This window comes from Micromonospora sp. MH99, assembly GCF_021442385.1.
Classification (GTDB): Bacteria; Actinomycetota; Actinomycetes; order Mycobacteriales; family Micromonosporaceae; genus Micromonospora.
Map to the genome: position 1 here is coordinate 1 of NZ_MUZA01000038.1, position 56,155 is coordinate 56,155.

At 72.7% G+C, this 56,155-nt stretch carries 51 protein-coding genes; 32 read left to right on the forward strand and 19 right to left on the reverse strand.

Features of this window, described 5'->3' with window-relative positions:
- Positions 1-218: 218 nt before the first annotated feature.
- Complete coding sequence (locus B0E54_RS19660; RefSeq protein ID WP_234586804.1) at positions 219-905, reverse strand: hypothetical protein; 687 nt, start codon at positions 903-905, stop codon at positions 219-221.
- A gap of 69 nt (positions 906-974) precedes the next feature.
- Between B0E54_RS19660 and B0E54_RS19665 the strand changes: the two genes are divergently transcribed.
- Genes B0E54_RS19665 through B0E54_RS19675 form a run of 3 tightly spaced genes read left to right on the forward strand, consistent with a single transcriptional unit; the run spans position 975 to position 5,391 of the window.
- The gene (locus tag B0E54_RS19665) at positions 975-3,593 is read left to right on the forward strand and encodes a valine--tRNA ligase (RefSeq protein ID WP_234586806.1); all 2,619 of its coding nucleotides are present in this window, start codon (positions 975-977) and stop codon (positions 3,591-3,593) included.
- Positions 3,590-4,924, forward strand: a complete 1,335-nt coding sequence (locus B0E54_RS19670) for a folylpolyglutamate synthase/dihydrofolate synthase family protein (protein WP_234586809.1) — start codon at positions 3,590-3,592, stop codon at positions 4,922-4,924. Before B0E54_RS19665 ends, B0E54_RS19670 begins: the two co-directional genes overlap by 4 nt.
- On the forward strand, positions 4,921-5,391 hold the full coding sequence (locus B0E54_RS19675; RefSeq protein ID WP_234586811.1) for a DUF4233 domain-containing protein: 471 nt from the start codon (positions 4,921-4,923) through the stop codon (positions 5,389-5,391). Before B0E54_RS19670 ends, B0E54_RS19675 begins: the two co-directional genes overlap by 4 nt.
- 22 nt (positions 5,392-5,413) lie before the next feature.
- Here the strand turns inward: B0E54_RS19675 and B0E54_RS19680 are convergent, their stop codons facing one another.
- The gene (locus B0E54_RS19680) at positions 5,414-6,958 is read right to left on the reverse strand and encodes a VOC family protein (RefSeq protein ID WP_234586813.1); all 1,545 of its coding nucleotides are present in this window, start codon (positions 6,956-6,958) and stop codon (positions 5,414-5,416) included.
- A gap of 142 nt (positions 6,959-7,100) precedes the next feature.
- On the opposite strand from B0E54_RS19680, the gene ndk reads away from it, so the two are divergent.
- Positions 7,101-7,526 (forward strand): nucleoside-diphosphate kinase, encoded by a 426-nt coding sequence (ndk, locus tag B0E54_RS19685; protein ID WP_234586815.1) that lies wholly within the window; start codon positions 7,101-7,103, stop codon positions 7,524-7,526.
- A gap of 12 nt (positions 7,527-7,538) precedes the next feature.
- On the opposite strand, the gene sigJ is transcribed toward ndk, so the two are convergent.
- Both sigJ and B0E54_RS19695 read right to left on the reverse strand, forming a co-directional pair.
- Complete coding sequence (gene sigJ, locus B0E54_RS19690; protein WP_234586818.1) at positions 7,539-8,417, reverse strand: RNA polymerase sigma factor SigJ; 879 nt, start codon at positions 8,415-8,417, stop codon at positions 7,539-7,541.
- Positions 8,414-8,857, reverse strand: coding sequence for a carboxymuconolactone decarboxylase family protein (locus B0E54_RS19695; protein ID WP_234586820.1), 444 nt, complete (start codon positions 8,855-8,857; stop codon positions 8,414-8,416). The genes sigJ and B0E54_RS19695 overlap by 4 nt, the downstream gene beginning before the upstream one ends.
- 210 nt (positions 8,858-9,067) lie before the next feature.
- Here B0E54_RS19695 and B0E54_RS19700 point away from each other — a divergent pair, with 210 nt between their 5' ends.
- Positions 9,068-10,618 (forward strand): alkaline phosphatase, encoded by a 1,551-nt coding sequence (locus tag B0E54_RS19700; RefSeq protein ID WP_234586822.1) that lies wholly within the window; start codon positions 9,068-9,070, stop codon positions 10,616-10,618.
- Positions 10,619-10,724: 106 nt separating this feature from the next.
- Here B0E54_RS19700 and B0E54_RS19705 read toward each other — a convergent pair whose 3' ends face one another.
- The 4 genes from B0E54_RS19705 to B0E54_RS32800 are packed head-to-tail and all read right to left on the reverse strand — an operon-like array spanning position 10,725 to position 14,383.
- Positions 10,725-11,513: an ABC transporter permease gene (locus tag B0E54_RS19705; RefSeq protein ID WP_234586825.1), complete on the reverse strand. Its 789-nt coding sequence runs from the start codon at positions 11,511-11,513 to the stop codon at positions 10,725-10,727.
- A 10-nt stretch (positions 11,514-11,523) separates the two neighbouring features.
- Positions 11,524-12,282, reverse strand: a complete 759-nt coding sequence (locus tag B0E54_RS19710; RefSeq protein WP_234586827.1) for an ABC transporter permease — start codon at positions 12,280-12,282, stop codon at positions 11,524-11,526.
- An 11-nt stretch (positions 12,283-12,293) separates the two neighbouring features.
- Positions 12,294-13,304, reverse strand: a complete 1,011-nt coding sequence (locus B0E54_RS19715) for an ABC transporter ATP-binding protein (RefSeq protein ID WP_234586829.1) — start codon at positions 13,302-13,304, stop codon at positions 12,294-12,296.
- Positions 13,305-13,363: 59 nt separating this feature from the next.
- Positions 13,364-14,383, reverse strand: coding sequence for an ArsR family transcriptional regulator (locus tag B0E54_RS32800; protein WP_234586832.1), 1,020 nt, complete (start codon positions 14,381-14,383; stop codon positions 13,364-13,366).
- A gap of 308 nt (positions 14,384-14,691) precedes the next feature.
- Here B0E54_RS32800 and ileS point away from each other — a divergent pair, with 308 nt between their 5' ends.
- Together ileS and B0E54_RS19730 are read left to right on the forward strand one after the other, a co-directional pair.
- Entirely contained in the window at positions 14,692-17,838 is a 3,147-nt protein-coding gene (ileS, locus tag B0E54_RS19725) for an isoleucine--tRNA ligase (RefSeq protein ID WP_234586834.1), read from the forward strand.
- 97 nt (positions 17,839-17,935) lie between these two features.
- Positions 17,936-18,625, forward strand: coding sequence for a 1-acyl-sn-glycerol-3-phosphate acyltransferase (locus B0E54_RS19730; RefSeq protein ID WP_234586837.1), 690 nt, complete (start codon positions 17,936-17,938; stop codon positions 18,623-18,625).
- A 375-nt stretch (positions 18,626-19,000) separates the two neighbouring features.
- Here B0E54_RS19730 and B0E54_RS19735 read toward each other — a convergent pair whose 3' ends face one another.
- Complete coding sequence (locus B0E54_RS19735) at positions 19,001-20,416, reverse strand: hypothetical protein (RefSeq protein ID WP_234586839.1); 1,416 nt, start codon at positions 20,414-20,416, stop codon at positions 19,001-19,003.
- A 153-nt stretch (positions 20,417-20,569) separates the two neighbouring features.
- Between B0E54_RS19735 and B0E54_RS19740 the strand changes: the two genes are divergently transcribed.
- The 8 genes from B0E54_RS19740 (at position 20,570) to B0E54_RS19775 (ending at position 30,110) form a co-directional block, all read left to right on the forward strand.
- Positions 20,570-22,546: a TIGR03960 family B12-binding radical SAM protein gene (locus B0E54_RS19740; protein WP_234586841.1), complete on the forward strand. Its 1,977-nt coding sequence runs from the start codon at positions 20,570-20,572 to the stop codon at positions 22,544-22,546.
- A 177-nt stretch (positions 22,547-22,723) separates the two neighbouring features.
- Positions 22,724-23,443: a TIGR03936 family radical SAM-associated protein gene (locus B0E54_RS19745; RefSeq protein ID WP_308195382.1), complete on the forward strand. Its 720-nt coding sequence runs from the start codon at positions 22,724-22,726 to the stop codon at positions 23,441-23,443.
- Positions 23,444-23,574: 131 nt separating this feature from the next.
- Entirely contained in the window at positions 23,575-26,643 is a 3,069-nt protein-coding gene (locus B0E54_RS19750) for an Rne/Rng family ribonuclease (protein WP_234586843.1), read from the forward strand.
- Positions 26,644-26,762: 119 nt separating this feature from the next.
- Positions 26,763-27,275: a hypothetical protein gene (locus B0E54_RS19755; protein ID WP_234586845.1), complete on the forward strand. Its 513-nt coding sequence runs from the start codon at positions 26,763-26,765 to the stop codon at positions 27,273-27,275.
- Positions 27,276-27,441: 166 nt separating this feature from the next.
- Positions 27,442-27,756 carry a 50S ribosomal protein L21 gene (gene rplU, locus B0E54_RS19760; protein WP_007464063.1) on the forward strand — a complete coding sequence of 105 codons (315 nt, stop codon included), beginning with the start codon at positions 27,442-27,444 and terminating at the stop codon, positions 27,754-27,756.
- Positions 27,757-27,767: 11 nt separating this feature from the next.
- The gene (gene rpmA / locus B0E54_RS19765; protein ID WP_074313740.1) at positions 27,768-28,022 is read left to right on the forward strand and encodes a 50S ribosomal protein L27; all 255 of its coding nucleotides are present in this window, start codon (positions 27,768-27,770) and stop codon (positions 28,020-28,022) included.
- Positions 28,023-28,114: 92 nt separating this feature from the next.
- Positions 28,115-29,590, forward strand: coding sequence for a GTPase ObgE (gene obgE / locus B0E54_RS19770; protein ID WP_234586847.1), 1,476 nt, complete (start codon positions 28,115-28,117; stop codon positions 29,588-29,590).
- A gap of 70 nt (positions 29,591-29,660) precedes the next feature.
- Positions 29,661-30,110 carry a GNAT family N-acetyltransferase gene (locus B0E54_RS19775; RefSeq protein WP_234586849.1) on the forward strand — a complete coding sequence of 150 codons (450 nt, stop codon included), beginning with the start codon at positions 29,661-29,663 and terminating at the stop codon, positions 30,108-30,110.
- Positions 30,111-30,161: 51 nt separating this feature from the next.
- Here B0E54_RS19775 and B0E54_RS19780 read toward each other — a convergent pair whose 3' ends face one another.
- Positions 30,162-30,821, reverse strand: a complete 660-nt coding sequence (locus B0E54_RS19780) for a DUF6766 family protein (protein ID WP_234586851.1) — start codon at positions 30,819-30,821, stop codon at positions 30,162-30,164.
- A gap of 76 nt (positions 30,822-30,897) precedes the next feature.
- On the reverse strand, positions 30,898-31,389 hold the full coding sequence (locus B0E54_RS19785; protein ID WP_234586854.1) for a DUF4383 domain-containing protein: 492 nt from the start codon (positions 31,387-31,389) through the stop codon (positions 30,898-30,900).
- Positions 31,390-31,620: 231 nt separating this feature from the next.
- On the opposite strand from B0E54_RS19785, the gene B0E54_RS19790 reads away from it, so the two are divergent.
- From B0E54_RS19790 to B0E54_RS19800, 3 genes are read left to right on the forward strand one after another with little or no spacing between them, the layout of a single operon-like run.
- Positions 31,621-32,445, forward strand: a complete 825-nt coding sequence (locus B0E54_RS19790) for a hypothetical protein (RefSeq protein ID WP_234586856.1) — start codon at positions 31,621-31,623, stop codon at positions 32,443-32,445.
- A 31-nt stretch (positions 32,446-32,476) separates the two neighbouring features.
- A complete protein-coding gene (locus B0E54_RS19795; RefSeq protein WP_234586858.1) occupies positions 32,477-32,944 on the forward strand; it encodes a phage holin family protein in 468 nt (155 codons plus the stop codon).
- The gene (locus B0E54_RS19800) at positions 32,941-33,591 is read left to right on the forward strand and encodes a DUF3618 domain-containing protein (protein WP_234586861.1); all 651 of its coding nucleotides are present in this window, start codon (positions 32,941-32,943) and stop codon (positions 33,589-33,591) included. Before B0E54_RS19795 ends, B0E54_RS19800 begins: the two co-directional genes overlap by 4 nt.
- Positions 33,592-33,688: 97 nt before the next feature.
- Here the strand turns inward: B0E54_RS19800 and B0E54_RS19805 are convergent, their stop codons facing one another.
- Complete coding sequence (locus tag B0E54_RS19805; protein WP_234586863.1) at positions 33,689-34,747, reverse strand: glycosyltransferase family 2 protein; 1,059 nt, start codon at positions 34,745-34,747, stop codon at positions 33,689-33,691.
- A 165-nt stretch (positions 34,748-34,912) separates the two neighbouring features.
- Here B0E54_RS19805 and B0E54_RS19810 point away from each other — a divergent pair, with 165 nt between their 5' ends.
- Together B0E54_RS19810 and B0E54_RS19815 are read left to right on the forward strand one after the other, a co-directional pair.
- Positions 34,913-35,551: an SRPBCC family protein gene (locus B0E54_RS19810; protein WP_234586866.1), complete on the forward strand. Its 639-nt coding sequence runs from the start codon at positions 34,913-34,915 to the stop codon at positions 35,549-35,551.
- Complete coding sequence (locus tag B0E54_RS19815) at positions 35,548-36,717, forward strand: zinc-dependent alcohol dehydrogenase (RefSeq protein WP_234586868.1); 1,170 nt, start codon at positions 35,548-35,550, stop codon at positions 36,715-36,717. Before B0E54_RS19810 ends, B0E54_RS19815 begins: the two co-directional genes overlap by 4 nt.
- A 51-nt stretch (positions 36,718-36,768) precedes the next feature.
- Here the strand turns inward: B0E54_RS19815 and B0E54_RS19820 are convergent, their stop codons facing one another.
- A complete protein-coding gene (locus B0E54_RS19820; protein ID WP_234586871.1) occupies positions 36,769-38,013 on the reverse strand; it encodes a cytochrome P450 in 1,245 nt (414 codons plus the stop codon).
- A gap of 218 nt (positions 38,014-38,231) precedes the next feature.
- On the opposite strand from B0E54_RS19820, the gene B0E54_RS19825 reads away from it, so the two are divergent.
- Positions 38,232-38,621, forward strand: coding sequence for a hypothetical protein (locus B0E54_RS19825; protein WP_234586873.1), 390 nt, complete (start codon positions 38,232-38,234; stop codon positions 38,619-38,621).
- 51 nt (positions 38,622-38,672) lie between these two features.
- On the opposite strand, the gene B0E54_RS19830 is transcribed toward B0E54_RS19825, so the two are convergent.
- Positions 38,673-38,891 (reverse strand): DUF397 domain-containing protein, encoded by a 219-nt coding sequence (locus B0E54_RS19830; RefSeq protein ID WP_007464035.1) that lies wholly within the window; start codon positions 38,889-38,891, stop codon positions 38,673-38,675.
- A gap of 68 nt (positions 38,892-38,959) precedes the next feature.
- On the opposite strand from B0E54_RS19830, the gene pepN reads away from it, so the two are divergent.
- Positions 38,960-41,476 (forward strand): aminopeptidase N, encoded by a 2,517-nt coding sequence (gene pepN / locus B0E54_RS19835; RefSeq protein ID WP_234586875.1) that lies wholly within the window; start codon positions 38,960-38,962, stop codon positions 41,474-41,476.
- A gap of 91 nt (positions 41,477-41,567) precedes the next feature.
- On the opposite strand, the gene B0E54_RS19840 is transcribed toward pepN, so the two are convergent.
- Entirely contained in the window at positions 41,568-42,782 is a 1,215-nt protein-coding gene (locus B0E54_RS19840) for an FAD-dependent monooxygenase (RefSeq protein ID WP_234586877.1), read from the reverse strand.
- Between the two features lie 159 nt (positions 42,783-42,941).
- Positions 42,942-43,601 (reverse strand): PadR family transcriptional regulator, encoded by a 660-nt coding sequence (locus tag B0E54_RS19845; protein ID WP_234586879.1) that lies wholly within the window; start codon positions 43,599-43,601, stop codon positions 42,942-42,944.
- Positions 43,602-43,729: 128 nt separating this feature from the next.
- Here B0E54_RS19845 and nadD point away from each other — a divergent pair, with 128 nt between their 5' ends.
- The 5 genes from nadD to B0E54_RS19870 all read left to right on the forward strand — a co-directional run bounded on the left by nadD (position 43,730) and on the right by B0E54_RS19870 (position 47,175).
- Entirely contained in the window at positions 43,730-44,326 is a 597-nt protein-coding gene (nadD, locus tag B0E54_RS19850) for a nicotinate-nucleotide adenylyltransferase (protein ID WP_203178711.1), read from the forward strand.
- 110 nt (positions 44,327-44,436) lie between these two features.
- The gene (gene rsfS, locus B0E54_RS19855; RefSeq protein WP_234586881.1) at positions 44,437-44,844 is read left to right on the forward strand and encodes a ribosome silencing factor; all 408 of its coding nucleotides are present in this window, start codon (positions 44,437-44,439) and stop codon (positions 44,842-44,844) included.
- Positions 44,841-45,470 (forward strand): histidine phosphatase family protein, encoded by a 630-nt coding sequence (locus tag B0E54_RS19860; RefSeq protein ID WP_234586884.1) that lies wholly within the window; start codon positions 44,841-44,843, stop codon positions 45,468-45,470. The genes rsfS and B0E54_RS19860 overlap by 4 nt, the downstream gene beginning before the upstream one ends.
- 72 nt (positions 45,471-45,542) lie before the next feature.
- Positions 45,543-46,397 carry a DegV family protein gene (locus tag B0E54_RS19865; RefSeq protein WP_234586886.1) on the forward strand — a complete coding sequence of 285 codons (855 nt, stop codon included), beginning with the start codon at positions 45,543-45,545 and terminating at the stop codon, positions 46,395-46,397.
- Positions 46,398-46,401: 4 nt separating this feature from the next.
- On the forward strand, positions 46,402-47,175 hold the full coding sequence (locus tag B0E54_RS19870; protein ID WP_234586888.1) for an SDR family NAD(P)-dependent oxidoreductase: 774 nt from the start codon (positions 46,402-46,404) through the stop codon (positions 47,173-47,175).
- A gap of 82 nt (positions 47,176-47,257) precedes the next feature.
- Here the strand turns inward: B0E54_RS19870 and B0E54_RS19875 are convergent, their stop codons facing one another.
- Positions 47,258-48,736: an arabinofuranosidase catalytic domain-containing protein gene (locus B0E54_RS19875; protein ID WP_234586890.1), complete on the reverse strand. Its 1,479-nt coding sequence runs from the start codon at positions 48,734-48,736 to the stop codon at positions 47,258-47,260.
- A 348-nt stretch (positions 48,737-49,084) separates the two neighbouring features.
- Between B0E54_RS19875 and B0E54_RS19880 the strand changes: the two genes are divergently transcribed.
- From B0E54_RS19880 to B0E54_RS19895, 4 genes are all read left to right on the forward strand, one after another.
- Positions 49,085-49,765 carry a helix-hairpin-helix domain-containing protein gene (locus tag B0E54_RS19880; protein WP_374109292.1) on the forward strand — a complete coding sequence of 227 codons (681 nt, stop codon included), beginning with the start codon at positions 49,085-49,087 and terminating at the stop codon, positions 49,763-49,765.
- Positions 49,762-52,170 (forward strand): ComEC/Rec2 family competence protein, encoded by a 2,409-nt coding sequence (locus tag B0E54_RS19885; protein WP_234586894.1) that lies wholly within the window; start codon positions 49,762-49,764, stop codon positions 52,168-52,170. The genes B0E54_RS19880 and B0E54_RS19885 overlap by 4 nt, the downstream gene beginning before the upstream one ends.
- A gap of 226 nt (positions 52,171-52,396) precedes the next feature.
- The gene (holA, locus tag B0E54_RS19890; protein WP_234586908.1) at positions 52,397-53,377 is read left to right on the forward strand and encodes a DNA polymerase III subunit delta; all 981 of its coding nucleotides are present in this window, start codon (positions 52,397-52,399) and stop codon (positions 53,375-53,377) included.
- Positions 53,378-53,406: 29 nt separating this feature from the next.
- Complete coding sequence (locus B0E54_RS19895; RefSeq protein WP_234586910.1) at positions 53,407-53,787, forward strand: hypothetical protein; 381 nt, start codon at positions 53,407-53,409, stop codon at positions 53,785-53,787.
- Between the two features lie 137 nt (positions 53,788-53,924).
- On the opposite strand, the gene rpsT is transcribed toward B0E54_RS19895, so the two are convergent.
- Both rpsT and B0E54_RS19905 read right to left on the reverse strand, forming a co-directional pair.
- Positions 53,925-54,191, reverse strand: coding sequence for a 30S ribosomal protein S20 (rpsT, locus tag B0E54_RS19900; protein WP_007464006.1), 267 nt, complete (start codon positions 54,189-54,191; stop codon positions 53,925-53,927).
- A 268-nt stretch (positions 54,192-54,459) separates the two neighbouring features.
- Entirely contained in the window at positions 54,460-55,446 is a 987-nt protein-coding gene (locus B0E54_RS19905) for a phosphotransferase (RefSeq protein WP_234586896.1), read from the reverse strand.
- 61 nt (positions 55,447-55,507) lie between these two features.
- Here B0E54_RS19905 and B0E54_RS19910 point away from each other — a divergent pair, with 61 nt between their 5' ends.
- Positions 55,508-56,044, forward strand: a complete 537-nt coding sequence (locus B0E54_RS19910) for a DUF4240 domain-containing protein (protein WP_234586899.1) — start codon at positions 55,508-55,510, stop codon at positions 56,042-56,044.
- Positions 56,045-56,155: the final 111 nt, after the last annotated feature.

Below are 56,155 nucleotides of genomic sequence, written 5' to 3' on the forward strand. Positions count from 1 at the left end.
AGCTAAGCCCTCCAGCGCCGATGGTACTGCACTCGTGAGGGTGTGGGAGAGTAGGACACCGCCGGACAATCTTCCAGAAAAGGCCACCCCCATTGGGGTGGCCTTTTCTGCGTTCCCCGATCCGGTGCCGCTGACATCGGGGCTTTTGCTGTCATCGGACAGCCCCGACACGGGACGGCCAGGGGGCACCGAGGATCCGCCGCCCTGACGAGCGCGGATCAGTCCCGGGTCTGCATGTCCCCGCGAAGGTCACGGAACAGGGCGCCGGCGTCCGTCACCGACCTACCGGGGAACATCGCCATCACGACGCTGCCGTGGTCCGCCCAGCCACACACCGCGAAGTCGCCGCCGTCGCCACTGGTGCTGCCGCATTTCATGACGCCGCCCAGGTCGCCCGCGGGCACCTCGCGCAGGCCGGTCACCGCGCCGGTCTCGTCGGACATCAGGCCGAAGAGGCTGTCCAGATCGCGCTCGGGCTGCCAGAGCAGCGTGGTGCCGCCGAAGATCAGCACCGAGCGCTTGTCGTCGGCCGGGTCGCGGTAGACGGTGCCGAAACTGCGGTCCAGCTCGATGTCGGCGGCCAGGCCGCTGCGCAGGTAGTCCGCCGTGCTCCTGGCCCGCTCGCTGTCGTCCCGGGTCAACCCCGCCACCTGGTCCGGTGAACTCAGCCGGGTGTCCTTCTGCTGCGCCACACGCCACCCCCCGACTCCCAGCACGCTCGCGCCCGCGAGACCCACGACCAGCGCGACCGTCCAACCGATCTTGCGGCGCCGGGACCAGCCACCGGACCGTTCGTCGGGGTCGCCCCCGGTGTCCCGGGTGCTCAGCTGGATCGGCTCTTCGGTCAGCAAGATCGGCTCGTGACTGTCGTCGAGCGGACGTTCGGTGAGATGTGCGTCGGACATAGCCGACACCGTACGCGAACGAGAGGTGGCGCACGTCAGGTCCGCGGAAGCCCTCCGTAGACTTGTCAGGTGACCGAGAGACTGGATGCCCGACGCCCCGACGCCCCGACCCTCGCCGGCCAGTACCAGCCCGGCGAGGTAGAGCAGCGACGGTACGAGCAGTGGGTAGCCGCTGGGCACTTCCGGGCCTCCGCCGACAGCGACAAGCCCCCCTTCACCATCGTCATCCCGCCGCCGAACGTCACCGGCTCGCTGCACATGGGCCACGCGTTCGAGCACACGCTCATGGACGCGTTGACCCGGCGTAAGCGGATGCAGGGCTTCGAGGCGCTGTGGCTGCCCGGCATGGACCACGCCGGCATCGCCACCCAGAACCTGGTCGAGCGTCAGCTCGCCGCCGAGGGCCTGTCCCGACACGATCTCGGCCGGGAGAAGTTCGTCGAGCGGGTCTGGCAGTGGAAGGCCGAGTCCGGCGGCGCCATCCTCGGCCAGATGCGCCGCCTCGGCGACTCCGTGGACTGGGACCGTGAGCGCTTCACCATGGACGCGGGGCTGACCCGCGCCGTCCAGACGATCTTCAAGAAGCTCTTCGACGACGGCCTCATCTACCGGGCCAACCGGATCATCAACTGGTGCCCGCGCTGTCTCACCGCGCTCTCCGACATCGAGGTCGAGCACACCGACGACGACGGTGAGCTGATCTCCATCCGCTACAGCGACGAGGTCGTGGTGGCCACCACCCGGGCCGAGACGATGCTCGGCGACACCGCCGTCGCGGTGCACCCCGACGACGAGCGCTACCAGCACCTGATCGGCACCGAGGTCGAGTTGCCGCTCACCGGCCGGCGGATCCCGATCGTCGCCGACGCGCACGTCGACCCGTCCTTCGGCACCGGCATGGTCAAGGTGACGCCCGCCCACGACCCGAACGACTTCGAGATCGGCCAGCGTCACGACCTGCCCGCGTTGACCGTGATGGACGAGCGCGGTGTGATCACCGTGCCCGGCCCGTTCGAGGGACTGGACCGGTTCGAGGCGCGACCGGCGATCGTGGCCGCGCTGCGTGAGCAGGGCCGGATCGTCGCCGAGAAGCGGCCGTACGTGCACGCGGTCGGGCACTGCTCGCGCTGCAAGACCACCGTCGAGCCGCGGCTGTCGCTGCAGTGGTTCGTCAACACCGCCCCGCTCGCGCAGGCCGCCGGCGACGCGGTGCGCGACGGCCGGGTGCGCATCGAGCCGGCCGAGCTGGCCAAGCGCTACTTCGCCTGGGTCGACAACATGCACGACTGGTGCATCTCCCGCCAGCTGTGGTGGGGGCACCGCATCCCGGTCTGGTACGGCCCGGCGGGTGAGATCGTCTGCGTCGGCCCCGACGAGGAGGCACCGACCGGCGAGGGCTGGCACCAGGACGAGGACGTCCTGGACACCTGGTTCTCCAGCGGCCTGTGGCCGTTCTCCACCCTCGGCTGGCCCGAAGAGACCCCGGACCTGGCGAAGTTCTACCCGACCAGCGTGCTGGTCACCGGGTACGACATCCTGTTCTTCTGGGTCGCCCGGATGATGATGTTCGGCCTGTACGCGATGGACGGCCGGCCGCCCTTCGACGTTGTCGCGCTGCACGGCATGGTGCGTGACCAGTTCGGCAAGAAGATGTCGAAGTCGTTCGGCAACGTGGTCGACCCGCTGGACTGGATCGACAGGTACGGCGCCGACGCCACCCGGTTCACCCTGGCCCGGGGCGCGAACCCCGGCCAGGACGTGCCGGTCAGCGAGGAGTGGTGCCAGGGCTCGCGCAACTTCTGCAACAAGCTCTGGAACGCCACCCGGTTCGCGCTGATGAACGGCGCGCACACCACTGGCGACCTGCCGCCGGTCGAGCAGCTCTCCACAGTCGACAGGTGGATCCTGTCCCGGCTGGCGCACGTCACCGCCGAGGTCGACGAGCAGTTCGAGGCGTACGAGTTCGCCAAGGTGTGCGACCTGCTCTACCACTTCGCCTGGGACGACGTCTGCGACTGGTACGTCGAGCTGAGCAAGCCCGTGCTCGCCGAGGGCGGCGAGCGGGCCGACGCCACCCGGAGGGTGCTCGGGCACGTGCTCGACCAGCTGCTGCGGCTGCTGCACCCGGTCATCCCGTTCGTCACCGAGGAGCTGTGGCTCGCGCTGACCGGCGGCGAGACGGTCCAGGCCGCCGCCTGGCCGGCGGCCGACCGGTCGCTGATCGACGACGCCGCCGAGGCCGAGCTGGCCGGCGTGCAGCGGGTGGTCACCGAGATCCGCCGGTTCCGTTCCGACCAGGGGCTGCGCCCGACGCAGCGGGTGGCCGCCCGCCTGGACGGGCTGGCCGGGGCCGGCATCGCGGCCCACGAACCGCTGATCAGGTCGCTGGTCCGGCTGGACCCGGCCGGGGACGACTTCCAGGCCAGCGCCACGCTGGCCATGCCCGGCGCGGTAGGTGTCGCGTTGGACACCCGGGGGTCGATCGACCTGGCCGCCGAGCGGGCCCGGCTCACGAAGGACCGCGCTGCCGCCGAGAAGGAGGTCGCGCAGGCCCGGGCGAAGCTCGACAACCCTGCCTTCATCGGCAAGGCCCCCGAGCCGGTCGTCGCGAAGATCCGCGACCGGCTCGCCACCGCCGAGGCCGACCTGGTCCGGATCGACGCTGCTCTGGAGACACTGCCCTCGTGACCGACCGTACCGATTTCGCCGCCGCCGAGGCCGAGCTGAACGCCCGCGGTTTCACCCGCATGGTGTTCGAGCTGGACCGCATCGAGTCGCTGCTCGATCTGCTCGGCAGCCCGCAGCGGGCGTACCCGGCGATCCACCTGACCGGCACCAACGGCAAGACCTCCACCGCGCGGATGATCGACTCGCTGCTGCGGGCGTTCGGGCTGCACACCGGCCGGTACACGAGCCCGCACCTGGAGACAGTGCGGGAGCGGATCAGCCTGGACGGCGAGCCGGTCAGCGAGGAGCGGTTCGCCGCCGTGTACGGGGAGATCAAGCCGCTGGCCGAGCTGGTCGACGCCCGGTCGGACGAGCCGCTGACGTACTTCGACATGACCACCGCGCTGGCGTTCGCCACGTTCGCCGACGCGCCTGTCGACATCGCAGTGGTCGAGGTGGGGCTCGGCGGCGCCGAGGACGCCACGAACGTCATCCAGGCCGGGGTGTGCGTGATCACCCCGATCGGTCTGGACCACACCGAGTGGCTCGGCGACACCCTCCAGGACATCGCGCTGGCCAAGGCCGGCATCATCCACCCGGGCGCCACGGTGATCGCCGCGGCGCAGGAGGAGGAGGCCGCGCGCCCCCTGCTCGAACGGTGCGCCGAGGTGGGCGCCACCATCGCCCGCGAGGGCGGCGAGTTCGGGGTCCTGAGCCGCGCGGTCGCCGTCGGCGGGCAGGTGCTCAAACTGCAGGGCCTCGGTGGCGTCTACGACGAGGTGTTCCTCCCGCTGCACGGCGCGCACCAGGCGCAGAACGCCGCGGTGGCGCTCGCCGCGGTGGAGGCGTTCCTCGGTGCCGGGGCCCGACGGCAGCTGGACATCGAGGCCGTCCGGGAGGGCTTCGCCACGGCCAGCTCCCCGGGCCGGTTGGAGCGGGTCCGCAGTGCACCCACAGTTCTGCTCGACGGTGCGCACAACCCGCACGGCATGGCCGCGACGGTCAACGCCCTGCAGGAGGAGTTCGCGTTCAGCAAGCTGGTGGCGCTTGTCGGGGTGCTCGCCGACAAGGACGCGGGCAGCCTGTTGGAGCTGCTGGAGCCGGTGGCCGACGTCGTGGTGGTGACCCGCAACAGTTCGCCACGGGCGATGCCGACGAAGGAACTCGCCGCGCTGGCCGCCGAGATCTTCGGCGAGGAGCGCGTCGAGGTGGCCGAGGAGTTGCCGGACGCGATCGAGCTGGCGGTCGCGCTGGCCGAGGAGGACGTCCCCGGAGAGCTCAGCGGCGTCGGGGTCCTGGTGACCGGTTCGGTGGTCACGGTGGCCGACGCCCGCCGGCTGTTGAAGCGATGACCGGCCCCGAGCACGGCCCGCGCGCCACCGACGACCCGACCCTCCCGTCGGACGGCGAGGCGGGCGGGTCCACCGGTGGTCAGGGCACGACCGGACCGTCGGTGGGGGAGTCGGAGGCCGGGCAGCCGCGCCGGTCCGGGCTGCGCAACCCGGAGCGGGCGGTACGCGGCCTGGGCGCCGGGACGCTCAGCCTGGAGGCTCTGGTGCTGCTGCTGGCCATCCAGCCCATCCGGGTGGTCGGTGGCGACCTCGGCGGGGCCGCGATCGCGGCGGTGGTGGCCCTGGCGGTCGTCGCCGTCCTGCTCGCCGGCATGATGCGCCGCCCCTGGGCCTGGCACGCCGGCACCGTGCTGCAGGGCCTGCTGCTGCTGGCTGGTCTGCTGCACTGGTCGCTGCTCGTGCTGGGCATCATCTTCGCCCTGGTCTGGGCGTACGCGCTGCACGTCCGCCGGGTCATCCTCGGCTAGACGCGCCGACGACCCGGCCGGGTCAGGCGTCGGCGCGTTCGCGCCACTGGGTGAGGGCGATGCCGTGGCCGTCCGGGTCGCGGAAGGCCGCCGCCCACACCTCCAGCCGGCTGCCCCGGTTGACCACCCGGGGCGCGTACGTGAAGCGCACGCCGGAGTCGCGCAGCCGGCCGTACGCCGCCTCGATGTCGTCCACCTCGAGGTTGACGTGCACCAGCCGGCGGCTGATCGGCGCGGCTCCGGTCACCTCGCGCAGCACCAGTCGGGTCGTGCCGAAGGCGAGCACGGCATTGCCGGCGCCCTGGTCGACCTCGCTGAAGCCGAGCATGTCGCGGTAGAAGGCGAGCGACCGGGACAGGTCGGTGACCAGCAGGGTCAGGCCGACACCGCTGATCGGGCCGGCCGGATCGGCCGCGGACGCGCCGTCGTACCCGAAGATCGCCTCGTCCAGGTCCTCGGCGGTGACGGTCTCGCGGGCCGTCCCGGTCGGGGTCGGATCGTCCAGCGGCAGGTCCAGCGGGTCCAACGGGTCCATGGCGACCGGGCCGGTGCGCTGCGCCGGAGGTGGATCGACGCGCGGCGCGGCGGGCGCATCGAGGCGGGCCTCGGCGGTCGCCCGCCGGTCGTCGGTCGTCGGGTCGATGCGGTCGTCGATCGGGGCGAGCGGGTCGGCGTCGGGCTCGTCGAAGTGCTCCTCCGCCGGTGGACGCGGTGCGGGGGTGGCCCGTCGGGGCAGCCCCGAACCGGGCTGCGGCTCGACGACGACGCCTTCGAGCACCACCGGACCGCCCGGGCTCTGGCTCATGACCACCGGCTCGCGCTCGTCGGGCGCGAGCGCCGGGTCGTCGCGCAGCGGGTCGGGGCCGCGCGCGTCACGGAACACCTCGGGGCCGCGCGGGTCGCGGAACGGGTCGCCGTCGCGGGCGTCGCGGAACGGATCACCGTCGCGGGCGTCGCGGAACGGGTCGCCGTCGCGGGCACGCGGGTCAAGGAACCCTTCGGAGTCGCGCCCGTCCCGGAAGTCGTCGTCGGCAGCGCGGTCGGCCCACGGCGGGGCGTCCTGTTGGATGATCACGTCGTCCACGGCGTCGATGTCGCCGAACTCCGGTGGGAGGTCGGCGACGGCCGCCGCGGTCTCGGCGTGGGTGGGCACCTCGTCCCAGAGGACCTTGACGTGCCGCTGGTCGTCCAACGCGACCCGGATCGGCAGGGTCTGACCCAGCGACGGCCACTTCGAGACCGGCACCCGCGGCTCGATGATCTTCTTGGATCGGGGTGGCAGACCTGGCGCGTCGATGACCAGTTGCAGCTCGCACCGGCCGAACGCGTACTGGGTGGGTGGTTCGGAGGCGCTGTGCACGTGCGCCACGCCCACCACCCAGGTGCGCCCGCCGCCGCGTACGGTCGCCAGCGCGATCGCCAGCACCAGCAGGGCGACCCCGAGGGCCACGATGGCCCAGCTGGTCATGCCCAGCCCGAAGAGGACGACGAAGGTGGCCACGGTGCCGAGCACCGTGCCGATGAGCTTGCGTACCGGCGCGATGGGCCGGTTCCCGCCATTCGCCACAGTGGACCTCCCGGGGGTCAGGGCCAGGCTAGGCCGGATCGGCCACCGGGGGAAAGACCGGCCGCCGCGCCGGCGCCGGGACCGGGTCGCTAGGCTGACCGTACCGAGCCCAAGCGTTCTGCGCGTACAGGAGGAACCCAGCGTGTCCAGCAACAGCCCGGATGAGCGCAGCCTCGTGCTGATCAAGCCCGACGCGGTCCGCCGCGGTCTGGTCGGCGAGGTCCTCTCCCGCTTCGAGCGCAAGGGGCTGCGGATCGACGCGATGGTGCACCGGACGATGGACGCCGCGCTCGCCGATGCGCACTACGCCGAGCACGTCGACAAGGCGTTCTACCCGCCGCTGAAGGACTTCATGACCGGCGGCCCGCTGGTCGCCCTGGTGCTCTCCGGCGACCAGGTCATCGACGTGGTCCGCGGGCTGGTCGGCGCGACCGACGGCCGCAAGGCAGCCGCCGGCACGATCCGGGGCGACCTGTCGCTGTCCAACCGGGAGAACCTCGTACACGCCTCCGACTCGACGGACAGCGCCAAGCGCGAGATCGGGCTCTGGTTCCCCGAGCTCAGCTGACAGCGCGGGGGTTCAGTCGACCGGCGGCAGCTTCTCCGGGTTGCCCACGACGTAGATCCCGGTGATCCGGCCGGCGTCGGCGGTGACGGTCATCGTGTACCGGCCGCCGTCGGAGCGGCGGGTCAGCAGGATGGCCGGTTCGCCGTTCATCTCGACCCGACGCGCCGTCCACTCGCGGCCGGGGCCGTAGATCCCGGCGTAGAACCGGGCGACCCGGTCGGCGCCGTGCAGCGGGTTGCGGGCGGAACGCACCCGGCCGCCGCCGTCGTTCCACGCCGTCACGTCCGCAGCCACCAGACTGGTGAGCGTCGCCAGGTCGCCGTTTCGGGCGGCGGCGAGGAACGCCTCCAGCAGCCGCTCACGCTCCGACCGGCTGGCGGTGAAGCGGCGGCGCTCCTGGCGTACCCGGGTGGCCGCCCGGTGGTGCAGTTGCCGACAGTCCTCGGGGCTCCGGTCCAGGATCTCCGCGATCTCGGCGTACGGCAGGTCGAACGCGGTGTGCAGGACGTACACCGCGCGCTCCGGCGGGGTGAGCCGCTCCAGGACGTGCAGCAGGGCGGTGGACAGCGAGTCGCGCAGCTCCGCGCGGTCCAGTGGCCCGAACGGCGAGGGCTCGGTCGGCACCGGCTCGGGCAGCCATGGCCCGACGTACGTCTCGCGGGCCGCCTGCCGGGTCCGCAGCCGGTCCATCGCCAGCCGCGTGACCACCCGGGACAGGTAGCGGCGCGGCTCGGCCACTGTGGCGCGGTCCACGCCGAGCCACCGCAGGTACGCCTCCTGGAGCACGTCCTCGGCGTCGTGCCGGCTGCCGAGCAGGCGGTAGGCGAGCCCGAGCAGCATCGGCCGGTGCGCCTGGAGCGCACCGGCCGCCTCTGCCGCCTCGGTCGTCACACCTGCGCCGGGGGCTCCGTGTGCGTCGTCACGGCGATACGATTCCACACGTTGATTGTGGCGATCGCGAGGACCAGATCGGCCAGTTCCTTCTCCGACCAGACCTTCGCGGCGGCGTCCCACACCTCGTCCGACACGCCGTGCTCGCCGAGCCGGGTCACCGCGTCGGTGAGCGCTAGCGCGGTCTGCTCCCGCTCGTCGAAGAACGACAGCGCCTCCCGCCAGGCGGACACCGCGAACAGCCGCCGGCTCGACTCGCCGGCGGCGAGGGCGTCGCGGCTGTGCATGTCCACGCAGTACGCGCAGCCGTTCAGCATCGACGCCCGCAGCTTGACCAGCTCCAGCACGGTGTGGTCGACGTTCGCCTGGACGTACTTCTCCAGGCCCGACACGGCCTGGTATCCCTGCGGCGCGACCTCGAAGAGCCTCATTCGTTGCATGACCAACTCCCTGTTCGATCCGACACCGCTACGACGGTCCGACCGGGGTCTGCCGTGACAACCGTCGTGGTGACCCCGGTCACGCGTGGTGGGCCGGCCGGAAGCGTTCCGGCCGGACAGCAGGCGTTCGGGCCCCGGTCATCCGGGCCGCCGGTCGCGGTCATCTCCGCCGGGTAGACCGACGGGGTCAACCCATGACCGGGAGGAAGCATGACCGAGCTTGATCGACGTACCCTGCTGCGGGCCGGTTTGGTGGCCGGGGCCGGAGTCGCCGGCGGTGCGCTGCTGGGCGGCGGCGGCGCGAACGCCGCCCCGGCCTGGCGTCCGGCGGGACGCCCCGTGCTCACCCACGGCGTGCAGAGCGGCGACGTGACCGCCGATTCGGCGCTGGTCTGGACGCGGGCCGACCGTCCGGGCCGGATGCTTGTCGAGGTGAGCCGGCGGCCCGACTTCCGGGGCGCCCGGCAGCTGCGGGGTCCGGTGCTCGGCCCGAGCGGGGACTTCACCGGCAAGGTGCGGCTGCGGGGCCTGCCGGACGCCGAGCGGCTGCACTACCGGGTCCGGGTGGAGAGCCTGGAGCGGCACGGGGTGGTCAGCGAGCCGCTGACCGGGTCGCTGACCACCGCGCCGGGCCGGCACCGGCGACGCGACGTGTCGTTCGTGTGGACCGGGGACATCGTCGGGCAGGGTTGGGGGATCGACCCCACCTACGGCGGACTGTCGATCTTCCGGGCGATGCGGGAGGTCCGTCCGGACTTCTACCTGTGCAGCGGCGACACCGTGTACGCCGACGGGCCGCTGGCCGAGTCGGTGACGCTGCCCGACGGGCGGATCTGGCGCAACCTGGTGACCCCCGAGAAGAGCAAGGTCGCCGAGACGCTCACCGAGTACCGGGGACAGTTCGCCTACAACCTGCTCGACGCGCACCTGCGGGAGTTCGCCGCGGCGGTGCCGCAGATCAACCAGTGGGACGACCACGAGGTCCTCAACAACTGGTACCCGGGGGAGATCCTGGACGACCCGCGCTACACCGAGCAGCGTGTCGACGTGCTCGCCGCGCGGGCCAGTCAGGCGTTCCACGAGTGGCTGCCCGTGCCGGACGACGGGCCGCTGTACCGACGGATCCCGTACGGGCCGCTCTTGGACGTGTTCGTGCTCGACATGCGCACCCACAAGGACCCCAACGACGGCAACACGTACGCCGACCCGAAGCGCGGTCTGCTCGGCCGCGAGCAGCGGGAGTGGCTGATCCGGGAGCTGAAGCGCTCCACGGCGACCTGGAAGGTGATCGCCAACGACCTGCCGATCGGGGTCGTGGTGCCGGACGGTCCGGGGGCGCAGGAGGGTGTCGCGCAGGGCGACAGCGGTGCGCCGCTCGGTCGTGAGCTGGAGTTCGCCGAGGTGCTGCGGGCCACCCATCGGGCCCAGGTGACCGGCATGGTCTTCCTCGCCGCCGACGTGCACTACTCCGCCGCGCACCACTACGACCCGTCCCGGGCGGCGGTCGGCGACTTCACGCCGTTCTGGGAGTTCGTCTCCGGCCCGGCGCACGCCGGCGCGTTCGGCCCGAACGCCCTGGACGGCACGTTCGGCCCGCAGGCGGTCTTCGTGCATGCCCCGCCGCGCGCCAACACCTCACCGGCCGAGGGCTTCCAGCACTTCGGCGAGGTGTCGATCGACGGCGAGTCGGCGGCCCTGACGGTCCATCTGCGCGACCGCGACGGCGCCTCCCTCTGGAACACCACCCTCCCCGCCCCGTAACCCCACCCCGGCCCCGGCCCCGGCCTTCGGTCGATCATGAAGTTATTGCCCGCCGCAGCGGCGTGTCGCGGCAATAACTTCATGATCACCGGGGGTGGGCGGGGGGCTACAGGGTTTCCAGGGAGGCTCGGCGGCGGGACTCGGCTTCGAAGACCTTGAGCAGGACGGCGGCCAGGATCGCGTACGCGACGGCGATGGCCAGTTCGGCGGCGAGCTGGGGTGCGGCGGCCCGGAAACCCTCGCCGGCGACCAGCCGGCGGGCCGCCTCGGCCGCGTGGGTGATCGGCAGCAGCTCGCCGGTGACCCGCATCCAGGCCGGTAACCCGGCGGCGGGCACGTTCACCCCGGTGAGCAGGAGCAGCAGGGCCACCGACACGTTGGAGACCAGCCAGACGTCGCGGAACCGCAGCCCGATCGCACCCAGCGTCAGGCCGAAGAACCCGCACGCCAGCGCCGCCACCGCCAGGGTGAGCAGCAACCCCGGCAGCGCGTCGACCGGCACCCGCAGGCCCAGCAGCAGCGACGCCGCGGTGAGCGTGGTCACCGCGATCAGCAGCCCGTTGCCGGCGTACGGCAGGACCCGGCCGAGGAACACCGCGGTGCGGCTGCGGGGGGAGAGCAGCACGTGCCCGAGGGTCCCGAAGCGCCGCTCGTTGGAGACGGCCATGGTGCCGCCGAACACGCAGGCCAGCGAGGCCGCCAGCACGGCGTTGCCGGTGATGTAGAAGCCGTCGTCGGCGACGCCGAGCTGCCGGCCCAGGTAGGCGAAGAAGAGCAGTTGGAACAGCGGGCCGACGAGCAGCGTGCCGACGAACATCGCCGGGGTGGTCCAGTTGAACAGGGCCCGGTAGGCGATCACGCCACCGGTCCCGATCAGGCGCAGCAGTGCGGTCATCGTCGCCTCCTCAGGCCAGGGCGAGGGTGGCCGCCGCGCGGGCCCGCCGCTCGACGTGGGTCATCATGAGCGCACCGAGAGCCAGGCAGGCCACGCTGATCGCGAGGCAGATGCCGAGCGAGGGCCAGACCGGCCCGCTGCCGGTGGCCGCCTCACGGACCGCCCGCGCTCCCCACGTGGTGGGCAGCACGGCGCCGATCGGGCCGGTCCAGCCGGGCAGCGCGGTGATCGGGATGAGCATCCCGGAGACCAGCCAGATCGGGTACTCCATCGTGTTGGTGAGCGCGTTGGCGTTGCGCAGCAGCACGAACGTCGAGGCGAGCAGCAGACCGAACATGCCGAGGCTGATGATGCAGCCGGGCACCGCGACCGCGAACGCCAGCGGGTCGGCGAAGGTCAGCGGGATGCCGTACAGCAGGCGACCCCAGGCGAGGGTGGCGAGCATGGCGTACGTGCCGGTGAGCGCGGTCGCGAGGGTGATCGGCAGCACCACCAGGGCCGGCGGGCGAGGTGCCAGCATGATCATTTCCAGGGTGCCCTGCCACCGCTGGTTCTGGATGGCGCCACCCGAGCCGAACAACACCGACGACCAGATGCCCATCAGGCCCGCCCCGACCGCGGCCTCCAGCAGCCGACCCGGCTCACCGCCGGCCCGGAAGAGATAGACGGCCAGGGTCGCCTGCACCACCGGCACGATCAGCGCGGTGGCGATCTCGAACGGCGAGCGGCTGAGCTGCTTGGCGTGCAGCAGCGCACCGACGGCGATCATGCGCAGCGTCCTCACACCCCCACCGCCTCGGCGGGTCGGGCCTGGGCGTCGACGCGGTTCACGATCGCCACGTACGCGTCCTCCAGGGTGGGCCGTCGGGCCGTGACACGACCCAGCCGCACCCCGTCCAGTGCCCGCAGCACGTCCGCCTGCACGTCCACCCCCGCGTCGGACTGCACGGTCAGCACCTGCGCCGCGCCGGTGACGACCACGCTCGCCTCGCGCACCCCGGGAAGGGCGTGGATGAGCGCGAGCTGCGCGTCGCTCACCCCGTACGCCTCGACCTCCAGCACCTGCCGGCCGTCGGCGTGGTGCCGCAGTTCCGCCGGGGTGCCGAGGGCCTGGATCGCCCCGTTCGCGATCACGGCGATGCGGCCGCACAGCTCGTCGGCCTCGGCCATGTAGTGGGTGGTGAGCAGCACTGTGGTGCCGGTGGCGGCGAGGTCGGCGACGGTCTGCCGCAATTCCCGGGCGGCCACCGGGTCCACCCCGATCGACGGCTCGTCGAGGAAGAGGACACGCGGCCGGTGCAGCAGGCCCCGGGCGATGTGCAGCCGCTGCCGCATGCCCCGCGAGTAGCCCTCCACCCGGTCGTTCTCCCGGCCGGTCAGGCGGACCAGCTCGAACAGCTCGGCGATCCGCCGCTTCTGCTCGCGCCCCGGCACGCCGTACAGCTCGGCGAAGTAGCGCAGGTTGTCCCGCGCGGAGAGCCTGTCGTACAGGCCGCGGTCGCCGCCGAAGACGTACCCGATCCGTCGGCGTACCTCCCGGGTCTGCCGGACCACGTCGAACCCGCAGATCCGGGCCTCACCGGCGGTCGGGATGAGCAGCGTGTTCAGCAGCTTGATGGTCGTGGTCTTCCCAGCGCCGTTCGGCCCGAGCAGGCCGAACAGCTCCCCGTTGCCGACCGTCAGGTCGACGCCGCGGACCGCCTGGACCTCCCGGCGCTGGGGTCGTAACCACCCGGTGCGGCTGCGGTACGTGCGCCGCAACCCGACCGCCTCGATCGCGTGTTCGCTCATGTCGGGAGGTTAGGAGTGGCCGGGGTGGGTGGGAAACGAATTCGGACCGGGCCGAATCCTCAGGCCGATGCGGTCGTCGGCTCGTCACCGACGAGCTGCACCAGGGCCACGCCGGCCGGCTCCAGGCCGTACAGCACCCGACGGCCGACCCGGCGGCGGTGCACCACCCCGGCGGCGAGCAGCGCCGAGAGCTGCTCCGAGACGGTGCTCGGGGCCAGCCCCAGGGTCGCGGCGAGACCGGCTGTGGTCGCCGGTCGGGTCAACGCCCGCAGCACCTGTGCCCGACCCCGACCGACCAGCACCGCCAGCCGGTCGGTGGTCGGTGCGGCACCCGGCGCCGGTACCGGCCCGCCCTCGGCGAGCAGCACCGCCCCGCGCGCCTGGTACGAGACGGCGACGATCTCGGGATGGTCGGTGGAGCAGGTGAGCGCACCCCGCGAAAAGATCAACGGAACCAGCAGCAGGCGCTGGTTCACGGCCTCGAAGCGCTGCTCCAACGGCTTCACGAGCGTCAGCACCGGCTTGTCCCAGCGCACCCGTTCGTGCAGGTCGGCCAGCAGCGCGTCCGGGCCGTCGGCGGCGAGCGCCCGCGCCCGGTGCAGCACCTCCTCGTCCAGCGCCGCCCGCATCGCCGGCCACCAGGGCGCGATCGCCGCGTCCCAGTACGCCTCGATGCCGTCGGCGAGCCGGTCCAGGGCGGCCTGCCGGTCCGTCACGAACGGGCTCAGCCACCCGGGCAGGTCGTCGAGGCGGTGGTAGCGGGGGATCTGTTCGGCGATCACCTCCGCGGGTGTCGCGCGCAGCTCGGCGAGCTGCTCGGCCAGCGTCGGCGCGGCGGACGAGGGGACGGGCGTGAGGAAGTCCGGCGCACGTGAACCGATCGTCAACACCCGGACCGGCGCCGTCGCCGGCACCTCGGCGAGCACCCGCCGCGCGTGCCGCGCCCAACCCGTGTACGGCCAGGGCGCCTCGCCCGGATTGCGGTGCAGCACGTACAGGCTGGTCAGCACCTCCCAAAGCGGGCTGATCGCGATCCGGGTGCGGGCCAGCGTCGGCTCGTCCAACTCGATCCGGATCACCCGGCCAGCCTAGGGTGCCCGCGCGCGCCATTACTTGGCGGCGCGGCGGTGGGCCTGTCGAGTATCGTTGTGCACCGTAAGGCGATGACCCGGCCATCACCGGTGAGCCTCCGGAAGAACAGCCGGGCAACCGGCCCAGTAGAACCGGACGGGTGCGGCCCGTCACAGCCGGCAAATGAGCGGGCGGTCGATCCTGACCGCCAAGCGGGGTGGTACCGCGGGCCACCCGGGGGCGCCGTCGTCGGCGTACCCGGAAGGTTCGTCCTCGCAGACCCACGTTGAGTGAGCTGCGAGGAGAACGACACCCGATGGCCTATCCGTTGCACGACCCGACCGCTGCCGGTGTCCCGGCGAGCCCGGACCTGCCCGCGGTCGAGCGCCGGGTGCTGGAGCACTGGACGGCCGACAAGACCTTCGAGGCGTCCGTCGAGGCCCGCCCGGCCGGCGACGACGGCAAGAACGAGTACGTCTTCTACGACGGCCCGCCGTTCGCCAACGGCCTGCCGCACTACGGCCATCTCTTCACCGGGTACGTCAAGGACGTGGTGCCGCGCTACCAGACCATGCGCGGGCGGCACGTGGAGCGGCGGTTCGGCTGGGACTGCCACGGCCTGCCCGCCGAGGTGGTGGCCGAGAAGCAGCTCGGCATCACCAGCAAGGCGGAGATCATCGACCTGGGCGTGGCCCGGTTCAACGAGGCCTGCCGCACCTCCGTGCTGGAGTTCACCCAGGACTGGGAGCGGTACATCAACCGGCAGGCCCGCTGGGTCGACTTCGCCAACGACTACAAGACCCTCGACCTGGACTACATGGAAAGCGTCATGTGGGCCTTCAAGACCCTGCACGAGAAGGGTCTGATCTACGAGGGTTTCCGGGTGCTGGCGTACTGCTGGCGCTGTGAGACGCCGCTGTCGAACACCGAGACCCGGATGGACGACGTCTACCGGGACCGGCACGACCCGACGCTGTCGGTGTGGTTCGGGCTGACCGCCGACGAGTCCGCACCGGAGCTGGTGCGCGGGCCGGTCAAGCTGGGCGTCTGGACGACCACGCCGTGGACCCTGCCGTCGAACCTGGCGCTCGCCGTCGGACCGGACATCGAGTACGCGGTCCTGGAGCGCGACGGCGACCGCTACGTGGTGGGCGCGGCGCGGCTGGCCGCGTACGCCAAGGAGCTGGACGGCTACGAGCAGGTCGGCACCGTGTACGGCCGCGACCTGGTCGGACGCCGCTACACACCCCTGTTCGACTTCCTCGTCGAGCAGGCCGGCGAGAATGCCTACCAGGTGCTCGGCGCGGAGTTCGTCACCACCGAGGACGGCACCGGGATCGTGCACCTCGCCCCGGCGTTCGGTGAGGACGACCAGAACGTCTGCAACGCCGCCGGCATCCCCACGATCGTCACCGTCGACGACCACACCCGGTTCACCGCGCTGGTCCCGCCGTACCAGGGTGAGCAGGTCTTCGACGTCAACAAGCCGGTGATCCGGGAGCTGAAGGACCGGGGGGTGGTGCTCAAGCAGGACACCTACACCCACTCGTACCCGCACTGCTGGCGCTGCGACACCCCGCTGGTCTACAAGGCGGTGTCGTCGTGGTTCGTGGCCGTCACGAAGTTCCGGGACCGGATGGTCGAGCTGAACCAGGAGATCAACTGGACGCCCGGCCACATCAAGGACGGCTCGTTCGGCAAGTGGCTGGCCAACGCCCGCGACTGGTCGATCAGCCGCAACCGGTTCTGGGGCTCCCCGATCCCGGTGTGGAAGTCCGACGACCCGAACTACCCGCGCCTGGACGTCTACGGCTCGCTCGCCGACATCGAGCGGGACTTCGGCGTACGCCTGAGCGACCTGCACCGGCCGGCGGTGGACGACCTGGTCCGCCCCAACCCGGACGACCCGACCGGTCAGTCGATGATGCGCCGGGTGCCGGAGGTGCTGGACTGCTGGTTCGAGTCCGGGTCGATGCCGTTCGCCCAGGTGCACTACCCGTTCGAGAACGCGGACTGGTTCGAGCACCACTACCCGGGTGACTTCATCGTCGAGTACATCGGGCAGACCCGCGGCTGGTTCTACACGATGCACGTGCTGGCGACCGCGCTGTTCGACAGGCCGGCGTTCCGCAACTGCCTGAGCCACGGCATCCTGCTCGGCTCGGACGGGCGCAAGATGTCCAAGAGCCTGCGCAACTACCCGGACGTCTACCACGTCTTCGACTCGTACGGGTCGGACGCGATGCGCTGGATGCTGATGTCCTCGCCGGTGCTGCGCGGCGGGGACATGGCGGTCACCGAGACGCTGATCCGCGACGCCGTGCGGCAGGTGCTGCTGCCGCTGTGGAACGTCTGGTACTTCTTCTCGCTCTACGCCAACGCGGACGGGTACCAGGCGCGGCGGCGCACCGACTCGACGCACCTGCTCGACAGGTACATCCTGGCCAAGACCAACGAGCTGGTGTCGACGGTCAGCGCGCAGATGGACGCGTACGACATCTCCGGCGCGTGCGCCACCGTGCGGTCCTACCTGGACGCGCTGACCAACTGGTACGTGCGCCGCTCGCGGGACCGGTTCTGGTCGGGCGACGCCAACGCGTTCGACACCCTGTCGACGGTGCTGGAGACGCTCTGCCGGGTGGTGGCGCCGCTGGCGCCGCTGACCGCGGAGGAGATCTGGCGCGGGCTGACCGGGGAGCGCTCGGTGCACCTGACCGACTGGCCGGAGGCGAGCGAGTTCCCTGCCGACCACGAGCTGGTCGCGGCCATGGACAACGTGCGGGCCGTGGCCTCGGCTGCGCTGTCGCTGCGCAAGGCCAAGGGTCTGCGCGTACGCCTGCCGCTGTCGAAGCTGACCGTGGCCTCGCCGGCGGCGGAGCAGCTGCGACCGTTCACCGACCTGATCACCGACGAGGTGAACGTCAAGGCGGTGGAGTTCAGCGCGGAACTGTCCGAGTACTGCCAGCAGGTGCTGACAGTGGTGCCCCGGGCGCTCGGCCCGCGCGTCGGCAAGCAGGTCCAGCAGGTGATCAAGGCGGTCAAGGCCGGCGACTGGGAGCTGGTCGACGGCACCCCGGTGGCCGCCGGCGTCACCCTGGCCGAGGGCGAGTACGAGCTGCGCCTCGTCGCTGCCGACGCCGAGCACTCCGCGCCGCTGCCCGGCGGCGAGGGCGTGGTCGTGCTGGACACCGAGGTCACCCCGGAGCTGGCCGCCGAGGGCCTCGCCCGCGACGTGGTGCGGGTGGTGCAGCAGGCCCGCCGCGACGCCGACCTGGACGTCTCCGACCGGATCGTGGTGTCGGTGTCGGCGTCCGAGGAGGTGCGCGCGGCGGTGAGCGCGTACGTCGATTTCGTCGCCGGTGAGGTGCTGGCCGACTCGATCGACTTCGCCGAGGGCCTCGACGGGTTCGCCGGCGAGGTGGGCGAGGGCGAGCGGGTGACGGTCACCGTCCGGCGGGTGTAACGCGCGGGTGCGGACGCCTCCCCACCTCCGTCCGGGAGGTGTGGAGGCGTCCGCTACCGTGACACCGCCTGCTCGCACCTCATCTGCCGGAGGACCAGTGCCCCTGCTCTACACCATCGGCAAGCTCACCGTGGCGCCCACGCTGCGGTTGGCGTTCCGCCCGACCGTGGAGGGGCTGGAACACGTGCCGGAAACCGGCGGCGCGATCTTCGCCGGCAACCATCTCTCGGTGGCCGACGAGCTGTTCCTCGGCACTGTGGTGCCCCGGCACCTGGCGTTCTGGGCCAAGTCGGAGTACTTCAAGGGCACCGGCGTGAAGGGCGCGTTCTCGAAGTTCGTCCTCACCGGCCTGGGCGCGATCCCGGTCGAGCGGGCCGGTGGGCGGGCCGCGCTGTCCGCGTTCGACGCCGCCATCCCGGCGTTGCAGGGTGGTGACCTGGTGGTGGTCTATCCGGAGGGCACCCGCTCACCGGACGGCAAGCTCTACCGGGGGCGGACCGGAGCGGCCCGGCTGGCGATCTCCGCCGGTGTGCCGATCATCCCGGTTGGCACGATCGGCACGGACAAGGCCCAGCCGATCGGCGCCCGGGTGCCCCGCCCCGGCACCGCCAAGATCACCGTCCGGTTCGGCAAGCCGCTGGACTTCACCGGTCGCCCGGACGACCGCACCTCGCTGCGCCAGATGACCGACGAGCTGATGAGCGAGATCCAGAAGCTCACCGGCCAGGAGTACGTCCCGCGCTACGCCCCGCCGCGCGCCCACCCGGACCCGACCCGCGACGCCTGACCCAGGCTGCCGCCTGTCGGCGCATGCCCGCCTGTCGGCGCTGCCGTTCGTCGGGGGTGTTGCTGGCGGGGCTGGGGTTTTCCAGGCTGCTGCTGTCGGACCCGCTGGCCTCGGCCGCCGAGCTGGCGGGCAACCCGGTCGGAGGCGATATACCTGTGAGTCATATTTATGACTCACAGGTATCTGCATTGCTCGCCCTGTCGTCCACCTGCGGCGTGACGCAGCGTCATGCAAGCACCCAGTAACCAACACGCCGGCACACGGCGGGCCAGCGCGCCGGCACACGGCGGGCCAGCGCGCCGGCACACGGCGGGCCAGCGCGCCGGCACACGGCGGGCCAGCGCGCCAGCACTCCAGGCAGCGTGCGGGCGCGGCTCAGCCCCGCTCGGGCTGGACGATCTGGCCGCGCAGGGTGTCCAGCAGAGCCGCGCTGTCGGAGATCGAGAGCCGGGTGAACACCCCGGTGGCGATGCTGCCGTGGTCGACAGAGGTGCACACCACCACGTCGCCGTCGGCCGGCCGGCCGATCGCACACCGTTCGTGCCGACCCCGTACGCCGGTCCGCACCGTCTCCGGCGCCTCCAGCGCGTAGCGCTCACTGAGCCGGGTGATCTCCGCGTCCGCGTCCGCCTCCGGGGTCAACCGGAAGCCGGTGCCGCCGAAGACCGTCACCCGCTTGCCGTCCCCCGTGGCGTAGACGCCGGCGAAGGTGTCCTCGGCCAGCCAGTTCTCCTGGCGTACCTCGTTCTCCAGCTGTCGGGAGGTCGCGGCGCTGCCGTCGTCCTGACGCAGGCTCAGATCGGCGACCTGCTCGGGCAGCGCGGCGCGGGCGGGGTACTGGGACGAGATCGGTAGGCCGTAGTAGGCGGGACATCCGCAGCAGCAGGCCAGGGTGAGCAGCAGCAGCCACGGCCAGCGACGCCGGCGGCGGACCGGGACCGGCACGTACCCCTTCGGGGCCTCCCAGCCAGGTGGTGGCGTCACCGGCGGTGGCGTGGCCGACCGCCGTCCCCGCCGCTGCTTCGGCACCCTCGCGGGTCGCACCGGCGCTGTGGGCCGGGCCGTGCCGGGCTGCGCCGGCAGGGTCGGCCGGGCGGGCGGCGCCGAATGAGCTGGTGGCGCCGGGTAGGTGGGTGGCGCCGGGTAGGCGGGCGACGTCGGGTGGGCGGGTGGCGGCGACACCGGGTGCGTCCCCACCGGCGGTGCGGGCGGCCCGGACCACTGCCGGGTCGACGGGGGCGCCGGGTAGTCCAACGTCGGGGGCAGCGGGGGCAGTTCGGCGGAGGGCAGGTCCCAGCCACCGGTGTCCACCCCGGCCCACGGGTCGACCGGGGTGCGGTGCTCGGGTGGCTGCTCGGGCAGGGGCGGCGGCGGGGTCGGCTCGGCCGACTCACCCCAGGCACGCCTGCGCGGCAGCGGGGGAGGGACCGGCGCGGACCCACTCCACCGGGGCGCGGGGGAGTCCGCGGACGCGGCGGGGGCCGCAGGCTCCTGGGCCGTGGGCTCCGGCTGGGCCGCCGGCTCCTGGGCCGTCGGTTCGGGCTGGGCCGCCGGCTTCCGGGCTGCGGGTTCCTGGGCCGTCGGCTCCGGTTGGGCCGTGGGTTCCTGGGCCGTCGGCTCCGGTTGGGCTGCGGGTTCCTGGGCCGTGGGTTCCGGCTGGTCGGGGGTGGCGGGGTGGTCCGGCGGTACGGGTGGGGAGGTCGACTCGTCGGCGACCGCCGGAGCGTCGTCCGGCTCGGGGTCCGGGGTGCGCCCGTCGGCCGGCCGTGCTCCCGGCTGGGGCTCCGGCATCGCGGCAATCTCCTCTCGCGCCGGTCCGAGGTTAGTACCGCGTCGCCACCACCGCCGCGCGGGCACCGCGGCGGAGCGCGTGCAGGAGTGTTGTCGGGTGGCATCGTGGCGTGCGCGCGGTCACCGACGGGCGGGCGCGTACCCTTGGGCATCATGAGTGCCCCGTCCACGACGCCGCGCGCGGCCGCGACCAATTCCGTCTGGCCCCGGCTCGAGCCGCTGCTCCCTCAGGTTTCCAAGCCCATCCAGTACGTCGGCGGTGAACTGGGCGCGGTGGTCAAGGACTGGGACGCGGCGACGGTCCGCTGGGCGCTCATGTACCCCGACGCGTACGAGGTGGGCCTGCCCAACCAGGGTGTGCAGATCCTCTACGAGGTGCTCAACGAGTTGCCCGACACCCTGGCCGAGCGGACGTACGCGGTCTGGCCCGACCTGGAGAACCTGATGCGCACGCACGGCGTGCCGCAGTTCACCGTCGACGCCCACCGGCCGGTGCGCGATTTCGACGTCTTCGGCATCTCCTTCTCCACCGAGCTGGGCTACACCAACATGCTCACCGCGATCGACCTGGCCAGCATCCCGATGCTGGCCGCCGACCGCACCGACGCCGACCCGGTGATCGTGGCCGGTGGGCACGCCGCCTTCAACCCGGAGCCGATCGCCGACTTCATCGACGCCGCAGTGCTCGGCGACGGCGAGGAAGCCGTCCTGGAGATCACCGCGATCGTCCGGGAGTGGAAGGCCGAGGGCTCCCCGGGTGGCCGCGACGAGCTGCTGCTGCGGCTGGCCCGCACCGAGAGCGTGTACGTGCCGCGCTTCTACGACGTCGACTACCTCCCCGACGGGCGGATCCAGCGGGTCGTGCCGAACCGGGCGGACGTGCCGTTCCGGGTGCACAAGCGCACGACGATGGATCTGGACGCCTGGCCGTACCCGAAGAAGCCCCTCGTCCCGCTCGCCGAGACGGTGCACGAGCGGTACGCGGTGGAGATCTTCCGGGGCTGCACCCGGGGCTGCCGGTTCTGCCAGGCGGGCATGATCACCCGCCCGGTGCGGGAGCGGTCGATCACCACGGTCGGGCAGATGGTCCGCGAGGGCCTGGAATTCTCCGGCTTCTCCGAGGTCGGCCTGCTGTCGCTCTCCTCGGCGGACCACTCGGAGATCGGCGACATGTGCTCGGGCCTGGCCGAGCAGTACGCGGGCACGAACGTGTCGCTGTCGCTGCCGTCGACCCGGGTCGACGCCTTCAACATCGACCTCGCGCAGGAGTTGTCCCGCAACGGGCGGCGTACCGGCCTGACCTTCGCCCCGGAGGGCGGGTCGGAGCGGATCCGCAAGGTCATCAACAAGATGGTGTCGAAGGAAGACCTGATCCGGACGGTCGTCACCGCGTACAGCAACGGTTGGCGCCAGGTGAAGCTCTACTTCATGTGCGGCCTGCCCACCGAGACCGACGAGGACGTCCTCGAGATCGCCGACATGGCCCACGAGGTGATCAAGGCCGGTCGGGCCGCGACGGGCTCGAAGGACATCCGCTGCACGGTCTCCATCGGCGGTTTCGTGCCGAAGCCGCACACCCCGTTCCAGTGGGCCGCCATGGAGCGCCCCGAGGTCATCGACCACCGGCTCAAGATCCTCAAGCAGGCGATCAACTCGGACCGCTCGCTGGGCCGGGCCATCGGCTACCGCTACCACGACGGCGAGCCGTCGCTGATCGAGGGCCTGCTCTCCCGGGGCGACCGCCGGGTCGGCTCGGTGATCCGCAAGGTCTGGGAGAACGGCGGCCGGTTCGACGGGTGGAGCGAGCACTTCTCCTACCAGCGCTGGGTGCAGGCGGCGGCCGAGACGCTGCCGGCGTTCGGGGTGGATCTCGACTGGTACACCACCCGCCAGCGCGACGAGCTGGAGGTCCTTCCCTGGGACCACCTGGACTCGGGCCTGGACAAGGACTGGCTCTGGCAGGACTGGCAGGATTCGCTGAGCGAGTTCGAGCAGGACGACTGCCGGTGGACCCCGTGCTTCGACTGCGGCGTCTGTCCCTCAATGGACACCGAGATCCAGATCGGCCCCACCGGCAAGAAGCTCCTGCCCCTGACGCCGATCAAGGGCCTGAAAACCCCCACGCCCTGACCCCGGCCCTCCCGGCCCCGCCCGTCGCCCGCGTCGATCATGAAGTTGTTGCTCGGAACACAGCGTGTCGCCGACAATAACTTCATGATCAACCGGTGCTGAGTTCCGAGGAGCGAGACGATCAGTAAGAAAAACCAGCCGGAGGGTGGGCAGGCGCCGGTCGTTCAGCGCGCCCGCATCCGGTACGCCAAGCGCGGGCCGCTGCGGTTCACCTCGCACCGGGACTTCGCCCGGGCGTTCGAGCGTGCGTTGCGCCGTGCCGCCGTACCGATCGCGTTTTCCCAGGGCTTCACCCCGCACCCGAAGATCTCCTACGCCAGCGCCGCGCCCACCGGGGTGGCGAGCGAGGCGGAGTACCTGGAGATCGGCCTCCAGGCGCCGGTCGAGCCGGAGGCGCTGCGCGCCGCGCTCGACGCCGCGCTCTCACCCGGGCTGGACGTGCTGGAGGTGGTGATCGCCGACGGTGGCAGCCTGGCGGACCGCATCGAGGCGTCGCACTGGCACATCGAGCTGCCCGAGGTCGACACGGAGACACTGCGCGCCGCCGTGGACGCCTTCACCGCCGCCGACGAGGTGCTGGTCGAGCGGATGACCAAGCAGGGGCGACGTACCTTCGACGCCCGCGCGGCGGTCATGTCCATCGATGTCCTCTCCCCGACGCAGACGCCTTCCGGGGCGCCGGCCGTACCGTGTGCGATACTCGAACTGGTCGTGCGGCAGGTCACCCCGTCCGTACGGCCCGATGACGTCCTTTCCGGCCTCCGCGTGGTGGCCGACCTGGAGCCGCCGGTCTCGCCGAGGGTGACCCGGCTGGCTCAGGGCACGCTGACCGCGCAGGGTGCGATCGTGGATCCGTTGGATGCGGACCGCGGCGGGGCAGCCATCGTTGGGCACTGACCGACGGTCAGCGCTCTTGCAGGCAGACTTCGGCGGTCGCGCACCACGCGCGCCCGGCGGAAACACTTTTGCGGCGACCCTGCGTGGCAGCGCTCACCCGCGCCCGGGGCAGCCAGAACTGGAGAACGTCCATGCTCGAGAACGAGCCCGAGGGCGGCGAACGGACCGGTTCACAGCCGGCCGGGGACACCGCTGACCAGAGCACCACCACCGACGGCGCAGCCAGCCTGGAGCAGGCGGGCGCCCAGAGCGCCGAGCCTGCCGCACCGCCCCGGCGGGCGCGGGCCACCCGGCGTCGGGCCGCCCCGCTCAACCAGCCGGAGCAGGCCGAGGCGCCCGTCGAGGCGTCCGCCGGCGGGACCGGCGCCGTCGAGTCGCCGCAGGCGGAGGTCTTCGCCCCGATCTCCGGTGACCTGGACGTCGCCCCGAAGACCCCCCGACGCCGGCGCAAGGCCGCCCCCGTCGAGACGACCGCCGAGGAGCCGCTGGTCGCCGCCAGCGCGGAGCTGGCCTCTCCCGAGGTCGTACCTCCGGTCAAGGTGACCCGCACCCGCCGCAAGAAGGCAACACCCGCCGTCGAGGAGCCGCCGGCCGTCGAGGAGCCCGCCGCCGTCGAGGAGCCTCCTGCCGCGGAGCCCGCCGCCGAGGCCGTGGAGCCCGCCGTCGAGGAGGACACCGCGGAGACGCCTGCGGAGTCCGACCTGCGGGAGGCGGAAGCCGAACTGAACGAGGCGCAGACCCCGCCGGCCGGACCCGTCGCCGAGCAGGCGTTCGGTGCCGCGCCGGAGCGCTCCGGCGACGTGGCACCCGGTGTCGCGGTGGCGAACGTGGCCGATGAGCCGATCGAGCCCGCCGAGGTGATCGAGCCCGAGCAGCCGCGGACCCGCCGTCGGCGGGCCGCGCTCTCCGCACCGACAGTGCTGTTCATGGCACCCCAGCCGGACGCCGTGCCGGTGACCCGGCCGGCGGAGCCCGCTCCGGTGGCCGAGGAGCCGGCCGTCGAGGCCGAGCCGTCCCGCCGACGGCGGCGCGGTCGCCGCGACGTCGAGCCGGTGGAGCCGGTCGAGGCCGTCGAGGCCGAGGAGGAGCCGACCGAGGAGGTCGACGAGGCCACTGAGGCGGACGAGGACGACGAGGACAGCGCCGCCGCGCGTCGCCGCCGTCGGCGTGGCCGTCGAGGTCGGGGCCGGGGCAAGGGCGGTGCCGACGACGCCGAGGACGAGGAGTCCGACGAGGCGGCGCAGGCCGACGAGGAGGAGACCGCCGAGGTCGAGGCCGAGGGTGACGAGGACGAGGAGTCCGAGGGTGGGGACGGGTTGACCCGTCGTCGCCGTCGTCGCCGCCGTCGCGGCGCTGGTGACACCGAGGGCGCCGCCGACGACGGCGTGCCCACCGTGGTCAAGATCCGTGAGCCGCGTCGCACTGTCGACGAGGTCCAGGGCGTGTCCGGCTCGACCCGGCTGGAGGCCAAGCGCCAGCGTCGCCGGGACGGTCGGGAGCAGCGTCGTACGCGGCCGCCGATCCTCAGCGAGTCGGAGTTCCTGGCCCGCCGGGAGGCGGTCGACCGGGTCATGGCGGTCCGCCAGCGGGGTGACCGCACCCAGATCGCCGTCCTGGAGGACGGTGTGCTGGTCGAGCACTACGTCACCCGCAACTCCTCCGGCACCATGGCCGGCAACGTCTACCTGGGCAAGGTGCAGAACGTGCTGCCCAGCATGGAGGCGGCGTTCGTCGACGTCGGCCGGGGTCGCAACGCGGTGCTGTACGCCGGCGAGGTCAACTGGGACACCTCCGGGCTGGAGGGGCGTGCCCGCTCCATCGAGCAGGCGTTGCGCTCCGGCGACTCGGTGCTGGTCCAGGTCACCAAGGACCCGATCGGGCACAAGGGCGCCCGGCTGACCAGCCACATCGCCCTCTCCGGCCGGCACCTGGTCTACGTGCCCAACGGCAACGCGTCGGGGATCAGCCGCAAGCTGCCGGACACCGAGCGCAAGCGGCTGCGCGACGTGCTCAAGAAGCTGGTTCCGGACGGCGCCGGCGTGATCGTCCGTACCGCCGCCGAGGGCGCCAGCGAGGACGAGCTGGCCCGCGACGTCAAGCGGCTCCAGGCGCAGTGGGAGGACATCCAGGCCAAGGCCGCCGAGGGCGGCGCCCCGGTGCTGCTCTACGAGGAGCCCGACCTGGTCATCCGGGTGGTCCGGGACCTGTTCAACGAGGACTTCCGCGAGCTGGTCATCGAGGGCGAGCAGTCGTACGGCATGGTCGAGTCGTACCTGTCGCACGTCTCTCCGGACCTGGTCGACCGGGTGCGCCGGCACGTCGGCACGAGCGACGTGTTCGCCGAGTACCGGATCGACGAGCAGATCATCAAGGGCCTGGACCGCAAGGTGTTCCTGCCCTCCGGCGGCTCGCTGGTGATCGACAAGACCGAGGCCATGACTGTCGTCGACGTCAACACCGGCAAGTACACCGGTTCCGGCGGCAACCTGGAGGAGACGGTCACCCGCAACAATCTGGAGGCGGCGGAGGAGATCGTCCGCCAGCTCCGGCTGCGCGACATCGGCGGCATCGTGGTGATCGACTTCATCGACATGGTGCTGGAGTCGAACCGGGAGCTGGTGCTGCGCCGGCTCACCGAGTGCCTGGGCCGGGACCGCACCAAGCACCAGGTCACCGAGATCACCTCGCTCGGCCTGGTGCAGATGACCCGTAAGCGGATCGGCGCGGGTCTGCTGGAGGCGTTCAGCGAGACCTGCGAGTGCTGCAAGGGTCGGGGCGTCATCATCCACACCGAGCCGGTGCCGGAGAAGCCGCGTACCGGCGGGACCGCGGAGAAGGTCAAGGCGGTCGCCTCGTCGGCGCCGGCCGCGCCGGCCGTCGAGGCCGGCACCGCGTCGTCGCGCCGCCGGGCGCGCAAGAGCGCCCCGGCCGAGCGCGCGGTGGTCGAGGTCGTCGACACCGACACCAGCGCCGAACCGGACGCCGACTACCAGGACACCATGGGGTACGACCTGTCCCGCTACGAGGCGGAGACCGAGGCGGCGCCGGCGGTGTCCGACAGCCAGCAGGGCGAGTCGGCCCGGCTGGCCGCCGCGGACGACCCGGACGCGGTCGCCGACGGTGACACCGACGAGGAGGCCGGTGGCGCGGGGCGTCGCCGCTCCCGCCGCGGTGGCGCCCGACGGCGGACCCGCCCCTGACGGTCCTGACCGGCCCGGTGTTTGACGAGGTCCCTTTCCCGGCATATTGACGGGGAGGGGACCTCGCCGCCTCCGGTCACCCCGGGCCGGGAGTGGTCGGCCCCGGTCAGGAGAAGAAGATGCGTCGCCTGCTCGCCGTCACCGTGCTGGTAGCCGTGCTCGCCGTCGGGGCCGGCTGCTCCGCCGACCGGTCGGTCGATGCGGGCCCGACCGACGCGACCGCCGGGGCTTCCGGCCCGGCTGCCGGGTCCGGGGGCGCTCTCGGCGGGTCGACAGGTACGCCGGGAGGTGGCGGTGCCGCGGCCGGCAACCCGCAGGTCTGCGCCGAGGCGCAGCAGGCCGGCGCCACCGCCGTCCGGGAGTACGTGGCGGAGCTGGGCCGGATGGTCGCGGCCGTGGGTGCGGGGGACACCGCCACCGCCGATGCGGCCCGCACGAGGGCGCAGGCCGCGCTGGCCGGCTGGCGGGCCGCACTGCGGGAGCAGTCGGCGCGGTCCACCGATCCGCAGCTCAAGACGCTGCTCAGCGACCTCGGTACGGAGGTCGCCGCACTCGGCGTGGACGTCGAGTCGATCGACGAGACCGAGCTGGACCGGCTCCAGCAGCGCCTCGACCAGCTCTGCGCCCGCTGACCAGGGCGGGCCGGTTTGGGGTCCGGGCCGGCAATGGCGTACTCTTGCCTGCGGCCCACCTTTGGTGTGCCGAGTTCCCGTGTGCCCGCGCCGCCGTGCACTGCTACCCGGCGAGCCGCCGCGGGGACGACCGCCAGCAGCCTCAACGACAGGGAGTCCGCCTCCGATGTACGCGATCGTCAAGACCGGCGGCAAGCAGTACAAGGTCGCCGAGGGCGACGTGATCGAGGTCGAGAAGCTCACCGGTGCCCCCGGTGACGCGGTGAAGCTCACCGCGGTGCTCCTCGTCGACGGTGACGACCTGGTGACCGACGCGGCGAAGCTTGCCGAGGTCGCGGTGTCCGGCGAGATCGCCGCGCACACCAAGGGCCCGAAGATCCGGATCCACAAGTTCAAGAACAAGACCGGCTACCACAAGCGCCAGGGTCACCGCCAGCCGTTGACCCAGGTCAAGGTGACCGGCATCTCCAGCGGGAAGTAGGTCGTCCTCCAATGGCTCACAAAAAGGGTGCGTCCAGCTCGCGTAACGGTCGTGACTCCGCGGCCCAGCGACTTGGCGTGAAGCGCTTCGGTGGTCAGGTCGTCAGCGCCGGTGAGATCCTCATCCGGCAGCGTGGCACCAAGTTCCACCCCGGTGACCTGGTCGGCCGTGGCGGCGACGACACGCTGTTCGCGCTGTCGGCCGGTGCGGTCCTGTTCGGCACCAAGCGCGGTCGCAAGACCGTCAGCATCGTTCCGCAGCAGTAGTTCTCTTCGCTGGGCGGGCCGCGGACCTCCGGGTCCCGGCCCGCTTCGCTTTTTCAAGTGCGGGGTCGACCCTCGCTGGAAGGATTGACGCCGTGGCGACGTTCGTTGACCGGGTCGTCCTGCATCTGCAGGCCGGCGATGGTGGGCACGGTTGTGTCTCGATCCACCGCGAGAAGTTCAAGCCCTTCGGCGGGCCGGACGGCGGCAACGGCGGGCACGGCGGCAGCGTGTCGCTGGTGGTCGACCCGCAGGTGACCACACTGCTCGACTTCCACTTCCACCCGCACGTCAAGGCCGACAACGGCAAGGGCGGCGCCGGGTCGAACCGGGACGGGGCCAACGGCCACAACCTGGTGCTGAAGGTGCCCAACGGCACTGTGGTCCAGACCACCGACGGCACCGTGCTGGCCGACATGGTCGGCGCCGGCACCACCTTCGAGGTGGCCCGGGGCGGGCGCGGCGGGCGCGGCAACGCGTCGCTGGCCAACGCCAAGCGCAAGGCGCCGGGCTTCGCCGAGCTGGGCGAGCCCGGCGACCAGCTGGACATCGTGCTGGAGCTGAAGAGCGTCGCCGACGTGGGCCTGGTGGGCTTCCCGTCGGCAGGTAAGTCGTCGCTGATCTCGGTGATCTCCGCCGCGAAGCCGAAGATCGCCGACTACCCGTTCACCACCCTCGTGCCCAACCTCGGTGTGGTCCGGATGGACAACCACACCTTCACCGTCGCCGACGTGCCGGGCCTGATCCCGGGCGCGGCCACCGGCAAGGGCCTGGGTCTGGAGTTCCTGCGGCACATCGAGCGTTGCGCGGTGCTGGTGCACGTCATCGACTCGGCGACCCTGGAGCCCGGCCGCGACCCGGTCGCCGACATCGACGCCATCGAGGCCGAGCTGAGCCAGTACGGCGGCCTGACCGACCGTCCACGGCTGGTGGCCGTGAACAAGGTCGACGTGCCGGACGGCCGGGACCTCGCCGAGATCGTCCGCCCGGACCTGGAGGAGCGCGGTTACCGCGTGTTCGAGGTCTCCGCGGCCACCCGCGAGGGGCTCAAGGAGCTGACGTACGCGATGGCCGAGCTGGTCGAGGCGGAGCGCAAGGCGGCCCCGCCGGCCGAGCCGACCCGGATCGTGATCCGGCCGATGGCCGTGGACGACGACGGCTTCACCATCACGGCCGAGGCCGACGGCTCGTTCACCGTCCGGGGCGTACGCCCGGAGCGGTGGGTCAAGCAGACCAACTTCGACAACGACGAGGCCGTCGGTTACCTCGCCGACCGGCTGGCCCGGCTCGGCGTGGAGGACAAGCTCGCCAAGGCCGGCGCCCAGCCCGGTGACCTGGTCCGGATCGGCGAGCGCGAGTTCGACTGGCAGCCGACGCTGTACGCGGGTGTGGAGTTCGTGCCCGGCAACCGGGGCACCGACGTCCGCCTGGAGGAGAAGTCGAACCGGGCCTCGGCGGCGGAGCGGCTCGCCGCGCGCAAGGCCCGCCGGGTGCGCTCGGCGGACGAGGTCGGCGCGGACTCGTCCGACGACGACGTCGAGGACATCGAGGACTCCGACGACGCCGAGTAGCCCGTTGCTCTCCGTGATCGGGACGACTGCCGGAAACCTCCGCGAAATCCGCCCCTCCTAGCGTGGGGTGATGCTGATCGAGTCGCGGCCCGCCACCGATCCCGAGATCGCCACCCTGGTCGTCGCCCAGCAGCGTGAGCTGCGCGAGGCCGACGGCGGGCTGGGCGGCCAGGCCACCGTCACCCACGACGACATCCGCTACCTGGCGGTGGTGGTGCACGGTCGGGCGGTCGCCTGCGGCGGGCTCCAGTCGCTCGACGCCGTCACCGGCGAGGTCAAGCGGATGTACGTCCGGCCGGCGTACCGGGGCCGGGGCATCGCCCGCCAACTGCTCGCCGCGTTGGAGGAGTGCGCGTTCCGGCAGGGGCACACGGTGGTCTGCCTGGAGACCGGGACGTACCTGCCGGCGGCGATCGGGCTGTACACCTCGTGCGGCTACGAACCGGTCCCGGTGTACGGGGAGTACGTCGGCAACCCGTACAGCGTCTGTTTCGCCAAGCGGCTCCCGGTCGCGGCCTGACGGCGGCCGGTCCGGCCGGCCACGGCGGCCCGGTCCTGCGCGGCGGGTCGGTCAGGCGCCGGTCTCGGCGTGCGCGACGGTGACCGGCTTCGACTCCGGCGACGCGTGCTGACGCAGGACGATGCTCAGCAGGATCAGGGCGCCGACCGCCAGGAACTCGCTCTGCCAGTTCTGCATGGACTGGAACCAGAAGTCGCTGGTGCCGAAGAAGTCCCACGCGCTGATCGGCGGCGCTCCGCTCTGCAACGCCTGCTCCTCGTTGTAGGCGGCGGTGCCGCCGAGCAGGTGCCCGACGAACGAGCCGGCGAAGATCAGCAGCAGCGCGAGGGAGAGGCTGTTGCGGTAGACCACCAGCGGAAGGCCGCCGGCGCGTACCGGCCACGGTGAGCGGGCGGTGGCCCGGCGCTCGTCGTCCTCCGGCCGGTCGGTCTGGTCCACCGGCTTGGACTCGGCCGAGCCCCGCTGCACCAGGTACGCGGTGAGCAGCACGTACCCGCCCATCTGGAGGAACTCCGACTCCCAGTTCTCGAAGACCGCCTCGGCGAAGTGGCCGCTGGTCAGGTACGCCGGCCAGCTCAGCGGGGCGGCGCCGAACTCGGTGAGCTCCTCGTTGTGGGTCTGCCAGCCGAAGACGCTCTGCAGGACCAGGAAGACTCCGAACGCGCCCAGCATGGCGGCGGTCAGCGCGTTGTCGCGTATCCAGCGAGGCATCATCGACCCCTTTCACGGATTCTCAGGCGGTCACCTACCCACGCCGCCGTCGCCGTCAAACACGTGAATCGGCAGGTCAAGGCCGATCGATCGGGCTGTCCAGGCGCCCACCGGTGCCCACCTGGTTGGACAGCAGCAGCCCGAGCGCGAGCATGCCGAAGCCGAGGGCGAGGTGCAGCCAGTTGTCGGCGTCGTTGACCGGCAGGATGTTCGCGCTGGCCTCGGGGTCGACCGCCTCGATCGCCAGGCCGTACAGCCAGAGGGCCAGGTAGATCGCGCCGCCGCCGGCCAGGAAGAGCCGGGCGCCGGCGATGCTGCGGGCCAGCACCAGACCCGCAAGCCCGAACAGCAGGTGCAGCGCGTTGTGCAGGATCGACACCTGGAACAGCCCGAGCAGCTTGGCGTCCGAGTGGTGCCCGGCGAAGGTCAGCTCGCCGTAGTCGGTGGTGATGCCGGGGATGAAGCCGAGGATTCCGATCAGCAGGAAGACCCCGGCTACGACCAGCGCGACCACCTGCACCCGGGGCCGGGGGGCGGCAGGTCGGCCACCTCGCGCGTCTCGTGCCATCCCTGCCCCCTCTTCGTGGATCTGCCGGTACCGCGAACCTCACTGTCCGCAGCGGCGACGTGACGCAGCCCGACGATCCTCCATTTTGAAGTCGGTCCCGCCGGCCGCGCAGAGAAATGCACGAACAGGTATGGAAGCCGAAACCCAGGGTAGGGAGTTGTCAGCGGCCACGGCGTCACGGCCGCATCCCCCCAGCACAACCGCGACGACTTTCCGAGCGGAAGGGAAATCATGACTTACGAAGTGTCACCCACGTCTTCCACGTACGGGCACGAGTCCACCAACGGCGGCGGTGTCCGTGAGCAGGCCCGCCACGTCGGGTCCGAGGCGGCGCACGCCGGTGGCGCGGTCGCCCAGACCGCGAAGGAGCAGGGCGCCGAGGTCGGCCGCGAGGCCGCCCGGCAGGCCCGCAACCTCTACGGCGAGGCGCGCACTCAGCTCGCCAGCCAGACCGGTGAGCAGCAGCGCCGGGCCGCCGGCGGACTGCGGTCGATCGCCGACGAGATGCGCACGATGGCCGAGCAGGGTGGCCAGGCCGGCCCGGTGAGCGAACTGGCCCGCCAGGCCGCCGACCGGGTGCACGGTGTGGCCGGCTGGCTGGAGGAGCGCGAGCCCGGCGACCTGATCACCGAGGTACGCGACTACGCGCGGCGCAACCCGGGCACCTTCCTGGTCGGCGCGGCGGTGCTCGGCGTGCTTGCCGGGCGCCTGACCCGCAGCATCTCCGACTCCGGTGACCACTCCGGCAACGGCTCGGCGGGTTACCGCGGCAACGGGGCGTACGACCCGGAGCAGACCGCGGTGATCCCCACGCCGCCGCCGGCACCCCGGACGGCCGCGGACACCACCCCGGCGGGCGGCTACCTCGACCCGACCCCCGGCACGTACACCGAGCCGACCTCCGGCGGCTACAACGACCCCGCGCCGGGCGGCTACAGCGACCCGACCCGCCAGGACGGCTACACCGAGCCGGCCAGCACCGGTCAGCCGCTGCCGCCGGTGACCCAGACCGACCCGCTGCCGGGCGTGCCGTCCAGCGGCAGCCCCCGCCCGTGAGGCGCCGAGTCATCCGAAGGGAGGCGACGGTATGACCATGCCGACGCAGGGGTCCGGCCTGGACTCCGGTTACCACCCCGAGGCGGGTGCCCCGCACACCGCGGCGGACGTGAAGGGCAGCTCCCTCGGTGACCTGATGCGCCAGGTCACCACCGACCTGTCGACGCTGATGCGTCAGGAGGTCGAGCTGGCCAAGGCCGAGATCCGCCAGGAGGGCAAGAAGGCCGGCAAGGCCGCGGGCCTCTTCGGCGGCGCCGGCTTCGGCGGCTACATGGTGGCGTTGTTCGTCTCCATCGCCGTGTGGCAGTTCCTGGACAACGTCATGGACTCCGGCCTGGCAGCGCTGATCGTGGCCATCATCTGGGCCGTGGTCGCCGCGGTCCTCTACTCCAAGGCCAAGAAGAACGCCCAGCACGTACGCGGGCTCAAGCAGACCAACGACAGCGTGCAGCGGATCCCCGACGCGCTCAAGCCCCACCCGGAGGGAGTCACCCGATGAGCACCGACCCCGACCAGATCCGCCGGGAGATCGAAGCCACCCGCAACAGCCTCAGCTCCGATGTGGACGCGCTGGCGTACAAGGTCAGCCCGAGCCGCATCGTCGACGACCGCAAGCAGCGGGCCCGTTCCGCGCTGCAGAATGTGAGGGACAAGGTCATGGGAACCGCGTCTGACCTCGGCCACGGCACCGGCCACGCCGCCCACTCGGTGGGTGACCGCGCCTCCTCGGCGGCCTCCAGCGTCAGCGACGCCGCGCACTCGGCGGCCTCCAGCGTCAGCGACGCCGCCCACAGCGCGCCCCGGGTGATCCGGCAGAAGTCGCAGGGCAACCCCCTCGCGGCCGGCCTGATCGCCTTCGGGGTCGGCTGGCTGGCCTCCTCGCTGATCCCGGCCTCCCGCCGGGAGCAGCAGGCCGCCGCCCAGGTCAAGGACAAGGTCAGCGAGCACAGCGGCGCCGTGAAGGAGAAGCTGGGCGAGGTGGCCAGCGAGCTCAAGGACGAGCTGCGCGAGCCGGCCCAGCACGCCGCCGAGTCGGTGCGGTCCACCGCCCAGGACGCCGTGCACGCGGTCAAGGACGACGGCCGGTCGGCCGCCCAGGACGTCAAGGACCAAGCCCAGCAGGCCCGCCAGCAGGTCAGTTCCTGAGCCCACCGGCGTCGACGACGGCTCACGGCCACTCCGGTGGCGGTGAGCCGTCGGCGCGTTCTCCGCGACCTTGCACTTTCTGTCGCCGTTCTGGTGCCTAGCGAGGCCTTTGTCCGAGCAGAAAGTGCAAGATCGCGGAGACGTGGTGGTGCGGGCGGGCTGGTCGGCGGATTCTGCGGTCGCCGTAGCGGACTCCGCCGTGAAGGACGCGCTGGGCGAGCGCCAGCCAGCTGCAGATGCCCCGTTCGAGTAGCCAGAGTGGGGCGGCCAGCGAGGTGCTCGGTGGGAACACGATCCCGCCGTCGGCGCGTCGGCGGCCCACCTCGGCCACGGCGACGACAGCTACCGCCGTGCCGAGCAGCAGTCGGGGCCGGCGGGACGCGACCGCCGCGGCCAGCGCCGGCAGGACCGCGAGCGCGGTCAGCAGGCGGGCCGGCTGGGCCAGGTCGTCGTACGCCTGGCGGACCCGCTGGCCACGAAAGTGCGTCGCGTCCGGCGGTAGTCGGCGTACGTACAGCCCCGGCGGCGCGGCCTCGACCCCGCCGTACGCGCGCACGGTGCGGATCAGCTCCAGGTTCTCGAAGAGCACGTCCGGGTCGTACCCGCCCATGGCGCGGAACGTGCTGCGGCGCACCGCGAGGGTGCCGGGGTAGTCGTTTCCGAGCGCCCGGTTGAGCAGCGTCCGCCCGGTGTCCCACCAGGCGTGCCAGGGCAGTGGGTCGAAGTAGTTCTGCGGCCGGACCAGGTCGACCCGGCCCAGCAGCCGGTGCACGGCCCGCAGCCCGGCCTCGTCGTACCGGACGTCGTCGTCGGCGATCACCACATGTTCGTGGTGTGCCGCGTCGACGCCTGTGTGCACCCCGACCACCTTGCCGTTGAGCCCCCGCCCGGCGGGATCGGGCGGAAGGTGCCGGACCAGCCCCTGCCAGGCCGCCGCGTGCCGCGCGAAGAGCTCCGGAGGCGAGCCGTCGACGACGATCACCTCGACGAGGCCGCTCAGTCGACGCAGGTAACCGGTCAGCTCGTCCAGACCGCTGTCGGTGCGCCAGCGCAGCGGCAGCACGTACGCCATCGGCAGGACGGTCGGCGGCAGGGTGGCCGGCGTCGTGCCGGTGTTGTCGCGCCGGGCGGCGTCACCCCTGGCCTGGAAGGGCATCGGTGCCTCCTGGGCAGGCGGTCCGCGGCCGGCGGTGGGCGGGCCGCGGACTGCACGTGCCCGCCCTGCCCCGATCCAAACCGGGATGTCGTTTCGACCGCCCGACCCCGGGTAGCGGTGCCGATACGGCAGTCCATCCCCGCGGGACGGGTGAAGGAGACGAACATGACCAACAACGGAACGAGGTGGGCGCTGCTCGGTGTCGGCGCGGCGACCGCCGTCGGCGTCGGGCGGGTGGTCGCCCGTCGTCGGCGTCGCCACCAGCCCGACCGGGAGGACGGCTGGTACGTGGTGCGCCGCGCGGTGACCGTGGACCGGCCCCGGGACGCGGTGATCGGTTTCTGGACCGACCGCGAGCGGCTGGACCGTGCCCTCGGCGAGTGGGCGAGCGTGGACCAGCTCGACGACCGTCGCTGGCGCTGTGTGGCCCGCGATCCGGCCGGCGGTGGCACCGAGTGGCGGGCGGAGATCACCGTCGACGAGCCGGGTGCGCTGCGCTGGCGGGTGGAGGACACCTCGACGCCGCAGGAGGGGCGAATCGTGCTGACCGACGCCCCCCAGGGTCGGGGCACCGAGATCCGCGCCGAACTGCGCTACCGCTCGGGGCCCCTGCGCCGGCTGTTCGGGCTGGTCGGCGGCGACGAGCCGGACCTGGCGCTGCGGGACACGCTGCGGCGGGTGAAGGCGCTCGTCGAGTGCGGCCAGGTGATCGACACCCGGCGTGACCCGTCCGGCCGGAGCCCGGCCCAGGAGAGGGCCACCGACCGGATGCGGGAGAAGCTGATGACGGGAGGACGGGCGTGAGGGCGCTCTGTTGGGAAGGCGTCGGAAAGTTGGCCGTCCGGGACGTGCCGGAGCCGAAGATCCGCGCCGAGGGGGACCTCATCGTCCGGGTGCGGGCCAGCAGCGTGTGCGGTTCGGACCTGCACCTGATCAACGGGTACCTGCCGGCGATGCGGCAGGGGGACATCCTCGGCCACGAGTTCATGGGCGAGGTGGTGGAGACCGGTCCCGGCGTACGGCAGCACAAGGTCGGCGACCGGGTGGTGGTCGGCTCGGTGGTCGCCTGCGGTGGCTGTTGGTACTGCCGGACCGAGCAGTACTCGCTTTGCGACAACTCCAACCCGCAGCCGGTGTTCACGGAGAAGCTGTGGGGGCACTCGCCGGCCGGCATCCTGGGCTACTCGCACGCGGCGGGTGGCTACGCCGGCTCGCACGCCGAGTACATCCGGGTGCCGTTCGGCGACGTCGGCGCGTTCGGCGTACCCGAGGGGGTGCCGGACGACTCGGTGGTGTTCGCGTCCGACGCGATGCCCACCGGGTGGATGGCGGCGGACTTCTGCGGCCTCACCGGCGGTGAGGTGGTCGCCGTCTGGGGCGCGGGCGGCGTCGGTCAGATGGCGGCCCGCTCGGCGCAACTCCTCGGCGCCGAGCGGGTCATCATGATCGACCGGTTCCCGGACCGGCTGGCCACGGCGGCCGAGCGGGTCGGCGTCGAGACGATCAACTACGCGGACACCGACGTGCTGGAGGCGCTGCGCGAGCTGACCGGCGGACGCGGGCCGGACGCCTGCATCGAGGCGGTGGGGATGGAGTCGCACGACGTCGGGCCGACCTACGCGTACGACCGGGTGAAGCAGTCCGCCCGGTTGCAGACCGACCGGCCCACCTCGGTCCGGCAGGCGATCATGGCCTGTCGCAAGGGTGGCACGGTGAGCATCGTCGGGGTGTACGCCGGTCTGGTCGACAAGTTCCCGCTCGGCGCGGCCATGAACAAGGCCCTGGTGCTGCGGATGGGGCAGATGCACGCGCAGCGCTACATCCCCATGCTGCTCGACCGGCTGGCCGCTGGTGAGATCGACCCCGGCTACCTGGCCACCCACCCGATCTCCCTGGAAGAGGGTGCCCGGGGCTACGAGCTGTTCGAGAAGAAGCAGGACGGCTGTCTCCGAAGCGTCCTGCACCCCTGACCCGTCGCCAACCCCGTCCCGTCGACGCCCCGTCGCACCGGCGGGACGGGGTCAGGCGCGGCGGACGTTGGTGAGCGTCAGTCCGCTGGGCGGCAGCGCGGGCATGCGCCGCAGGTCCAGGGTCAGGTCCTGCGGCGGGACCTCGTAGCGCATGCCGCCGGTCAGGTGGGTGACCGCCCGCTTCATGAGGTCGATGGTGATCCACTCGCCGGCGCAGCGGTGCCCGGCGGTGTAGTCGCCGCCGCCCTGCGGGACCAGTTCGAACGGGTCCACCCGGCGGCCGGCGAACCGCTCGGGACGGAACAGCTCCGGCTCGGGCCAGATCGCCGGGTGGTGGTTGGTGCCGTAGAGGTCGAGCAGCACCCGGCGTCCGCGTGGGAAGTGGTGGCCCTCCCAGTCGAACGAGCGCCGGACCCGGGCGGCGGCCATCGGAAAGAACGGGTAGTAGCGACGTACCTCCTGGACGAACTGCTCGGTGGCCTCGTCGTCGCCGTCGACCCGCTCCCGCCAGCCGGGATGGTCGCGCAGGGCGAGCGCGGCGAAGACGATGTACCGGTCCACGGCGACCACCGGGCGCAGCAGGTTGAGCAGTTCGACGGCGGCGATGCGGCGGGGGAGCAGCGCCCCGCTCGCGTCGCGGTGCTCGGACACGATCTCCAACGGGCTGCCGACGGGCGCCGGGTGGATGCCGGTGCGGGCCCGTTCGACGAGGTCGCCGATCCAGCGCTCGGCGCGACGGCGGGCGAAGAGGCCCCGCCAGTGCCGGGGGCCGACGACCGCCGGGCCCTCGATCATGGCGTGCAGTTCGACCGCGCGTCGGTTGACCTGCGAGCTGGCCAGCGGCACCCCCGCCCACGCGCAGACCGCCCGGGTCAGCAGGCGGCCCAGCTCGTCGTAGAGCGGCACCGGCCCGGCCGCCTCCCACGCGGGGATCCGCGCCCGCCACTCGTCGTCGAAGAGCTGCCCGAGGCGCTGGATGGCCGCCGGCGTCATGATCGACATGAACATGGCCTTGCGGTCGGAGTGCGCCGATCCGTCCAGCCCCTGCACGCCACCCCGGCCGGTGAGCGTCCGCTGCACCCGCAGGGGCATCGCGCTGTCCCGCTGGAAGCGTTCGCTGTCGTAGAACAGCATCGCCGCCGGCCGGCCCCGCAGGCAGATGGTCGGTGCGAGCAGGATCCGGGCCTGGAAGACATCGCTGCCGTACCGCTCGCAGCGCTCACCGATGAACCGGTAGCCGGAGCGCAGCAGCGCGAGGGTGCTGTCCGGCGTGCGGTCGGCCGGCATGGTCGCCATCGGGGTCTCCTCGGGTGCGGGCGGTGGCCGGCGTCGCCGTCGCGCTGGTCTACCCGTGTCGCCGCCGCTGAATCCCCGCGGCGACAGCGCGTTGGCTGGCCCCTCCCACGGGCGGCGGAACCTGGTTGGCTGGCTGGTGGGACCGCCGTGCGCCGGCAGCACCGGTCAGCCGGTCCGGTCCTCGGTGGGCCGATGGCCACGACCACGGGGAGGGCGAGATGCACGACAACAGGTCGCCGCACTGGCGGCAACGGCGGGCGGTCGCGGCGACGGGCGCGGATCGTGGCCTGCGTCCACTCATCGGCCCGCCCGGCCGGCCGACGAGACCGCGCCGGTTCTTCACCGTGCACCTGGGGTTCACCGCGCCGGACGCGGCCGACGCCCGCGAGCAGGCGGTGACGTACGCGGAGGCGCTGAGCCTGCTTCGTCCGGAGGTGGCCCTCGGCGCGGCGGCCCTGTCGCCGGCCGACGCGTGGCACCGGGCCGAGCGGCTGTTCTGTGGCGCGGTCGGCCCGGACGGGGAGCGCTGCGTCGATGTCGCCGAGCATCCCGGCTTCCACCACGCGCCGGGTCCCGGCGGTCTCGGCTGGGGCGACGGTGACGCCTGACCTGGCGTCGCGGGTGGCGGTCGATCCACGCCACCCGCGACCGCCGGGCGATCAGTCCAGGTCGAACTCGCCGTCCTGCGCACCGGCGACGAAGGCGTCCCACTCGGCCTGGGTGAAGACGAGCACCGGGCCCTCCGGCTCGGCGGAGTTGCGCATCCCGATCAGATCGTCGACGAACGCGACCTCGACGGCGCTCTCCGAGGTGTCCCCCTCGGCCCGTTGCCAGACGGCCCGGGAGAGGTCGAAGTCGCCCTTGGGGTGCTGCGCCATGGTTCTTTCCTCCAGTGCGGGGGCCGTCTGGGGATCGCGTGCCGATCCCCATCGGGCAGGATAAGCGGATGCCGAGCCTGACCCGTGTAGAGGCGACCGCGCGTGGCGCGGCGATTACTGTCGAGTCCTATCAGGTGGACCTCGACCTGACCGGCGACGGGGAGCTGTTCCGCTCCCGCGTCGAGATCCAGTTCCGGGCGACCCCCGGCAGCGACACCTTCGCCGAGGTCAAGCCCGCCAACCTCCTGGCCGTACGCCTCAACGACCGCGACGTCGACCCCGGCACGTTGACCGACAACCGGCTGCCGTTGGATGACCTCGCCGCCACCAACACCCTCGTCGTCGAGGCAGAGATGGCGTACTCCAACACCGGCGAGGGGATGCACCGCTTCGTCGACCCGGCCGACGGCGAGACCTACCTCTACGCGGTGACGTTCCTGGACAACGTCCAGCGCATCTTCGCGGCGTTCGACCAGCCCGACCTCAAGGCGTCGTTCACCCTCGCGGTCACCGCGCCGCCGGAGTGGACCGTCTCCAGCAACGCCGAGGTGGCCGCCAATCCGGCCCCCGGGCGCTGGGAGTTCGCCCCGAGCGCGCCGCTGTCCACGTACTTCTTCTCGCTGATCGCCGGGCCGTACCACGTGCGACGCACCGAGCACGACGGCGTGCCGCTGGGCCTCTACTGTCGACGGTCGCTCGCCGAGCACCTCGACGCCGACGCCGAGGAGATCTTCACCGTCACCCGGCAGTGCCTGGACCGGTTCCACCAGCTCTTCGCCGAGCGCTACCCGTTCGGCAAGTACGACCAGGCGTTCGTCCCCGAGTTCAACGCCGGCGCGATGGAGAATCCGGGCATCGTCACCTTCCGCGACGACTACGTGTTCCGCTCGGCGGTCACCGACACCCAGCGCGAGCTCCGGGCCACCACGATCGCTCACGAGATGGCCCACATGTGGTTCGGTGACCTGGTCACCATGCGCTGGTGGGACGACCTGTGGCTCAACGAGTCGTTCGCGGAGTACCTGGGCACCCGGGTCACCGCCGAGGCGACCCGCTTCGGCCAGTCGTGGACCACGTTCGCCATGCGCCGCAAGGCCTGGGGATACGCGGCCGACCAACGACCCTCCACCCACCCGGTCGCCCCGCAGGAGGTGGCCGATGCCGACGAGGGTCTGCTCAACTTCGACGGCATCTCGTACGCCAAGGGCGCCTCCGTGCTGCGGCAGCTCGTGGCGTGGCTCGGCGACGAGGCGTTCCTCGCCGGCCTGAACGCGCACTTCGCGGCGCACCGCTTCGGCAACGCCACCCTCGCCGACCTGCTGGCCAGCCTGAGCGCGGCCAGCGGCCGGGACCTGTCCGGTTGGGCCGAGCTGTGGCTGCGTCAGCCGCAGGTCAACACGCTGCGCGCCGAGGTATCCGTCGACGCCGACGGCCGCTACGCCGAGGTCGCCGTGGTGCAGACCGCGCCCGAGTCGCATCCGGTGCTGCGTCCGCACCGCATCGGCGTGGGCCGGTACGCGGCGGACGGCACGGTCCGGCGTACCGAGGTGGATCTCGACCCGGCCGTCGACGGTGGCCGGACCGTGCTCGACGAGCTGGCCGGCGAGCCGGCGGCCCAGGTGCTGCTGCTCAACGACGGTGACCTCACCTTCGCCAAGGTGCGCCTCGACCCGGCGTCGGCGGACGCCGTCGCGCTGCTCCTGCCGCGCCTGACCGACCCGCTCACCCGGGCGGTGCTCTGGGGCGAGGCACTGGACGCGGTGACCGACGGGGAGCGGCCGGTCGGCGGCCTGGTCGACCTGATGGTCGCGGCCCTGCCCGCCGAGACCGAGGTGATCATCGCGGAGGACGTGCTGACCCTCAGCCGGTCCCTGGTGGACCGCTACCTCGACCCGCTGGCCCGTTCGACGGCGCTGGCCCGCGTCGCCGAGGCGTGCCGCCAGTTGCTGGACGGCGCGGCGCCGGGGGAGTCGTTGCAGCTCGCCGCCGCGCGGGGCTGGATCGCCGCGACCACCGACGCGGACCTGCTCGTCGGTTGGCTCGCCGGCCGGGACGTCCCGGCGGGGCTGAAGGTCGACGCCGAGCTGCGGTGGGCAGTGCTGCGCCGGCTCGTGGTGCTGGGCGCGGCGGGGGAGCCGGAGATCGCCGCCGAGGCGGCCGTCGACGTCAGCGCCACCGGCGCGGAACGGGCAGCCCGCTGCCGGGCCGCCGTGGGTGACCCGGCGGCGAAGCAGGCGGCATGGGAGATCATCGTGGGCGACACCGGGCTGTCCAACCGGCTGCTGGAGGCGACGGCCGAGGGGTTCTGGCAGCCCGAGCAGGCCGACCTGACCGCCGCGTACGTCGAGCGGTACTTCACGGAGATGCCGGCCGCCGCGCGTCGGCGTACCGGCTGGACGGCCGACTTGGTGGCCAAGCTGGCGTTTCCCCGCTACGCCGTGGCGCAGCCGACGCGGGAGGCGGCCGTGGCGCTGCTGGCCCGCGACGACCTGACCCCGGGCCTGCGCCGGGTGGTCACCGACGCGGACGACGACCTGCGACGCGCGCTCGTCGCTCGGACGGCGGTGGCCGCCGCCTCGGCCTGAGGCGGGTCACGGCGGCAGCCCGAGGTCGTCCCGCCGGAGCGTTTCGGCGCCGGCCGGGCGCGGGGTGGCCTGTCCACCCCGCGCCCGGCGGTCAGCGCAGCGCGGGCTCCGCCGTCACGGGGGCGTCGAAGTCGATGACGTGGCGCTGCTCGTGGGCGATGGTCCGCTCCGGGTCCATCGCCGTGCGCACGAGCAGCGGCATCAGCAGCGGCATCAGCGTCCGCGCGACCGGTCCCGGGGCCTTGGTGTGGTTGATCCGGGCCGCGCGGGCGGCGACCTTCTCGACCCGGGTGCGGCGCAGTCGCACGTACGCGTCGAACGCGGACGCCACGTCGGGCAGGTCCCGCAGGCAGCGGGCGAGCTGCACCCCGCTCTCGATGGCGAGCGAGGCGCCCTGCCCGGAGCTGTTCGACGGCGCGTGCGCCGCGTCGCCGACCAGCACCATCCGCCCCCGGTGCCAGTGCGGCACCGGCGGCATGATCTGCAACGACCCGACGGCCTGGAGTTCGGCGGCGCTGCTGGTGGCCATCAGCTGCCCGCCCGGGTCGTCGTCGCCGTAGGTCCCGCGCAGCGTGTCCAGCCACTGTTCGGCCGGCACCGCGCGGGCCTCGACGAGGCTCATCGGCCGCTGCTGCGGCAGGTTGGCCCCCCAGCGGGTGCCGCCGCCGGGCTCCGGCCAGTACAGGTAGTAGCCGCGTCGGCCGAACGCGAACGTCATCGTGCCCGCCTCGGCGTCCACCTCGTGCCGGGCGACCGCCTCGAAGCCGAGCAGCCCGGTGAACCGGGGGCCGGGCGCGGCCGGGTCGATGAGGCCACGGACCGTGGACCGGATGCCGTCCGCGCCGACCAGGACGTCGGCGGTGGCCGTGCTGCCGTCCTCGAAGCGCGCGGTCACGCCGCTGTCGGTCTGCTCGACGGCGACCAGCCGCCGCCCGTACGCGAAGGCGACGCCCTCGGCGACCGCCCGGTCGTGCAGCACGCGGTGCAGCTCGGCCCGGTGCACCACGCGCAGCGGCGGCACTCCGGCCAACGTGGGCAGGTCGATGCGCCGACGGCCGACGGCCATGACGGTGCGGTGCATTCCGGTGGCGATCGCCGTCACCGCCTCGTCCGCGCCGACGGCCCGTAGTGCCGCCACGCCGTTGGGCGCGAGCGCGAGGGTGCCGCCGATGCCGCCCACTCCGGCGGCGGTGGCCGGGTACGCCTCGTGAACGGTGGCGGTGATGCCGGCGCGGTGCAGCGCGAGCGCCGTCACCGGGCCGGCGATGCCGCCGCCGATGACGATCGCGGTTCGTGCCGTGGTCATGTTCTCTCCCTGGGTGTCGTCGGGTGCGTGCGTACGAACCGACCTGGGAGGGAACCCGGTTATCCTCGTGCTTGCCGCTTCGGGCCGGGTGCCTGCTCAGGTGTCGGTTCGAGGTAGGGCTCCGGCGGGGTGTTGGCGCACCCCGCCGGAGCTGTCTTCTCAGTCGGCGTTGTCGGGGTCGCTGCTGGTCCTCTCGGCCAGCTCGGTCAGCTCGGCCGGCATCTCGCCGGTCTCGTGGAAGGCCCGCCACGTGTCCAGCCCCGGGTAGCTGCCCGAGGTCAGCTCGGCGAGCAGGGCCCGCAGCCAGGTCGTCTCCGCGGCGCGCATGGCCAGGTCGTACTCCGACTCGACCAGGAACAGCCGGGGGATCTCCCGCAGATGGGCGTCGAGCGTCTCGCGGTCCCGGTGAAGCGCGTCGTCCAGCCGGTCGAGTCGCTGCCGGAGCAGGTCGATGGCCTCGTCGGGATGCAGGGCGGCGAGGACGGACAGGCCGGCCCGGAAGCGGGGATGCTCCGGCATTGGCGTGGCGACCAGCTCACGCGCCCAGTCGACAAGCTCGGCCCGCCCCGCGTCGGTGATCCGGTAGACGGTGCGTTCCGGACGTCGGCCCTCGCGGACGCTCTCCACTGCGGCGATCAACTGGTGCTTCTCCATGTTGCGGATGACCGTGTAGAAGGAGCCCCACTTGATCTCCATGTCCTGGTCCTTGCCCCGGGCGCGCAGGGTGCTGGCCATCTCGTAGGGGTGCATGGGCCGCTGGACGAGGGCAGAGAGCACGGCCAGTGCCAGCAGGTTGCCGACCTTGCGCCGCTTCGACATGACGTCCCCTTACTCGCTGACGACTACTCGCAGACGAGTATATGCACGGGATCGGCCCCCTGGCGACCCCCCACGCGCCGGCACCGGGCCCTGGCGGCCTGCCCCGGCGCCCGGCCTACGATCACGGGGTGGAGGAAGATATCCGGCGGATCGGGATCATGGGCGGCACCTTCGACCCGATCCACCACGGGCACCTCGTCGCGGCCAGTGAGGTTGCCGACCGGTTCGGCCTGGACGAGGTGGTGTTCGTACCGACCGGGCAGCCCTGGCAGAAGGCTGACGAACCGGTCAGCCCCGCCGAGGACCGGTACCTCATGACTGTCATCGCCACCGCCTCCAACCCCCGGTTCCAGGTCAGCCGGGTCGACATCGACCGCAGCGGCCCGACGTACACGGTCGACACCCTGCGCGACCTCCAGGCCGAGTACGGCCCCAAGGTGCAGCTGTTCTTCATCACCGGCGCGGACGCGCTGCAACGCATCCTGTCCTGGAAGGACCTGGACGAGATCTTCGAACTGGCGCACTTCATCGGGGTGACCCGTCCCGGCTTCCCGCTGACCGACGAGCACCTTCCGGCGGACACGGTCAGCCTGATCCAGGTGCCCGCGATGTCCATCTCGTCGACCGACTGCCGTGCCCGGGTCGCCCGGGGTGAACCGGTCTGGTATCTGGTGCCCGACGGTGTGGTGCAGTACATCGCCAAGCGACGCCTCTATCAGCCCTGATCACGTCCGGTATGCACCGTTCCGTGCGCCTAATCGACCAGAACTGACGGGTCGTGACCTCGCCTGGTGTGAGACGCTTGGAGGATCGCACGGTTGATCGAAGGAGAACGGTGACAGTTTCCGAACGCGCTCACGAGCTGGCAATCGCCGCCGCCCAGGCCGCCGCCGACAAGAAGGCGCAGGACATCGCGATCATCGACGTCGGCGACCAGCTCGCCATCACCGACGCGTTCCTGCTCGCCGCCGCCCCCAACGAGCGTCAGGTGCTCGCCATCGTCGACGCCATCGAGGAGCGCCTGCTGGAGCTTCCGGAGAAGGCCAAGCCGATCCGGCGCGAGGGTGAGCGTGGCGGCCGCTGGGTGCTGCTCGACTACGTCGACATCGTGGTGCACGTCCAGCACACCGAGGAGCGCGAGTTCTACGGGCTCGACCGCCTCTGGAAGGACTGCCCCACCATCCCGTTCGTCGACCGCGACCTGGTCGAGGCCGACGCCAGCGGGACCGCCGCAGCCGAATGACCCGGCTGATCGTCTGGCGGCACGGCAACACCGACTGGAACGCCGCCAACCGCGTCCAGGGGCAGACCGACGTACCCCTCAACGAGCTGGGCCGCGACCAGGCCCGCGCCGCCGCGCCGCTGCTCGCGTCGCTGCGTCCGGACGCCATCGTGTCCAGCGACCTGAGCCGCGCCGCGGAGACCGCGGCGGCGTTAGCCGCGCTGACCGGGCTGCCGGTCCGCACCGACGCCCGGTTGCGCGAGCGGCACTTCGGCAAGTGGCAGGGCCTGCACCTCACCGAGGTCGCCGAGCGCTTCCCCGCCGAGTACGCCCGCTGGCGGGCTGGCGACCCGGCCCCGGGAGCGGACCTGGAGCCGCTGCACGACCTCGGCGAGCGGGTCGCCGCGGCGTTCCTGGCGGCGGCCGACGTGACCCCCGGCGGGACCGTGGTCCTCGCCACCCACGGCGGCGGCTCCCGCCAGGGCATCGGCCACCTGCTCGGCTGGCCCACCGACGTGCTGCGCACCATCGGCTCGCTGGCCAACTGCCACTGGTCCGAGCTGCGGCACGACGACGTTCGAGGCTGGCAGCTGCGGGGGCACAACGTCGGCCTGGTCACCGCCCCGGCCGTCGTCGACGCGGTCTGAGCGCCGTCCCCACCCGGGGTCGGCGCGCTCGCGCCTCGGCGTATCCCGTCGTGATCGGCTAGCGTGCCGGGCATGCCCGTCGCGGTCGTCACCGACTCCACCGCCTACCTCCCGCCCGAGCTGGTGCGGCTGCACCGGCTGACCGTCGTTCCGCTGACCGTCGTGCTCAACGGCGCGGAGGGTCTGGAGGGGGTGGAGACCCAGCCCGCCGACGCCACCAGGGCGCTGCGTGAGCGGCGGGTCTCGGCCAGCACCTCCCGCCCGGCGCCCGAGCAGTTCGCCCGGACGTACCGCCGCCTCCTCGACGAGGGCGCCGACGGCGTCGTCTCGGTACACCTGTCCGCCGGCCTGTCCGGCACCGTCGAGGCGGCCCAGCTGGCCGCCGCCGACTTCGACGGTCGGGTCGAGGTCGTCGACAGCCGCTCCGCCGGCATGGGGCTCGGCTTTCCGGCCGTCGCGGCCGCCAGGGCCGCCGAGGCCGGGGCAGACCTCGCCGGTGTACGCGACGCGGCGCTCGCCGCCGTCGCCCGGACCACCGTCTGGTTCTACGTCGACACGTTGGAATTCCTCCGCCGCGGTGGCCGGATCAACGCGGCCGAGGCGCTGTTCGGCACCGCCCTGTCGGTCAAGCCGATCATGCACATGCCGGACGGGGCGATCGTGCTGCGCGAGAAGGTGCGTACCGCCATCCGGGGAGTGGCCCGCCTCGTCGACCTGGCCGTCGAGGCGGCCGGCGACGACGACGTGGACCTCGGCGTCCACCACCTGGCCGCGCCGGAACGTGCCGAGGCGCTGCTCGCCGCGCTCACCGAGCGGCTCGGCGCACGGCTGCACGACACGTACGTCTCCGAGGCCGGTGCGGTGGTCGCCGCGCACGCCGGGCCGGGACTGGCGTGCGTGGTCGTGCACCGCCGATCGGACGGCTGACCCGGTGGCCACCGCGTGCGTGGTGACAGGTGGCGGCCGTGGCATCGGCCGGGCGGTGGTGCAACGGCTGGTGACCACCGGCGTCACAGTCGTCGTCGTGGAGCGCGACGCCGAGGCGGTGGACTGGCTGGCCGGGCACCCGGCCGCCGACCGCCTGCTGCCGGTGGTCGGCGACGCCGGCGACGAGCGGGTGGCCGAGCGCGCCGCCGAGGTGGCCGAGCGCGCCGGCCGTCTCACCGGCTGGGTGAACAACGCAGCGGTCTTCCGGGACGCGGCACTGCACTCGGCGTCGGCCGACACCGTCCTGGACCTGATCGGGCTGAACCTGCGCCCGGCCGTGGTGGGCGCGGCGGTGGCGGTCCGCCGGTTTTTGGCCGCCGGCACGGGCGGGGCCATCGTGAACGTCTCGTCGCACCAGGCCCGCCGGCCGGTGTCGGGCGCCCTGCCGTACGCCACGGCGAAGGCCGCCGTGGAGGGGCTGACCCGAGCGCTGGCAGTCGAGTACGGGCGGCACGGCATCCGCGCGAACGCCGTCGCGCTCGGCTCGATCGCCACCGAGCGGCACGCCGAGTTCCTCGCCGCGCAGGAGCCGTCCCAGGCCGAGTGGATCGACGCCGAGCTGACCCGGCTGCATCCGGTGGGCCGGATCGGGCGCGCGGACGAGGTGGCGGAGGCGGTCGCGTACCTGCTGTCGCCGGCGGCGAGCTTCGTCAACGGGGTGACGCTGCCGGTCGACGGCGGACGAGCCGTGCTCGGCCTCGACCCGGAGGCCCGCTGACCCGGCGCGAGCGTGCCGCCTCCGGGCCATGCCGCCTCCGGGCCGTGGTGACGACCCGGAGACGGCGCGATCGGCGGCCTGATCAGCTACGCAGGGCCCACTGCTGGTTCTGCTGCCCGTTGCAGGCCCAGAGGATGAGCTTCGTGCCGTTGGCGGTGGCGGCGCCGTTGGCGTCGAGGCAGAGCCCGGACTGGACGCCGGTGATGGAGCCGTTCGCGTTGACGTTCCACTGCTGGTTGGTGCCGCCATGGCAGTCCCAGATGATGACCTGGGTGCCGTTGGTGGTGCCCTGACCGTTGGCGTCGAGGCATTTGTTGCCGTACACCTGGATCTGCTTTCCGGCGGTGTAGGTCCAGCGTTGGGCGGTGCTGTTGCTGATGCAGTCCCAGAGTTGCACCTGGGTGCCGTTGGTGGTCGTGCCGTTCGGCACGTCGACGCAGCGGCCGGACTGGGCGCCCACGACCTGGACGTTCTGCTGCGGGTTGCCGCCGCTGGCGGGGGTGTAGGCGGCAGCGGCGATGTTTGCCTGCACGGCGTCGTCGGTGGCGGCCGACGGGTAGCCGGACGTCAACACACCCTCGAAGAAGGTGCCCCGGCCGGTGATGCTGTTGTCGCCACCGATGCCGAGCAGGATCGCCCCCTCCTTCTTCATGGGGTTGTAGCCGTTGGGGCGTCGGCCGTCGAAGTACGTGGTCAGGCCGCCCGACTGTGCGTTCCCACCCCGGATCGCCCAGTGGTTCGGCTCGCCCTTGACCATGGCGGTCACGAAGCGGTGGTTGATCGACGCGATGTTGTTGTAACCCGCGTTCACCCCCGAGAACAGGCCCCACTCCAGGTCAGCCATGATCCAGGGGCCCGCCCCTGCTCCGTAGCCCCACTGCTTGTTGGCGCCGAAGTAGACCGTCTCCATGATGGCGCGCTCGTCGGCCTGGACGTTGGTCTGCGCGTTGCCGTAGTCGAAGCAGCACCATTGGTTGTAGTGCGTGCCGTCGACGACGGCGTAGATGCCCTCGGGCTGGTCGCCGGTCGCGACGCCGTTCGTGTTGTTGTTGCGGTAGCCGGTGCCGGGCGCGATGTAGACGCCGTACGCCTTCTGGCCGCCGATGGTGACCGGTGCCGCCTTCGCGTCGGCGAGGTTGTCGTACCCGCCGGCGGCGGGGCCGGTGAAGCCGCCTGGAGGCGCCTGGGTGAGGCGGTTGTTGCGGCCGGACTGGTCGTAGATGACCGTGATGACGCAGTTCGTGTTGGCGCAGAACGCGTCCTGGGTGGCGGCGTTGGCGACGCCCCCGGCAGTGAGCACGCCGACGTCGCGGGTGGTGTTGTCCGACGAGCGGCGGACCTGGTAGAGCGGGCCGTTGTACGCCCCGTACAGGGCTCGGGTGGTGCTGTGCGCGGCCACGCACGGCGTGCCGCCGGAGGCGTAGATGTCGCACGGGCCGGTGCCGGCGGCGCGGGCGACGCCGGGCGTCCCGGAGACCACGTAGACGCCGGCCCCGGCGACGAGGACCAGCAGGGTCCCCGCTGCGGCCAGCAGGCGGTGCAGCCTTCTCTTCATGTCCATGGATTCCCCTTGCGGTGGCGGTGGTGGTGGGGGACGGCGTCACGCATGATAACGCTAACATTAACCGTCATCCATGCGTCTGTCGCTACCTCCGACGGCCAGGGGAGGCCCGGTCCTAGCAGACGCGAGCATGATCAGGGCGTTGTCCACAGAGGCGTCGGCTGTCCACAGGTCGGGCCTGCGGTGACTCTCTCGTGGCGTCCGGCGTCCTAGCGTCGCGGCGTGTCAGACGACGAGGAGACAGCGGTACGTCAGCGTCTGCGCCGGTTGACGGCCACCACGGGTGGCGCGGCGTCGCTCGCGGGGGCGCTCCCGCTCGGCGTGCCGCCACCCAGGGTCGGTGCGCCGGTGACCGACCCGGCCGCGCACGTTCCCGCCGAGCCCGACGACAGCGGCGCCCCACGGCTGCCGGGCCCGGGTGCGTTCGATCCGGGGCGGCGGGGCGTCCGCGCGTTGGCGGTCGTCGCCCTCGTGGTGGTGCTGGCCGCCGCTGGTTGGGCGTGGCGGTCCCGGCCGCACGCGGAACCGGTAACCCCGTCGGCCGGCGCGGCGGCCCCGGCCGTTTCGGCGGAGCAGGGGAGCGTGTCGCCGGCCGGTGAGCTGGTGGTGGCGGTCGCGGGCAAGGTGCGCAGGCCCGGGTTGGTGCGTCTGCCGGCCGGGGCCCGGCTCGCCGACGCCGTGCAGGCGGCCGGTGGCCCGCTACCCGGGGTCGACGTGGCGCTGCTCAACCCCGCCCGCAAGGTCACCGACGGCGAGTTGATCGTGGTCGGGGTGACGCCACCACCGGCGCCGGGGGGAGGGGCGGATCCGGCAGCCGGCGGAGCACCTGCCGCCGGCGGTCCGCTGAACCTCAACACCGCGACGCTGGCCCAGCTCGACGCCCTGCCCGGGGTGGGGCCGGTGCTCGCCCAGCGGATCCTCGCCTACCGGGATCAGCACGGCGGGTTCAAGGGCGTCGGCGATCTGCGTCAGGTGGACGGCATCGGTGACGCGCGCTACGAACAGCTCAAGGATCTGGTGACGGTGTGAGCGGCACGCATCCCACGCCGTCGAGCCACCCGGACCCCGCCCGACCCCGGACGCCACCGCCGGATCTCCGGCTCGCCGGGCTGGCCGTGGCAGCCTGGCTCACCGCGCTTACCGGCCTGCACGTCGGCGTCCGTCCGCTCCTGCTGGTGGGCGGGACGGCGGCCGTGCTGTCGGCGTTGAGCGCCCTGCACCTGCTCGGCCGACTCGGCCACCCCCGCGCTGCCGCTCGTCGGCACGGCTGGGTCGCCGTCGCGGTCGGCCTCGGGGTGCTCTGTGGCGCGGCGGCGACCGCCGGCCGCCTGGCCGTCCGGGACGCGCCGCCGATCCGCGTCCTGGCCGAGCAGCGCGCTCCGGTCAGCGCCGAGCTGGTTGTCCGCGATGATCCGCGCCCGATCCGATCCGCCGGCCGTCCCGGCATGCTGCTGGTGTCGAGTGAGCTGATCCGGCTGACCGGTCCGGACGGCCAGCGGATTCGGACGTCGGCGCGGCTGCTGGTCCTGGCCACCGACCCGGGCTGGCGAGGTCTGCTGCCCGGTCAGCGCGTGACAGCCGAGGGTCGCCTCGGCGTTCCGCGCGGCGGCGATCTCACCGCGGCGGTGCTCGGCGCCACCGGACCCCCCGAGCGTCATGGTGCGCCGTCCTGGGCACAGCGCGCCGCCGGCACGCTGCGCGCCGGCCTGCAACGGGCCTGCGCTCCCCTTCCCGACGCTCCGGGTGGCCTGCTTCCCGGGCTGGTGGTGGGCGACACGAGCCGCCTGTCGCCCGCCGTCGAGGAGGACTTTCGGGCGACCGGAATGACGCACCTCAATGCCGTTTCGGGCAGCAACGTCGCGATCGTGTTGGGTGCGGTGCTGTTGTTGGCCCGCTGGGCGCGCGCCGGCCCATGGCTCGCCGGCCTGCTCTGCGGGGTGGCGCTGGTGGGGTTCGTCATCCTGGTCCGGCCGTCGCCGAGCGTCGTCCGGGCCGCCACGATGGGGGCGATCGGCCTCGTCGCACTGGCCGCCGGCCGACCTCGGGCCGCGCTGCCCGCGCTGGCCGCCGCCGTGACAGTCCTGGTGCTGGTCGACCCCGAGTTGGCCGGCGACGCCGGGTTCGCGCTGTCCGTGCTGGCCACCGGCGGTCTGCTGCTGCTCGCGCCGCGCTGGCGCGACGGGCTGCGCCGCCGGGGTGTTCCGGCCGGGCTGGCCGAAGCGTTGGCGGTGCCGGCGGCCGCCCAGGTGGCCTGCGGGCCGGTCGTCGCCGGCATCTCCGGCACGGTCAGCCTGGTGGCCGTACCGGCCAACCTGCTGGCGGTGCCGGCCATCGCGCCCGCGACGGTGCTGGGCGTGACGGCCGCCGTGCTGTCACCGCTCTGGCCGGCGGGGGCCGGATTCGTCGCGTGGCTGGCAAGCTGGCCCGCCTGGTGGCTGGTCGTCATCGCTCGCCAGGGCGCCCGCCTCCCGGCCGGCATTCTGCCCTGGCCGGGTGGCGCGTGGGGCGCCCTGCTGCTGGCCGGGCTGACCGTGGCGCTGCTGGTCGCCGCACGTCGACCGCTGGTGCGCCGGCTGGTGGCAGTCGTCGCCGTCGCGGCGCTGCTCGGCGCCCTCGGAGTCCGGCTGATCGCCACCGGCTGGCCGCCGCGCGGTTGGGTGGTGGTGGCCTGCGCGGTGGGCCAGGGTGACGCCCTGGTGCTGCCCGTCGCCCCCGGCCGGGCGGTGGTGGTCGACGCCGGCCCGGACCCGAGCGCGGTGGACGCGTGCCTGCGCCGGCTCGGCGTCCGGGAGGTGCCGCTGCTCGTGGTCAGCCACTTCCACGTCGACCACGTGGGCGGCGTGGCCGGCGTGTTCCGGGGCCGGCGGGTGACAGCCGTGCTGACCCCGCCATCGACGGACCCGGCCAGCGGCCGGGACGCGGTCCGCGCGGCGGCGATGGGCGGGCGGGCCACGCTGCTCGGCACCACCGCCGGGGCGCTGCATCGGGTCGGCGGTGTCGACCTGCTCGTGCTCGGTCCGCCGTACCCGCTGGCCGGCACCAGGTCCGATCCGAACAACAATTCGTTGATGCTGCGGGCCACGGTCGCCGGCGTGCGGATCCTGCTGCCCGGCGACGCCGAGACCGAGGAGCAGCACGCCGTGCTGGCCCGGACGGCGGCGGAGCAGCTGAGGGCGGACGTGCTGAAGGTCGCCCACCACGGCTCGGCGTACCAGGACGACAGCTTTCTGGCCGCCGTCCGGCCGGCCGTCGCGTTGGTGCCGGTCGGCGCGGGCAACACCTACGGGCACCCGAGCCCGCCGCTTCTGGCCCGGCTCAGCAGAGGCGGCGCCCGGGTCCTGCGGACCGACACCGATGGTGACCTGGCGGCGATCCGGACCGGCGACGGGCTGGCAGTGGCCCGTCGAGGGGTGCGACCCGGGCGACCACCGTGAGACTCGACGGCGGGCAGGCGGGCTCTGCCGTCGCGAGGTGGGCCGGTTCTGCCGTCGCGGGAGTGGGCTGGTTTTGCCGTGGAAATTGCAGCGCGGCTGATGAAATGGCGACCGTCTTGCGGATTAAATTGCGAACCGAGGTAAATGTCTGGATTTGCGCTTAGTGCGGGCTGCACCGACCGGGCGGCGAATGAGCAGGCCCGTACCCGCCGTGGGCCGTGCGAATATGGGCGACGTGACCCCCGCCAGCCTCGCCCCCATTCTGCTCGTCCTCGGCGACGAGGAGCTGCTCGCCACGCGCGCCGTGACCGAAGCTGTCGAGCGGGTCCGCAGCGTCGAGACCGAGGTGGACGTTCGCGAGTACCAGGCAGGTGCGCTCACCGTCGGTGAGATCGCCGAGATGCTCAGCCCGTCGCTGTTCGGTGGGCGGCGGCTGCTCATCCTGCGCTCCGGTCAGGACGCCCGCAAGGACCTGGTCGCCGCGCTCCTGGCGTACGCGAAGAATCCCGACCCGGACGTCCAGTTGCTGGTGCTGCACCTGGGTGGCGCCAAGGGCAAGGCGTTCGCCGACGGGCTGCGGTCGGCAGGCGCGACGGTGATCCCGGCGGCCAAGCTCAAGGGGCACCGCGAGCGGGTCGCCTTCGTCCGAGACGAGATCCGCCGGTCCGGCGGCAGGTGCACCGACGACGCCGCCGAGGCGTTGATCGCGGCGGTCGGCAACGACCTGCGCGAACTGGCCGCCGCCTGCTCCCAGCTCATCGCCGACACCGACGGGCGGATCAGCGCCGAGACGGTGGCCCGCTACTACCGGGGGCGGGTCGAGGTGACCGGCTTCACGGTGGCGGATGCCACTATGGTCGGCGATGTGCCGGCCGCCCTGGAGGCGCTGCGCTGGGCCCTGCACGTCGGTGTCGACCCGGTGCCCATCGCCGACGCCCTGGCCGACGGGGTGCGTACGGTGGCCCGGGTGGCGTCGGCCGGGCGGGGCAACCCGTACCAGCTCGCCAGCAGTCTCGGCATGCCGGCCTGGAAGATCGAGCGGGCGCAGCGGCAGGGGCGCGGCTGGACGCCGGAGGGGCTGGTCCAGGCCATGCAGGTCGCCGCCGAGTGCAACGCGGCAGTCAAGGGCGGCTCGGACGACCGGGCGTACGCCCTGGAGCGCGCGGTCTTCTCGGTGGCGGCCGCCCGGCAGGGCAGCGGCCGGTGACGCGGCCGAACCGTACGGCGTGGGCCACCATGCCCGCCGACGAGGAGAGGTACCGGCCGCTCTACGCCCGGCTCCTCGGCCTGCGGTTCGTCAACCCCGGCGGGGTGCTCTGCTTCCTCTTCTTCGAAGGCGCCATCGCCCTGGCGGTGCTGCTCGCCCTCGCGGAGCTGGTGACCTGGTGGGCGGTGGTGGTGCTGCCCGTGGTGGTGGCGGCGATGGTCAAGCTCAACGACATGGTGGCCGCCGTGGTGGTCCGTTCCGCCGCGCTCGTGCCCGAGCAGGAGCGGGACCGTTTCCGTCGGCAGATGGAGCCGGTCGTCGGCCGGGCCCGGGTCTCGAACGCGGTGACCTCGGTGGTGGTCACGGCCGACCCGGTGCGGCCCACCCGCCGTACCGACCCGTTGGACTGACCTCCGGCCGAGGCCGCCGGCACGGGCACACCGATCGGGCCGCCGGCCCCACGTCAGACCGTCGACCTGTCCGTGGACACACGGAAGCCCCGGACCGAGGGTCCGGGGCTTTCCGAATCAGTCTGACGGTGAAGTCGTCAGGCGGAGAGCGCCACCACGCGCTTCGCGATCGCGGACTTGCGGTTCGCGGCCTGGTTGGAGTGGATCACGCCCTTGCTGACGGCCTTGTCCAGCTTGCGAGAGGCGTCCAGCATGAGGGCGGTGGCCTTCTCGACGTCACCGGCCTCGGCAGCCTCGTTGAACTTCCGGACGGCGGTCTTCAGCGACGACTTGACCGACTTGTTGCGCAGCCGGGCCTTCTCGTTCTGCCGGTTGCGCTTGATCTGGGACTTGATGTTCGCCACGCGACAGCCTCGTCTTGATAGCTCGGGTTGGTCAGCTTATTGCGCGGGATGACGAACATGCGTCATCGCTGCGCGAAGAGCCAGGTTACCAGGTCGCCCGGGACGAGCCAAAACGGCTCGGTCATCGCGCGGCCCATCCCGGCCCGACGACCACCAGACTACGCCCCCGCCAGGCCGGCTCCACCTCCCCGCGCCAGGCGGCCCCGCGTGCGCCAGGCCGGCTCCGCGTGCGTCAGGCCGGCCCTGCGTGCGCCGGGCCGGCTCCGCGTCACCGCCAGCCCTGTCGGCGGGTGAGCCAGTCGAGGGCCTGTTCGCCGCTCCACCGCTGGTGCGCCGACCGGTGCGGGGAGGCCGTGGTCGCTGTCGCGTCCGCTCCGGTGAGGTAGTAGCCGGCCAGCGCGGCCAGGGTGGCGTCCAGCGCGTCCGGGGGAGCGCCCGCCGACGCCGGGTGTTCGGCGAAGAGGCGGTCGGTGTCCAGGCCGCTGGCGTACGCGGTGAGCAGCAGGCCCACGAGGTCGAACCAGGCCGGCCCGGAACAGGCCCAGGTCCAGTCGCAGAACCACGCCCGTCCGTCACCGTCGATGAGCACGTTGTCCACCCGCAGGTCGCCGTGGATCATGCCGGTCGCGTCGTGGGCGTACCGGGGGAGGCGGGACTCCAGCGCCACCAGCTCGGGCAGTCGATCCCGGGCGGCGCAGGGCAGCGCCGGGAGCGGCTCCCGGCCGGCGGCGACCTCCTCCCACCAGAGGATGTCCGCGCGGGCCAGCTCGGCGAGCTGGGGCAGGCCCAGCGCGGTCAGCCCGGCCGGCGCGGTGGCCAGGGCGGCGGCGACCTCGGCGTACGCGGCGAGCGTGGCGTCCAGCTCGGTAAGCGTCCAGGGCAGGCGCGGGGCGTGGCCGTCGACCGCGTCGGTGCACAGCGCGAACCAGCCGGCCTCGTCCAGCGTCCACCGCAGGCGGGGCGCCGGCAGGCCGGCCGGCAGCCGGTCGAGGATCGCGGCCTCCCGCGCGTACGCCTGCACGAGGCGCGGTTGCTCGACGGCGGGTGCCGCCTTGACGAAGGCCCGACCACCGTCGGCGGTGTGGAGCACGGCGGCGAACCCCCGGGTGAAGCCGGCGGCCGCGGTCCGGGCGGTGACCACCGGCACGCCGAGGCGCCCGGCGATCGCGGCCCGCAGCGCGGCCGGGAGGTCTTGCCACGAGGGGCGCAGCGCACCCGCGTGGTACGGCACCGGGGGCAGCGGCGGGGAGGACACCCCACCATGCTGCCCCGGGGTACGTGCGCGGCGCGCGGCGACACTGCCAGACTGCCAAGCCATGAGGACCGAGGACTTCTGGCAGCTGATCGACCAGGCCCGCGCCGGAGGCGGGGGAGAACCCGGGCCGGTCGCCGCGCGGGCCGTCGCCCTGCTCGCCGAGCGCGACCCGGAGGACATCGTCGGGTACGCCCACCACCAGCGGCGGGTGCTGGCGGCCTCGCACAAGGCGGATCTGTGGGGCGCGGCGTACCTGATCAACGGCGGCGCGTCGGCGGACGGCTTCGAGCACTTCCGGGGCTGGCTGATGACCCAGGGGCGGGCGGTCTTCGCCCGCGCGGTCGGCGACCCCGACTCGCTGGCCGAACTGCCCCAGGTGCGGGCCGCCTCGCTCAGCGGGGAGGAGTTCTCCGCCGAGCAGATGCTCTCGGTGCCCTGGGACGCGTACCGCAAGGCCACCGCGTCGGAGCTGCCGGAGGACCGCGAGCCGGTGCGTACGCCCGATCTCAACGACTTCTGGGACTTCGACGACGAGGAGGAGGCCCGCCGCCGCCTGCCCCGGCTGGCCGCGCTGTTCGTCGAGCCGCCCCTGGAGTGAGAGGTCCTCGGGACCGATCCGTCGCCCGCGCAGTGGGCGTACCCCGGCGGCGTGGGAACATGGAGGGGGCCGGCGGTGCGCCGGCCTGTTCACGTCAGCCGACCAGAACGG

What these genes read in the sequence shown, in the direction of transcription:
- B0E54_RS19660 (WP_234586804.1), bottom strand. Translation starts at nt 905, where the DNA reads ATGTCCGACGCACATCTCACCGAACGTCCGCTCGACGACAGTCACGAG.
- B0E54_RS19675 (WP_234586811.1), top strand. Translation starts at nt 4,921, where the DNA reads ATGACCGGCCCCGAGCACGGCCCGCGCGCCACCGACGACCCGACCCTC.
- B0E54_RS19695 (WP_234586820.1), bottom strand. Translation starts at nt 8,857, where the DNA reads ATGCAACGAATGAGGCTCTTCGAGGTCGCGCCGCAGGGATACCAGGCC.
- B0E54_RS19700 (WP_234586822.1), top strand. Translation starts at nt 9,068, where the DNA reads ATGACCGAGCTTGATCGACGTACCCTGCTGCGGGCCGGTTTGGTGGCC.
- B0E54_RS19705 (WP_234586825.1), bottom strand. Translation starts at nt 11,513, where the DNA reads ATGACCGCACTGCTGCGCCTGATCGGGACCGGTGGCGTGATCGCCTAC.
- B0E54_RS19710 (WP_234586827.1), bottom strand. Translation starts at nt 12,282, where the DNA reads ATGATCGCCGTCGGTGCGCTGCTGCACGCCAAGCAGCTCAGCCGCTCG.
- B0E54_RS19715 (WP_234586829.1), bottom strand. Translation starts at nt 13,304, where the DNA reads ATGAGCGAACACGCGATCGAGGCGGTCGGGTTGCGGCGCACGTACCGC.
- ileS (WP_234586834.1), top strand. Translation starts at nt 14,692, where the DNA reads ATGGCCTATCCGTTGCACGACCCGACCGCTGCCGGTGTCCCGGCGAGC.
- B0E54_RS19735 (WP_234586839.1), bottom strand. Translation starts at nt 20,416, where the DNA reads ATGCCGGAGCCCCAGCCGGGAGCACGGCCGGCCGACGGGCGCACCCCG.
- B0E54_RS19740 (WP_234586841.1), top strand. Translation starts at nt 20,570, where the DNA reads ATGAGTGCCCCGTCCACGACGCCGCGCGCGGCCGCGACCAATTCCGTC.
- B0E54_RS19750 (WP_234586843.1), top strand. Translation starts at nt 23,575, where the DNA reads ATGCTCGAGAACGAGCCCGAGGGCGGCGAACGGACCGGTTCACAGCCG.
- B0E54_RS19755 (WP_234586845.1), top strand. Translation starts at nt 26,763, where the DNA reads ATGCGTCGCCTGCTCGCCGTCACCGTGCTGGTAGCCGTGCTCGCCGTC.
- rplU (WP_007464063.1), top strand. Translation starts at nt 27,442, where the DNA reads ATGTACGCGATCGTCAAGACCGGCGGCAAGCAGTACAAGGTCGCCGAG.
- rpmA (WP_074313740.1), top strand. Translation starts at nt 27,768, where the DNA reads ATGGCTCACAAAAAGGGTGCGTCCAGCTCGCGTAACGGTCGTGACTCC.
- B0E54_RS19775 (WP_234586849.1), top strand. Translation starts at nt 29,661, where the DNA reads ATGCTGATCGAGTCGCGGCCCGCCACCGATCCCGAGATCGCCACCCTG.
- B0E54_RS19780 (WP_234586851.1), bottom strand. Translation starts at nt 30,821, where the DNA reads ATGCCTCGCTGGATACGCGACAACGCGCTGACCGCCGCCATGCTGGGC.
- B0E54_RS19785 (WP_234586854.1), bottom strand. Translation starts at nt 31,389, where the DNA reads ATGGCACGAGACGCGCGAGGTGGCCGACCTGCCGCCCCCCGGCCCCGG.
- B0E54_RS19790 (WP_234586856.1), top strand. Translation starts at nt 31,621, where the DNA reads ATGACTTACGAAGTGTCACCCACGTCTTCCACGTACGGGCACGAGTCC.
- B0E54_RS19795 (WP_234586858.1), top strand. Translation starts at nt 32,477, where the DNA reads ATGACCATGCCGACGCAGGGGTCCGGCCTGGACTCCGGTTACCACCCC.
- B0E54_RS19800 (WP_234586861.1), top strand. Translation starts at nt 32,941, where the DNA reads ATGAGCACCGACCCCGACCAGATCCGCCGGGAGATCGAAGCCACCCGC.
- B0E54_RS19805 (WP_234586863.1), bottom strand. Translation starts at nt 34,747, where the DNA reads ATGCCCTTCCAGGCCAGGGGTGACGCCGCCCGGCGCGACAACACCGGC.
- B0E54_RS19810 (WP_234586866.1), top strand. Translation starts at nt 34,913, where the DNA reads ATGACCAACAACGGAACGAGGTGGGCGCTGCTCGGTGTCGGCGCGGCG.
- B0E54_RS19820 (WP_234586871.1), bottom strand. Translation starts at nt 38,013, where the DNA reads ATGGCGACCATGCCGGCCGACCGCACGCCGGACAGCACCCTCGCGCTG.
- B0E54_RS19825 (WP_234586873.1), top strand. Translation starts at nt 38,232, where the DNA reads ATGCACGACAACAGGTCGCCGCACTGGCGGCAACGGCGGGCGGTCGCG.
- B0E54_RS19830 (WP_007464035.1), bottom strand. Translation starts at nt 38,891, where the DNA reads ATGGCGCAGCACCCCAAGGGCGACTTCGACCTCTCCCGGGCCGTCTGG.
- pepN (WP_234586875.1), top strand. Translation starts at nt 38,960, where the DNA reads ATGCCGAGCCTGACCCGTGTAGAGGCGACCGCGCGTGGCGCGGCGATT.
- B0E54_RS19840 (WP_234586877.1), bottom strand. Translation starts at nt 42,782, where the DNA reads ATGACCACGGCACGAACCGCGATCGTCATCGGCGGCGGCATCGCCGGC.
- B0E54_RS19845 (WP_234586879.1), bottom strand. Translation starts at nt 43,601, where the DNA reads ATGTCGAAGCGGCGCAAGGTCGGCAACCTGCTGGCACTGGCCGTGCTC.
- B0E54_RS19860 (WP_234586884.1), top strand. Translation starts at nt 44,841, where the DNA reads ATGACCCGGCTGATCGTCTGGCGGCACGGCAACACCGACTGGAACGCC.
- B0E54_RS19865 (WP_234586886.1), top strand. Translation starts at nt 45,543, where the DNA reads ATGCCCGTCGCGGTCGTCACCGACTCCACCGCCTACCTCCCGCCCGAG.
- B0E54_RS19875 (WP_234586890.1), bottom strand. Translation starts at nt 48,736, where the DNA reads ATGGACATGAAGAGAAGGCTGCACCGCCTGCTGGCCGCAGCGGGGACC.
- holA (WP_234586908.1), top strand. Translation starts at nt 52,397, where the DNA reads ATGGGCGACGTGACCCCCGCCAGCCTCGCCCCCATTCTGCTCGTCCTC.
- B0E54_RS19895 (WP_234586910.1), top strand. Translation starts at nt 53,407, where the DNA reads ATGCCCGCCGACGAGGAGAGGTACCGGCCGCTCTACGCCCGGCTCCTC.
- B0E54_RS19910 (WP_234586899.1), top strand. Translation starts at nt 55,508, where the DNA reads ATGAGGACCGAGGACTTCTGGCAGCTGATCGACCAGGCCCGCGCCGGA.